This is a genomic window from Thalassospira sp. GB04J01, from assembly GCF_000751115.1.
GTDB lineage: Bacteria > Pseudomonadota > Alphaproteobacteria > Rhodospirillales > Thalassospiraceae > Thalassospira > Thalassospira lucentensis.
In genome coordinates this window covers 230685-287884 of record NZ_CCDX020000010.1, presented here as the reverse complement: position 1 = coordinate 287884, position 57200 = coordinate 230685, and the positions used below count along the sequence as shown (strand labels likewise).

Sequence of the window (57200 nt, the reverse complement as noted above, 5' to 3'; positions counted from 1 at the left end):
CATAACTTTTGGTCGGAAACAGGATGTGTTTTTGAGGAAGTTTCAACTACGCATTTCAACAATGATTCCGTATACCGTAGTCCTGCTATTAACAAGATGGAAAGACTCGAGCGCAAATCTATCGTAAACCATTGGGGGCGTTACCAATTAGATTAAGTTTGAATTTTGGTAGAGTGTGTTTTCTCATCTGTAATACAAAACTGGATTATGGATAATCTGTCTATGTAATCCTGCTTTAAAAGAACAGTCGCATGGGACGATTTTTTCTATGGTGTCTTGTTCTTTTATTGCAGGTTGGGACTGGTAAATGTCAGGTGTTTTAGGGGTTTGTTTTGACTTCGACGGTACATTGGTCGACTCAAACAAAGTAAAAAGAGATTTTTTCATTGAATTTTTTTCTACGTATTGTGGTGGGGAAGAGTTTATTATTGATGCGCTAAATGCTCCAGCAGTGCTGGATCGTTACGAGATATTCGAGATTTTTCGGAGAAAATTTAATTTGCCGAAGGATCAGCTGAGGGAAATTCGTTTAGATTTTAATTGCCAGCTTGGTCGTCGCGTGGCCTCGGCGCCCCTCATGAAGGGGGTCGTGCAATGCCTCGAACATCTTCGCAAAAACAGATGCAGAATATTTATTAACTCAGCGACACCGCAGAACGATTTGATCAAAATTGTTCGATCTAGATCTGAGTTCAATGATGTTGAAGTGGTCCTCGGGCGGCCAAGCTCAAAATCTGAGAATCTTCGAACAATAGTTTTAGCGTCTAACTTTCCTGCTGATAAGATCATAGTTGTTGGCGACGGTGAAGATGATCGACTGGGTGCAGTCGAAGTGGGCTGTCAGTTTGTTCCGGTCTTTGATTACAGAGGGTTACCGATATTTGGGATCAAACCGTTACAAGACTTATCTTTATTAGTGTCCATGACAGATGGATGATTTTCGCAGTAGATATATTGAAGTTTAAACTAAACTAGAAAAGTTTTAGGTCGCGAAAGATATTGTATCCAAGTGTCTGGTTTCAAAAGATACGTGGTTCTTTGCGAGCTAAATTTTCGGAAAAGTGATCACTAGCTCAAAGGATTGCGGATGTCGGATTGGATTATAAAGCCTGTTATCATGTGTGGCGGATCTGGCACGAGACTTTGGCCGCTTTCCAGAAAGGCGTTTCCGAAGCAGTTTATTCCTTTGTATCAAGGTAAATCACTGTTCGAATTAACGTTAGAACGCGTGTCGAAGCTTGGTGATGTCCTTGCGGTTAGCGGCGATGACTACCGCTTCTTTGTTCAGGAAATTGCCGAAAAAGCTGGTGTTGAGCTGACACAAATTCTCGAGCCATGCGGCCGGGATACTGCACCAGCAATGGGATTAGCTGCTGCATTTTCGGGAAAAGCCGAAGATTTGCTACTATTTTGTCCGGCAGACCATTTTATTCCCGCAGACGAAACGTTCAGAGCTATGGTCAATCAGGCGTCCGATCTTGCAAGTGATGGATGGATTGTGACATTTGGTGTTCAACCTAGCGCTCCAAGTACCGCTTACGGATATATCGAAACCGGCACAGCTATCCGGGAGGATGCAAAACAATCTGTTTGCTTCCATGAAAAGCCAGATATCCAAACTGCAATGGAGTTTCTTTCGTCAGGAAAGTTTCTTTGGAACTCTGGGATATTTCTCATAAAGCGTGTCGTCTTGCTTGATGCTCTCAAGGAGTTTGAGCCAGATATTTTTAAGATATGTCTGTCGTCAATGGATAATGTCGAGCAGGACGGCGTTTTCTGGAGACCTAGCGGAGCTTTCGAAGCCGTAACAAAAAAAAGCATCGATTACGCCGTTATGGAGCGCGCGAAGAAAATAGCGGTGGTTCCTTTTATCGGTACCTGGAGCGACGTCGGAAGTTGGGATGCGATGTTTGCTCTTAGTGATGTCGACGACAATGGCTACGGTAAACTTGGCGTTACCGAGAATATCTATGCCATAGACTCAAAAAACACTCTTGTTCACGCATCTGATCGGCGTTTCGTCCTGACGATCGGGACACGGGATTTGGTCATTATTGATACACCCGATGCCTTAATGGTCAGTGCGCTTGATCAGGTTGAGAAAGTCAAGAAGGCGGTTGCAGATTTAGAGAAAGGCGGTCGCAGCGAAGTTCTGGAGCATCGCCGTGTGGTGCGACCTTGGGGCGCATACGACAGTATTGACCACAGCGAAAGGTTCCAAGTTAAGCGCATTACGGTCAAGTCAGGTGCTCGTTTGTCGTTGCAAAAACATAATCACCGGGCAGAGCACTGGATTGTCGTGAAAGGCACTGCGTTGGTAACTCGGGATGATGAGAAGTTCCTTCTTGGCGAAAACCAGTCAACCTACATCCCGCTGGGAGCATTGCATCGCATCGAGAATCCAGGGAAAATCCCACTTGAGCTAATAGAAGTGCAATCGGGCAGTTATTTGGGTGAAGACGATATTGAGCGTTTCGATGATGAATACGGGCGCAAGACGCAATAAACGATGAACTGGAACATTTGAAAGATGACGAAACGGGCGCTCATTACAGGTATTACGGGGCAGGATGGCAGCTATCTTGCTGAATTCCTTTTGGATAAGGGATACGAAGTTCACGGTATAAAGCGGCGTAGTAGCTCACTGAACACTGACCGTATCGATCACCTTTATCAAGATCCGCATGAGCAGAATCGTAAGTTAGTCTTACACTACGGGGATCTAGCTGATAGCAGCAACCTGACTCGTATCATCAATGACGTAAAACCAGACGAAGTATATAATCTGGGGGCTCAAAGCCATGTCGCGGTAAGTTTTGAAGCCGCAGAATACACAGCTGATGTTGATGGGCTCGGAACGCTACGTTTGCTTGAAGCTATTCGTTTCTTAGGTCTTGAAAAAACAACGAAGTTCTATCAGGCATCAACCAGCGAGCTTTATGGTCTGGTACAAGAGATACCGCAAAAGGAAACAACGCCTTTCCACCCGCGCAGCCCATATGCGGTTGCAAAGCTGTATGCCTACTGGATTACGGTGAACTACCGTGAAGCTTACGGGATGTATGCGTGCAATGGAATTCTGTTCAACCATGAAAGTCCGCGTCGCGGTGAAACCTTTGTAACGCGTAAAATAACGCGTGCGTTGGCAAATATTTCCCAAGGTCTCGAAACGTGTCTGTATTTGGGAAATATGGACGCACTACGCGATTGGGGGCATGCAAAAGACTACGTTCGCATGCAATGGATGATGCTGCAGCAAGATGCGCCAAAAGATTATGTGATTGCCACCGGGCAGCAGGTTTCTGTGAGGTCGTTTGTTGAGCAAGCCGCGAAAGAGTTGGGGATTGAGCTGCGCTTCGAAGGTGAAGGATTAACCGAAAAAGGAATTGTCCAGTCGGTTGATCAGTCGATTTCACCTGGGGTGACAATAGGCGATCAAATCGTCAGCGTTGATGAGCGCTATTTCCGGCCCGCCGAAGTGGAAACGTTGCTGGGGGATCCTTCTAAAGCCAAATCAGAACTTGGCTGGGAACCAGAAATCAAATTGTCGGATATGATTTCAGAGATGGTATCTCATGATCTCAAGCGCGCGCGTCAACATCGGGTTTTGAAGGAAAATGGATTTGATGTTGCAATCAATGCCTCGGAGTAAGGCATGACCAAAAGAGTATTTGTTGCCGGTCATCGAGGAATGGTGGGCAGTGCTATTGCGCGCTTGCTGAATGCCGACTCAGATATCGAGCTTGTTACAGCATCTCGTGCTGAACTTGATCTTGAAAATCAAGATGCGGTTAATCGGTTTTTTTCCGAACAAAAAATTGATGAAGTTTATCTCGCCGCAGCAAAAGTTGGTGGAATTCACGCGAATAATACTTATCCCGCGGATTTCATTTATCAAAACTTGGTAATCCAAACCAACGTTATCGGTGCCGCACATGGGGCCGGCGTTCAAAAGCTTCTATTCCTTGGTTCGAGCTGTATCTATCCGCGTGCAGTAGAACAGCCAATGTCAGAAGACGCCCTTCTAACAGGTGTCCTTGAAACAACGAACGAACCTTACGCGGTTGCAAAAATTGCTGGAATTAAGCTGTGTGAATCATTCAACCGTCAATATGGACGTGATTATCGCAGTGTGATGCCAACAAACCTTTATGGTCCCGGAGATAACTATCATGCTGAAAACAGTCACGTGATCCCGGCTCTTCTAAGGCGTTTTCATGAGGCAAAAGAGGAAAACGCGAGTGAGGTCTTCGTTTGGGGAACCGGTCAGCCACGACGCGAGTTTCTTTTCGTCGAAGATATGGCGTCTGCCAGCGCTTATGTAATGAACCTTGATCGTGATCGCTACAGTGCGAACACAACAGAAATGTGTAGCCACATTAACGTGGGATTTGGTTCTGACGTCTCAATTGCCGAGTTAGCGTCCGCTGTTGCTAAGACGGTTGGATACGTCGGCGACATTAAGTTTGATACCAGTCGTCCGGACGGTACCAAACGCAAGCTTATGAACAGCGAACGGCTGTTTTCGATGGGCTGGAGACCTTCTGTCGATTTGGACAAAGGCCTTTTGATCGCCTATCAAGATTTCGTGAATTCAGTTCGTAGAGGTATATAAGTTTTCACCCTTCGAAAGGGTTGAAGACGCCCGGCATGATAGGAAAACGCCCCGCAGCAACCTGCGGGGCGTTTTCTTTTGTCTGGCGATCCTCGATGACTATGCCTCAAGCACATCCTGTGTGGTGACAACCTTGGCGAATGTATCGGCCAGCATCGCCAATTCACCCCGGTGCAAATCTGCCGCCGGGATTACTGATCCGCTCAGTGCATCGGGAAGGTCGCGCGTGCCGGTGGCATCGGCGATCACGGTGACGGCATATTGCTTTTCATTGGCCACCCGCGCGGTGGTCGAAACGCAGACATGGGTCATGAAACCGGCCAGTACGACATGCTTGATACCGGCTTCTGTAAGCAGTTCATCAAGGTTGGTATTGCCAAACGAACTTGGCACCGACTTTGTCACAATCGCCTCATCCTTGGTCGGGGCGACGTCTCTGATGATCGTGGCATAGGGGCCGGATGGATCAAACAGGCCCGTCGCCTGATGCTGGACATGAATGACCGTGCCACCCTCGTCGCGCCAATGGGCCAGCAACCGTCCAATATTACCCAGCGCATCATCAAGCCCGACCAGTTTCAACTGACCGCTGCGGTATTCTTCCTGTGCATCAATCACGATAAGGGCGGCGTCTTTTGGCGTTCCGGTTGGCAAAGTTGCGCCGGCAATGTCAAAGATGGTTTTGGCTGTCATGGTCTGATCCTTTTGCATACTCAAATGATGTGCACAGTTTGATCCTGCAAATTTGCATTATCCAGCGGCAATAATCCGGCTACTATCTGCAAATTCGCAGATTAAGGAAAGCCAGCCGCCATGTCGCTTGATTGGGAAGGACTGCGTACCTTTGCCCACGTCTGTCAAACCGGGAATATGACTGCCGCCGCCCGCGAATTGGGGGTTAATCAAACCACCATCGCGCGCCGCATCGCCCGGCTTGAAGAATGGCTGGGCTATCCGGTCCTGCACCGCGATGGGCGTCTGTTGCGCGCAACACCGCGCGCCCGGTCCCTGCTTGAGACCGCCCAAACCATGCAAACAACCGTTTCAACCTTGCTTGAAAATCAACCTGCATCCGATAATGATCGCCATGCGGTGACGGGGATTGTGCGTGTCACCGGTGTTGATGCCATTTTGGAACATTGCGTCGCGCCGCATCTTGCATCCCTGCATCAAGCCCATCCGGCGCTCGCACTTGAGCTGATCGGTGCCAACCGAAACCTCAGCCTGCCGCAACGTGAAACAGACATTGCCATTCGTCTTGCACGCCCGGAAACCGGTGCCTTTCATATTCGCCGTCTGGGCATGCTTGGCTCCGGGGTGTATTACAGCGGCAATCACCCGCCGGTTAATCCGTATGACGTGCCCTGGATCGATCTTGATGACTTCTTTGCCGATAAACCTGAACAGAAATGGCTGGCGGCAAACTTTCCCGACCGCACAACAATCGGTTACGCCAACCGGGGATCCATCATGGTGGCAATGATGCGCGGTCAGCCATGCTGTGCCGTGCTGCCGGTTTGTGTGGGCCAAGCCCATCAGGATTTAAAACGGCTGAAGGGCTATCATCCTGATGGCCGCGAAGTCTGGCTTCTCACCCATCAGGACAAAAGACACCTGCCACAGGTGCGTGTGGTTGCCGACTGGCTGGCGGATGTGCTGGTGGATGGTGTCTCGATCTCCAGCCGGGCACCTTGAAAATATTCTGATGGTGTCTCGATGAAATACACGCAATAGTTGCCATCTGATTGATCGGTCGTGGGAAAACTTCATGCGCAAAATTTCGGAATTTACATCGGACAACAAAGCCGCGTGGAATGCTTCGGCGACCTATCATCAGGCAACCTTAGACATTGAAGCCTGCGTTACCAGGCTGCGGGACACTCAACACGGCTTCTTTGACAGCACATTTGGCGTGACGCTCAATACCATCGGCGTGCAGGGTAAAAAGGCGGTGCAGATCGGCTGCAATAACGGCCGCGAAGCATTGTCACTTGCCAAAATGGGCGCAACATCGGTTTTGGGTATCGATCAATCCGACGCATTCCTGACCCAGGCAGAGACGCTCAAAAATGCCTCGGGGCTGGAGTGTCAGTTCCTGTGTGCAGATATCTATCACCTGCCGCCACAGGTCGATGGCGATTTTGACCTCGGCGTGATCACAATCGGGGTGCTGAACTGGATGCCCGATCTGGAACGGTTCTTTCAGGCGGCGGCGGGTCTTCTGGTTTCGGGCGGCACACTGGCAATCTATGAAACCCACCCGGTTCTTGAGATGTTCGATCCCGCTGCACCCGACCCGTTTACACCGCAATCTTCGTACTTTGACTCTGTCCCGCATGCCAGCGAGGACCCAATAACATACGATGGTTCTTCTGGTGAAAACGTGCCGGTATCATGGTGGTTTTCCCACACCATGGGCGCCATCATCACAGCAGCAATACAGGCAGGGTTGAAGGTAGACCGGCTCACCGAATACCCCCATTCCAATCGGGAAGTCCAGTTTGACATTTACGAAGGATGCCACGCGCAGGTGCCGATGTGCTTTGAACTGGTTCTGACAAAAAACTGATGGCTGGCGTGCAATTACCCGGTTGTGACAGCGATATCGGTCGCGCGGATCCAAGCACGGCAATCTTGAACAGGTCTTTAGGCGACGCATACAGGTTATCATGCGGTTTCTCTGCTCGATATCAGGGGAACGGCTGCGCGCAACCTTTCAAAACGGCACTCTGTCTTCCAATCCATAAGGCCACCGATCCGGCGTTCAACCTTTGCCGCATGATTTTGGGCAATATCGGCCAAACGGTGGGCCAGAAACGGATTGCAAAACCGTTCAAGGCAGGTCTTCCAATATTGATGTGCTGCGTCTTTGTCCGACCCAAAGGTTGGAATGATTTCCGCCTCCATAATCCCCGACACCCAATCGAAAACCTTCTGGTCGCTCAGAATTTCACGCACGGTTTCTGTCGCCGGTCGATTTTCCGCCTGCCATTTCTCAGCCAGCAACGTATGGGCAAGATTGAGAATGAACAATTTCTTGCGTTCAACCGCCGCAAGGTCGTCAACAATGACAAGGTCTGGGTGTCTGGCTGGCGGCACAAATCCCGACTGCTTTTCAATCGCCCACAATGCATAGGGTTCTGCAACAGCACCGATTGGCTCAATCGGTTCGGAAACAATGCGGTCGACAAGCGAATTCATCCACAAACATTCCGTTTTCAACCATTGCGAAAACAAGGTGCCCAAACCGTGATCAGCGGCAAGACCCACGACAATATCACGCAACACCGAACCGTTGCGCGACACCAACTCGCTTGGCAGAAGGGTCAGCGGACGGCCATGTTTACGAAACCGTTCGTGCAAAAGCAGCGTGAGCAACTCGGGATAGCACGTCCAGCCCGTCGGCGAGATGTCTGTCTCGGTGGGGAGCTCAAATCCCCGATCACCGGTGTTGCTAATGACATAGTCAGCCTCATCGATGAAAATACGCCGCAGTTCGGCATATTGTTCGCGTGCGGAAAGACCCCGCGTGACGGAGGACACATCAATACGTGTGTCGATCTGTTGCCCGCTGCTCAGACCGCGCAAAATAACCGGGAACGATGCGGTTTTATTGATCGCCTCAATGCGGTCCCGGCTGGCGGTTGAGCCGGTTGTTTCGACAACGGTGATGTGATGGTCGCTTCCTTGAAACACCATCAAATCTGCATGGGCCTGAAGAAAGCGGCTGGTGCCAAACTGGATAACGGAAGTCTTCATATTACACCGAAATAATCGCTTTGATCATCGTGTCCCGATCATGCACCCAGTGCGTGATCTGCGCTGGAAACGCATCAATGGAACAGTCATGCGTGTTAAGGGCATCGGCATCAATCTCGCCACTTCTAAACGCGGTCAGAACGCGCTCAAAATCTTCTGACGTGGCATTTCGGCTGCCAATCAAACGCATTTCGCGCTTGTGAAACTCGGGGTCGGCGAAGGAAATGTTGCCATGAACAACACTGACCAACACAAAGCTGCCGCCATGCGCGACATATTGAAAACCGGCCTCCATCGCCTTTTGATTGCCGGTGGCATCAAAGACGACGTCAAACCCGTCGCCTGAGGTCGCAGCCAAAACCTCTGTCGCGGGTTGGGCGGCATTATGCAGATGTTTAAAGCCAAACCGTTCTTTGGCCATATCAAGACGCCCCTGACTGGAATCAAGCAGATGCACTTCTGCGCCACTGGCCTTGGCAAACAGCGCGGTACCAAGCCCGATAGGACCCACCCCAACCACCAAAACGCGGTCATCTTTATGGACTTCAGAACGGCGCACCGCATGGGCACCAATCGCCATAAACTCGACCATTGCGGCATGGCGCACAGGCAAATCACCGGCAGGATAAAGGTTTTCTGCCGGAACACTGATCCGTTCGCACATGCCGCCATCACAATGCACGCCAAGCACCTTGATCTGATAGCAGCAATTGGGTTTGCCACGCTTGCAGGCATGACATGTCCCGCAGGACAAATAGGGGTTAATAATCACCACATCGCCCGCATTCAGGCCATTTGCCGTCTTGGCAACAACACCGCCCAGTTCGTGGCCCATGACGCGCGGATATTCCAGATAGGGGTGAAGACCTTCATAAATGTGAAAATCAGTGCCGCACACGCCGATATGCTTGATGTCGACCAACACATCACCAGCTTGGGCCTCTTTGGGCATCTGGCGCATCTCAAGTTCCAGAACGCCAGGTTTTCGGCATACCAGTGATTTCATCATCTTTGATTTCCTGCTTTCGAAATTCGGATATTTATCTTTGGACGGCGTACGTTACGACGCGACAAGGTTCCGCGGTGACCAGTTGTCGGGCAATTTTCCAAGGATGATCAGATTGAGAAGGTCGTCCTTTGTCACTTCATCAATCGCATGCGTGCCGACATTCTGACCGTTTTTCATGACCATGACCCGATCACAAAGATCAAACACGTCGTTTAGGTCATGACTGATTAAAAAGATGCCGATCCCCTGTTCGCGCAATTTCTCAATCAATTCGGCAACCATTGCCGTCTCTGACGGGCCAAGGGCTGCGGTCGGCTCATCCATAATCACAACACGGGCATTGAAATATATCGCGCGCGCAATAGCGATCACCTGACGCTGCCCACCTGACATATTCAGCACCGTGTCGGTAATGTTCTTGAAATTCGGATTAAGCTGCCGCAGAGCCTGTCGGGCTTCCATCTCCATGCGCTTGTCATCAAGTGTGCCAAACCGTGTTTTAAGCTCGCGCCCCAGAAACAGGTTTGCCGGCGCATCAAGGTGATCTGCAAGGGCCAGTGATTGGTAAATCGTCTCAATCCCGCAGTGACGCGCCTCAATCGGGTTTGCAAGCGCTACTTCTTCCCCATTGACCATAATCGTGCCGTCGGTGCGGTTCATGGCACCCGACAAAATTTTCATCAAACAGGATTTACCAGCACCGTTATGGCCCAGAACGCCAACAACCTCGCCCGGACGCAGTTCCACCGAAACATCTTCAACGGCATGAATGCCCCCAAAACGCTTGCCAATATTTTTCATTTCAACAATTGGTGCGGGCGCTACCATTTTACTCACTCCCCGTGACTTCCAATCAAGACCGGAGGAGGGGTGTTCCCCCTCCGGCCTGTCTGCGCCGCGCTCAGTAAAGAACGTTTTGGGCTTCTGCACTGTCGATGTTTTCTTTGGTCACCATGACCAAACCGGTGTTGATGAATTTCTCAACCGATTTACCCTCGGCAACGTCGATGACCGCATTGACGCCAAGCTGCCCCATCTGGAACGAGCTTTGAACCGCAATGGCATCAAGTGTTCCGTCGCGGACAAAATCCTGCAGGTCTTTGTTGCCGTCAAAACCGATGGCAACAAGTTTGCCAGCTTTGCCTGACTGCACAATGGCGCGTGCCATGCCAATGGCGGTTGGTTCACTCGCACCATAAATGCCCTTAAGGTCGCCATTGGCCGACAGAACATCCGTGGTTTGGTTCAAAGCCAGCGCCATCTGCGATTGCGAATAGAACGGTCCGACAATTTCAATGTCGGAATTGGCTTTGATATATTCGATGAAACCGCCAACGCGGCCAATTTCCGAACCGACACCGGCAACAAATGACATTACCGCGACTTTTCCGGTTTTCCCGACCTTGTCGATCATCATCTGGGCGACAAGTTCACCGGCTTTGCGGTTGTCGGTAGCAAGGAATGCCTGATAGTAGCTTTCAGCTGATTCCGACAGCAGGCTGTCGATAATCACCACCGGAATACCGTTCTCGTTTGCGGATTTTACAACAGGAACGAGTGCTTCTGTATCCGATGGTGCCAGCACAATGCCAGCAACTTTCCGGTTAATCGCGTTCTGAACAAGGTTGACCTGTTCGGCGATTGCGGTGTCTGATTCCGGGCCTTGGAACGTGATGTCATAGCCCTCGGCCTTGGCGACCGCACTGCTCGCCCCCTTATTGACGTTCTGCCAGAAATTGGAGTTGGTCGTTTTCACGATGACGGCAATTTCCTTGTCGGCGGCGGCGGCACCAGTCACAAGTGCGACAGATGCAACCATGCCAAGTATCCCTGATACGATCTTTCTCATAGGTTCCTCCGGTTGATATTGAATTATTATTGATTTTAACGGTTTAGGCAGATCACCGGCGGTTCCGCAGATGATCGATATAGACTGCGCCGATGATGACGCAGCCGATGATGATTTGCTGGATGAAGCTTGAAACGCCGTTCATATTCAGGCCGTTGCGCAAAATGCTGATCACAAATGCACCGATCATGGTGCCGGAAATGGTCCCAACACCCCCCATAAGGGATGTCCCGCCAATCACGGCTGCGGCAATGGCATCAAGTTCATACATAATGCCTTCGTTGGGTTGCGCTGTGACCAGACGCGACATCAAAACAATCCCGCAGATCCCGGCGAGAAAACCCGATGTGGCATAGGCAAACATTTTGGTGGAATTGACATTCACCCCGGCCAGGCGCGACGCCTGTTCGTTGGACCCGACCGCATAGATGTGCCGACCAATCGCCAGACGGCGTAAGATAAATGCGACGATAATCGCCATCACGATCATGATCAGGACCGGATACGGAATTCCCGGAAACAGGACTTTTGGCAGGCCATTCGCCCCAACCGAAAGGGTCCGGAACAAGGACCCGTTGCCAAGGACGCCAAAGGCCTCGCCAAGCTGTGAAACAGGGGCTGCACCGGTCAATTGCAGGGCAAGGCCACGGGCGATTAACATCATGCCAAGGGTGGCGATAAACGGTGCAAGGCGCAGTCTCGTGACAACAAAACCGTTAATGCAGCCGCACACCATGCCGGTCAGAACACCCATCGACATGGCCGCCCAGATCGGCCAGCCATCCTTGACCAAAAGTCCCGCAACGGTCCCCGAAAGTGCAAGAACCGACCCGACACTCAAATCAATCCCGCCGGTTAGAATAACGACGGTGACACCAATGCCAAGCAACGCAATGGAGGTTGTTTGAAGTGACACGGTCATGGCATTGCCGACACTAAAGAAGGCATCGCTTGTCACCGAAAAGACGACGATAAGCGCCATTAAGCTAAACACGGCCGCGAATTTCTGGACAACGTCCTTGCGCTCGTCGCCATTCATATGGCTCCAAAGACGTGCAAAACGCCCCTTGACCTCAGCATCCGAACAGGTGGAAATTCTTTCGCCACTCACAGCGATCTCCCTGAATTCTGAAGCTGTGGCAACGACTTTGAACTTTCAAGGAGGCCCCATGTCCTGCGACATGACTGCTGACCGCGATTACACGTCGCCAACGCCTACCGATATGTTCGACCATTACCTCCCCAAAGCTGTTTTGCGATGGGATCAGCTCTCAATGTTTTTTATCATTAATATACATTTTTCATAACGCATCAAAACTGTCAAATGTTTTTTATTGATAAAAATCATTTGATCTCCTACTCACGAACAAAGACAAAGCAAGACGATTGGAACCGCCAAAATGACCAAATCCAACACGCGCTTTAAGGAAGGCTTCAATCAGTGCCTTGATCTGATTGACGGTCAGGATGTTGGTACGGAGCTTCCGGGCGAAGTCAATATCGCGGAAATGCTCAACATCAGTCGCACGACGGTGCGCAACATTTTGTCATCACTAAATGATTTGGGGATTATCGACTGGCAGGGGCGTGTCAAAACGATCCTGCGTCACAGCAAAAAGGCGGAGCGTTTCTCGGACCGTGAAACCAGCCCGGTTTCAGAAAAAATCGAAGGCAAGTTTCTAGAGTGGATCCTTCAAGGCGACATACCGCCCAATACGCAGCTTAACGAGCTCGAACTGGCACGGCAGTTCGATGTCGGCACATCGACGGTTCGGGAGTTTTTGATCAGCTTCAGCCGGTTCGGCCTGATTGAGAAAAAGCTAAATCACCGTTGGGTGCTGCGCGGATTTACCAAGGAATATGCACTTGAACTTTCGTACGTTCGGGAAATGTTTGAATTGGACGCGGTGCGAAATTTTGTCGACTTCCCGGATGATCATCCGGCGTGGGAAAAACTCGACCGGCTGGAAGAAGAACATCGTAGCCTTCTAGATCATATCGAAACGCGGTTTTCGCGTTTCTCGGAGCTCGATGCCCGTTTTCATGCGACCTTGACAAGTGTATCGAAAAACCGATTTGTGACTGAGTTTCAAGATATTATCTCTCTGATCTTTCACTTCCATTATCAGTGGAACAAGAAGGATGAAAAAGAACGAAACGAAGCCGCGATCCGCGAACATTTGACTTATATCGCTGCTCTGCGCAGCCGCGACGGGGCGCAAATCCAGACCGAAGCCGCCAAACATCTCAGCACGGCAAGGCAGACCTTGCTGCGTTCCCTGCTTGAGAACTAGATGTGATCTTTCAACAGGTTGGTCCTCACCCGGCTGTGACGCGGATATCAGAAGGACCGGTCATGGTCGCGACGACTTGTGCATTGGGAAGGTCATTGCCAAGCGCCTTTTCCAAGGCGCTCGCATCGTCAAAGCCAAACCCCCGCCAACGATCAATCAGGCGCGCGCGCAAGATTTCCTCGGCCACATCAAGATAAATCGAAAGATCAAACATGGCTGCCAACTGATCCCACGGGGCTTGACCCAGCAAAAGGTAATTGCCCTCCACCAGGATAATCTTGTGACGCGGCGATATGCAGCGTGCCGACCCACGTGACAGTTCAAGGCCACGGTCAAACAACGGCACATAAACGTCCTGGTCAGTCTCGGTCTTAAGGGCGGTAAGAATGCGCTGTAACCCGCCAACATCAAACGTGTTGGGGGCCCCTTTGCGGTTCAAAAGGTCACGCTGTTTAAGGATGGCATCGTCAAAATGAAATCCGTCCATCGGCACGACAGCAGCACCGGCTTCGTCACCCCCCAGATGATGACAAAGCCGGTCGGACAAGGTTGACTTGCCCGATGCTGGTGCCCCGGCGATTGCCACAAGGATGCGACAATCGTCCGATTGGGTGGTCTTGATACGTGCAGCCAATGCGTCAAGATCAGGTGTCATGACTGCAAGGCTGCCTGTCTTCTGGGGTTTGACCATGGCGGTGCATGTACGTTACGCCGCGTCACTGATGTCGGGCGCTTCCTTGGCGCCGGTCATAAAGGCAACCGCGTCCGACATGCTGTAATCGTCTGGTTTGATGGTACAAAGCCGCTTGCCCAGCCGGTGCACATGGATGCGGTCCGCAATCTCGAACACATGCGGCATATTATGAGAAATCAGCACAATCGGCATGCCGCGCGCCTTCACATCGGCAATCAGTTCAAGCACGCGGCGGCTTTCCTTCACCCCAAGGGCTGCGGTCGGCTCATCCATGATCACCACGCGCGATCCGAACGCGGCCGCACGCGCAACTGCAACCCCCTGGCGCTGCCCACCCGAAAGCGTCTCAACCGCCTGATTGATGTTCTGAATGGTCATCAGGCCAAGCTCGGTCAGCTTCTCACGTGCAATGCGCTGCATCGCCTTATGATCAAGCGCGCCGAAATATCTGCCCATGATGCCCGGTTTACGCAATTCACGCCCCATGAACATATTGTCCGCAATCGACAGGGCCGGCGACAGGGCAAGGTTTTGATACACCGTCTCGATCCCGGCTTCGCGGGCTTCCATCGGGGATGTGAAACCAATTGGCTTGCCATCAAGCTCAATGCTGCCTTCATCAATCGTGATCGCCCCGGACAAGGCCTTGATCAACGATGATTTCCCCGCACCATTATCGCCGATCACCGCCAGTATTTCGCCGGGATAAAGATCAAAGTCGGCACGATCAAGGGCGGTGACACGGCCATATCGTTTGACGATGCCGCGCGCCTTAAGAACCGGTGTGTGTGCGTTGCTCATGCTGACACCTTTCTGATCCACTGGTCGATTGCAACGGCAATGATGGTCAGCCAGCCAATGGCAAACACCTGCCACAGCACATCAACCCCCGCCAGTCGCAAACCTGAATTAAACACCCCCACAATCAACGCCCCGATCAACGGGCCAATGATCGATCCACGCCCGCCAAACAACGATATGCCGCCAATCACCACGGCTGTAATCGATTGCAAATTGGCTTCCTGAAAACTTTGTGGCGATACCGATCCAACCCGCCCGATGGAGGCCCATGCCCCAACGGCACAGACAAGCCCGGCAAGGCCATACACCATGATCAGGGTACGGTTGGTGCGAATACCCGAAAGCTCGGCGGCTTCCTTGTCATCGCCAATGGCGTAAACATGGCGGCCCCAGCTGGTGTGATTAAGGATGTACCAAAGCACCCCGAAAATCGCCAACATCAGGATCGAGCCATAGGTAATCCGCGCCCCGCCAATCGCGATGCTTTCGCCAAAGAATTTCAACAGCGGTGCGATTTCATCCAAAGTCTGACTGCGGATCGATTGTGCACCCGAAAGCCAAAGGTTCAGCGCAAAAAAGATGTTCCACGTGCCAAGGGTGACGATAAACGGCGGCAACTTGATCCGGGTGACCAGAAATCCGTTAAGCGCCCCGGCGGCGATGCCACCAATAAACCCGATGATGATGGCAATCGGGGCAGGGACGCCAAGGGTGATCGCAAGTTGCCCCATGATCACCGACATCAAAACCATGATCGCCCCGACCGAAAGATCAATACCGGCAGTCAGGATCACAAGGCTCTGGGCGGCGGCAAGAATGCCAATGACGGCAACCTGCTGGAGGATCAGCGACAGATTAAACGGCGAAAAGAATTTGGGTCCGGCGACAAAGCCGAAAATGACGATTGAAAAAACCAGAACAATCACCGGCACCATGGTTGGATTGCCATGCAGGAAATGCTGCACGGTATCAAACAGGTTGCGGTGTTTATGGTCAAACTGCGCGACAGAGCTGTCGCTGGAATCAAGCGTGTGCTCGTATTCCTGTTTTTTGCGTGACGTTTGAGCGGGTTCGCTCATCGCTTCCTCCCGACTTGGTCATGACCGATATCCCGCCGGCACCTTTTCCGGCTCTTGTGGCTGGATTGGTGGTGGGCGCCTGACCAAGTGTAACCTGATGTGGGACAAGAAGGGCGGGGTTAAATCCGCCCTTCCTCGAAATGAACGGGCGCAATTAGCCCCAGCAACGATCCATGCCTTCGGCAACATCAATCGACGGAACACCGTCAACCGGCTGATCGGTGACAAGGTTAACCCCGGTGTCATAGAAGTTCAGACCGTCGGTGTTCTGCGGTTTTTCGCCGCTATCGGCCCATGCCTTGATCGCCTCGATCCCTTTGGCCGCCATCAAAAGCGGATATTGCTGCGATGTCGCACCAATCACACCATCCTTGACGTTTTCAACACCCGGGCAACCGCCATCAACCGATACGATCAACACACCGTCCTGCATGCCAAACGCCTTAAGCGCTTCGTACGCACCCGCCGCAGCCGGTTCGTTGATGGTGTAAACCACATTGATTTCGGAATCGCGCTGCATCAGGTTTTCCATGGCTTCGCGACCACCTTCTTCATTACCGTTGGTCACATCATGACCAACGACCCGGTCGTCATCCTCGTCCCCAATCTTGTTGGGATCCTTGATGTCGATACCGAACCCTTTCATGAAGCCCTGATCGCGCAGCACATCAACCGATGGTGCACTGGGTGTCAGATCAAGCATGGCGATCTTGGCATCGGCTGCCTTATCACCAAGTTTTGCCGCCGCCCATTTACCAATCAGCTCGCCTGCCTTGAAATTATCGGTGGCAAAGGTCGCATCGGCCGCGTCAATCGGCTCAAGCGGGGTATCAAGTGCGATGACCAGAAGGCCGGCATCGCGCGCCTTTTTGACAACCGGGACAATCGCCTTGGTGTCGGATGCGGTGATCAGAATGCCTTTGGCACCCGATGCGATGCAAGACTCGATTGCCTGAACCTGTGTCTCATGGTCGCCGTCCACTTTGCCGGCAAATGTCGAAAGATCGATACCAAGTTCCTCGGCCTTGGCAGACGCCCCTTCCTTCATTTTGACAAAGAACGGGTTGATGTCTGTCTTGGTCACCAAGCAGGCACCAATGTCGGCGGCTTTGGCCGGGCTCGGCAGGGCGGTAAGGCTAAGGGCAAGCGCACCAAGAGTTGCGCCAAGAAGTGCTTTCTTCATCATTTCCTCCCAGGATTTTACCTGAATAATCGGCTGTTTGTGCCGTTAATGTTTGTTTTCCAAACAGGATGCAACGCGCGTTAAATCTGTGGGTCTTCAACCTGTCTGGGCCATACGACACACCAAATTACATCCCCTGTCAATTAATAAATCCGATTGATTTATTAATTAATCCTGTCACTCTTCAAGCCAATCGGGCGCGGGGTCAGGGTCGGCTAATTTGATTAGAATGGCAGTCGTTATATTTGTGAAATACAAGGAAGAGCCCGCAGAACGGGTTGGTATCCCGGGCAAGGGCTATGACGCTGGAGTTCACAAATATAACGACTGTCATTCGGATCAATCAGATTTGCACGGGCTACTTTGTCGCAAAGCCTTGAAAGATGTATATCTTCCTGCGGTTTTGCTTCGCGTATCCGCATAAATCTGATCGACCATTGTAACCAAATTAGCCGGCCCTGACCCCGGATCCCGAGTGGGAGGAACTCTATGACTGCGTCACTATCGACCAATCCTGACCCGACAGGGACGGAAGATCAGGCTGCACGTCCGCTGCATCCGGGCGGCGGGGCAAATCAGTTGCGCGTGCGCGCCTACAATGAACGGCTGGTGCTGTCGTTGGTGCGTCGGAACGCCGGATTGTCCAAGGCCGAAATCGCCCGGCTTTCGGGTCTGTCGGCCCAGACTGTATCGGTCATCATGCGCGGCCTCGAAAAAGACGGTCTTCTGATGCGTGGGGAGCCTGTGCGTGGCAAGGTCGGCAAACCCAAAGTCCCGATGGCGCTTAATCCTGACGGGGTCTATTCCTTTGGTCTTAAGATCGGGCGGCGCAGTGCGGAACTGATCCTGCTTGATTTTGTCGGCACCGTGCGTGGATCGCTCAAAGAAGCCTACAAATACCCCACACCCGATAGCATTCGCCAGTTTGTCCGCGACTCGGTTGGCAAAATCACCGCGACCCTGAGTGCCCCCCAACAGGCCCGGATCGCTGGTATTGGCATTGCCGCACCCTTTGAACTCTGGAACTGGGGCGAAGAAGTCGGCGCGCCGATTGAGGACTTAAATGCCTGGCGCGAAGTCGATTTGATCGACACCATCGGCGCCATCGTCCCGTTCCCGGTGTTTCAGCAAAATGATGCCACGGCGGCCTGCGGGGCCGAACTGGTGTTTGGTCTTGGCCCGAACTATACCGATTTCGCCTATTTCTTCATTGGCTCGTTCATTGGCGGCGGCGTTGTGCTCAATCAGGCACTTTATACGGGCCGCACAGGTAATGCCGGGGCCTTTGGCTCCATGCCGGTTTCGTCACGCAGCGGTCACGCCAGCCAACTGATTGATCAGGCATCTATCTTTGTGCTCGAAGAAATGCTGACCCGCGATGGCCGTGATCCGGCGATGCTGTGGCGCGATCCGGCGTACTGGGCGGAACTCGGCAAGACGCTTGATATCTGGATCAACCACACCGCGCGCAGCCTTGCCCTTGCCATCACGTCGGTCTGCTCGGTGATTGATTTCGAAGCCGTCATTGTCGATGGCGGTTTTCCGCCCGATGTCTGTGCACGCATTGTCGCGGCAACCCGGGCTGCGATCTCCGACCTTGATCTTCAGGGCATTGCCCGCCCGCACATCGAACAGGGGCAGGTCGGCAGTGCCGCGCGCGCCATTGGCGCGGCAAGTCTGCCGCTGTTTTCACGCTATCTGCTTGATCAGAATGTGCTGTTCAAACAGATGCAATAACCAAAGAACGTTCTAGAAATTGTCTTTGCGCTTGCGGATTTCGGTAAAGATTTCCGTTGGGGTGGTATTCTCCATGCCCAGTGCGGTAGCAACATCCGGGTGATCGGCGCGCAGGAACGGATTGGTCGCAAGCTCAACATCAATCCGCGATGGAATGGTCGGGATGTTGCGCGCCCGAAGCCCGTCAATATCCTGACAGCGTGCGGCAAGGATCGCATTGTCGGGCTCAATCGTTTTGGCAAATTTGGCATTGGACTGGGTGTATTCATGGCCGCAGTAAACCTGCGTGCTGTTGGGCAAATTGCGGAACTTTTGCAGCGACTGCCACATCTGTTCAGGCGTTCCTTCAAACAACCGTCCACAGCCCAGCGCAAACAGGCTGTCACCGGAAAACAGCGCAGTAATCGCCGGGAAATAAAACGCGATATGCCCCGATGTATGGCCCGGCACGTCAAACACCCGGCCTTCAAGCTCGCCGATCAAAACCTGATCGCCCTCGGCAACCATTTCGTCCATGTCGGGGATGCGCGCCTTTTCCGCCGTCGGGCCGAGCAATTTGGCGCCGTATTTCTTCATCAATTCCGCATTGCCGCCAATATGGTCGTGGTGATGATGCGTGTTGATCACCAGATCAAGCTGCCAGTCGCGGTCCTGAAGTTCCTTGATCACAGGAGCTGCTTCGCCCGGATCAATGATCGCGGTCATTTCGCTGCGGTGGCAGCGCACGAGATAGGTGTAATTGTCTGAAAGACACGGAATAACGATAACTTCGCCCGCAGCCATAAGGGGACCTCGACCTGATGATGATGTGATGTGCTCCACAGTATCAGCATCAACTGTCTTGAAACAATCACCCAACGATCAAACTTTCTGACATTCTATGAACAGGGTCGTTTCAAAGCTGTTTCCGTGAGGACCGATAGGGTGCTAAAGTCCAGTCATGCGTCAGGATGTCGTTGATCTTCACCGTTTTTATGCCAGTACTCTCGGGCAGGCCGCCCGGCGTCTGATCCGCAGGCGTCTGCGCCTGATGTGGTCGGATGTGCGTGGATTGCGCGTGCTTGGCTTTGGCTATGCGACACCCTATTTGCGGCCCTTTATCGGCGAGGCCGAACGCGTCATGGCCTTCATGCCCGCCCAGCAGGGCTGCGTGCATTGGCCCGCGGGCGAAGACAACCATGTCGCCCTGACCGAAGAAACCATGCTGCCACTGCCCGACAGTTCGGTGGATCGTATTTTGGTGGTGCATCTGGTCGAACATACCGATTCCATGCGTCGCCTGATGCGCGAATGCTGGCGGGTTTTAACCCCCAATGGCCGGATTATTGTGGTGACACCCAACCGAAGCTCGCTCTGGAGTTGGTCGGAAAGCACCCCGTTTGGCTTTGGGCATCCGCACAGTGTCACGCAATTGCAAAACCTGATGCGCGAAAACATGTTCCTGCCGGTCCAGCACAGCCGAGCCCTTTTCATCCCCCCGACCCGGCGGCGCTTTTTGCTGCGCTGGTCGCAGGCGTTTGAAAACATCGGATCGCGACTGTTCAAGGCCTTCGCCGGGGTGTCCATCGTCGAAGCTGGCAAACAGCTATACGCCAGTACCGGCACACCGGCCCGTAAACGTCGTCTGGTTCATATCCCGGTGACCGTGCCCCCACTGCGCCCGGCCGACGGCAATCGACAGCATTTTGAGGATGCCGCGTCACAGCGCGACGATCTGCATCATGCCCAAGACGCGGCGGACGACGCCCAAACCAGAAAATCCTGCCAAACTGGGAAATAGCCAGCCCGGGAAGTAGCCGGATCGGGAAATAGAGCCTGTGAAATCGGGGTGCCGCCACCATATGTGAAGCATATGGTTACAGTATCACGTTTGACAGCCCGCGCAGTTTGAGTGACATAATGTGTATGATCTCTCACAAGAATTACCGAGCATGAAGCCCAACCGCATCCGGAAGCATCCCGCCAGAGCTACCGTCAACGCTACCGTCACCGCCGCAGCCTTGGCCTCATGGGTGTTGGTTCAGTCCGTCTCAGTACCGTCCATCGCGGTCGCGCAGGATGTCATCCCCGTCGTCTTGCACGGTGAAGACAACAATAAACCCTATGCCTTCCTCAATGCCGATGGCACGCCTGCGGGCATTTACGTCCGCATCCTGCAGGCGGCTGTGGACAAGATGCCGCAATATGATCTTCGGTTCGAAAATGTGCCGTTTAAACGCGGCATGGATCTTTTGCAATCGGGGCAGATCATGGCGTTCTTTCCCCCGTATTTGCGCGATGACCGAAACTGGGTCGAACGCTATTCCGTCCCGATCCTGAGCGAAACCGTGGTAGCGATTTGCAGCAAGGACTACGTGCTAAGCCACGACTTGCGGGTCTTCCCGGACGATTTCACGGGCGCGCGCTTCGCCAACAATGCCGGATACCGGCTGGCGGGTGAGGACTTCTTTGACATGGTGGCGGCGGGTGAGATCACGCTTGAAGAAGCCAACACCACCGAAAGCAACCTGCGTTTTCTGATGGCCGGACGGGTGGATTGCTATGTCAATGAACGCATGGCCATCCTGGCGGGCTTGCGTGAACTGGCCGTGGATAAGGAACAGTCGCGCAACATTGATGAAACCGCCATCATCGGGCAGGAATTTGGCTATGACGCCTTTGGCTACGACCCGGCTGGTTCCTGGCCATACCGCGATCAGTTTGCCGATGATCTTGATGATGCCCTGCGCCAAATGCGCGACACTGGCGAAATTGATCAGCTGGTTGTCGAGTATTTCGCTTATTGAATGGTACTGACTGAAGCCATCTTGTTGAACTTCTCCTGTTCATAAGAAATTCAATCTTGATACTGGATTATGGCTGAACGATCCATTTCGGTTGACGGCACGAGCTTGTAATGGCGCTCTTGAGCGATCCGAATTTCGTCATTTTGTATCGTTAATTCAAAAAGAGCAATGACGCCTCCAGCCATAAATTGGGCGGAAACTGCGCGGCATCTCATTCCCGGGAATTTTTGATTTGCAAAAACGATGTCTTGCTGGGTTTGGACGATGCCAATCTGATCTTTTCCTGCCTTTGCCTGAACAGGGATTACGTAGTGACATCCAATTTTGTCTATCCCGACATACAACTCATCAATTTCGATTTGCCCTATGTCTTTAACCGTCGTTCGTAGATGGTTCTGCAGGCTGTATGTTGTAAGACCCAAAAATATATCGACAAGCCTGTTATATCTGACGATGGCCAACAATGCTTGTTCGTCGTCCAGAGCATAAGCGCGAATGATTTCCGGGGTTGCATCGGGGATCCCGATTTGGACAAGGTCGTCTCGCGGGATAATACGTGTCGCCTTTACCAGTTTGAAGCGGTATTTAGCCCGACCTGCTCCAATGATAACCCACTCCAAGCCTTTGGGTTGTGTTGCAAGAATGCTTTCCGGGAATGCCTTTCGATACCGAAAGGAGTAAGGCACATCCCCAATATTTTTTACGGACTTAAAGCCCAAAGCAGGGGCTGCGGCTTCCAATTCTTCTCGGTCAAACTCGAATTCGGCAATCTGGTCGGACCAGTGATCAAAAAATATTTTTTCGATCAGTGCAGCATATCTGCTGGTGCTTGTGTCCTTAGCCATTCGCTGACAACCCCAAAATACGTGCTTCTTCAATATCTGTTTGCTTGCGTTTCTTTGCTCCGCTTTTACGGTCTCTGCGGTGATTGGGAGCTTTTACGCCAAGTAATTCAGCTGCTTTCGACATTTCCAACGTTAGCAACCGTTCATCGCCCAATTTAAGTGTTCTTTCCGGTTTAAACGGAGTGATGTCCAAGGCTTTCAACACAGCGCTCGCTATTGCACGTGCCATGGGCGGCGGGACAGAATTTCCGATTTGGCGGGCGCCATGCCATTTTGTTGAATGCAGCCTGAACCAATCAGGAAAACCATGCAGTCTTGCCATTTCTCGGACAGTTATGCATCTCTGATACTTATAGTGAATTGGCCGAGGGCTCGTGAAAGCCCCTCGCGATCCATCCGTACCGGCGCGTAATGTGTTTGATACACCCTGCGGGGAGAGGCGGAAAAAACGACTGATTGGTTCAACGCTACCAGGGGCGGTCTCTGAGAACCGTCTTTTTGAAATATCGGTGTGGGCCGTGCGCGCACTGGATGTCAGTACTCGAGGGTTCCAGTTGCGCACATACCCGAAGTGCCATGCATCGTTCGTTAAGCATCTTAATTCGGATGCATATGCAGATGGTTTTCCAAGGATTGCACCAATCACAGCGTCATTGTTGGTAAGGGTTGGGAACAGGTCTGCATCCGGAAGGTCATCAAGAGCTTCGGCGCAAGTCGGCCCATCAGGTAAACCAATAATTTTGTGTTTTGCAGATGGATTGTTTGAAATTTCCGACGGATATTCTGGCAAGGGAACATTCTTCTTCGCTCCCAGCAAGATCAGTCGTTCTCTGCTTTGAGGAACGCCATAGTGCGCGGCATTTAGCACCTTCCACTTGAGGCGAACCTGATAGCCGACCGTCCTGAATTCCTCAACAAGTTCGGAGAGAAATTCTTTATGCTTACCGACTGTAAGGCCTTTCACGTTCTCGAAAACGAAGGTCTTTGCATCCAGTTCAGAAACGATCCGAACAAACTCTTTGACCAGATTGTTTCTTGGATCATCAATCGTACGCTGTCCGATCATCGAGAAGCCCTGACATGGGGGGCCGCCAAAAACGCAATCTACCTCACGATTTCCGATGCCTGCGGTTTCACGAATTTCGTGCCCACTAAGTACGGTAACCGACTTCGGGATTATGGCCGTTTGCGGAAAGTTGAATCTATGGATCGCGCAATGAACAGGGTCAATTTCAACTGCAGCAACGATGTCAAATCCGGCCTGCTCAAACCCTAAGCTCAGTCCACCGGCACCCGCGAATAAGTCTATCGCAATCGGTCGCACTGCTGTTTTCCTTCGTGGTTCGTCAATGGATTTGTTCATACGCTATATGCCCCGAATGTTCCATAGTGCCGTTTTATCTTGTTATATAGCAATATGAACAAAACATGAACAGTAAATCAAAAGCGCAATTTTAATGATGAAGCAGTCTTACTCAAACAGTAAGGATCTCAGTGTGTAAGACATAGGGTGTTTAGGCGGTGCTTGCAAAAAAAACAGGCCACCGAAATTCGGTGGCCTGCTTCGTTGGTCAGTCTAACGATACGAACTTAATGTTCGATATCGCGCCAGATTTTACGTTTCACCGCATAGAGCATCGCGGTCAGAACGATCAGGAACAGGATGACCTTGATGCCCAGTGCTTTACGGGCTTCAAGTTCAGGCTGCGCCGTCCAGTTCAGGAAGGCCGAAATGTCACGTGCATGCTGTTCCACGGTCGCAGGCGTTCCATCGGTGTACTCGACCGCTTCGTCATAAAGCGGCGGTGCCATGGAAATCTGATGACCCGGGAAGTAGTGGTTGTAGTGTTTCCCATCAGCAAGGTCAAAGCCCTCAGGGGCTTCTTCCTCATAGCCGGTCAGAAGGCCGAAGACGTAATCGGGGCCACCAACGCGGGCTTTGTTCATAAGGGAAAGATCGGGCGGAATGGCCCCACCGTTCGAAGCCGCCGCAGCTTTTTCATTCGGGAAGGGCGACGGGAAGTAGTCAGACGGCTTGCCCGGACGGGTGAACATGTCACCATCATCGTTCGGGCCGTCTTCAACATCATATTCCGCCGCAATCGCCTTGATCTGATCTTCGTTAAATCCAATGCCGTCCAGATTACGGAACGCAATGAAACGAAGACTGTGGCAACTGGCACAGACGGCTTTATAGACCTGGAAACCGCGCTGAAGCTGCGCACGGTCGTAGGTTCCAAAAATGCCGTCCCAGCTCCAGTCCTGTGCCGCCGGAACCGGGGCGTCTCCGGCTGCCTTGGCTGTGCCACCGGTGAATGCAGTTACCGCGAAGGCGGCTGCAATTGCGGTCAGTGCGAACTTACGCATTTGCACCCTCCTTCAAAACAGATTCGCTAATGCTAGCCGGAAGCGGTTTGGGTCGTTCCATCTTTCCAACCAATGGCATCACCACAAGGAAATGCGCAAAGTAGTAAAGCGTGGAAAGCTGGCCCATCACGATGACCTTAAGTCCCGGTACACCCATGAAGTAGTCATCTGGTGCCTTCGCTCCGCAATAGCCGAGGATGAAGGTATCAACGACAAACAGCCAGAAGAACCACTTGTAAACCGGACGGAATTTCGAGCTGCGTACCTTGGAGGTATCAAGCCACGGAATAACGAACAGGATGACAATCGATGCAAACATCGCCAGCACACCCAGAAGCTTTGCCGGAATGCCAAAGATGGTGAAATCGATCGACCGCAGGATCGCATAGAACGGTAGGAAGTACCATTCCGGCACGATGTGCGGCGGTGTGACCAACGGGTTGGCCGGGATATAGTTATCCGGGTGGCCAAGATAATCAGGTGCAAAGAACACAAACCCGCAGAAGAAGATCAGGAACACGCCCATACCGAACAGGTCCTTGATCGTATAGTACGGGTGGAACGGAATGCTGTCCTGAGGGGTTTTGATCTCAACGCCGGTCGGGTTGTTCGACCGCACGCTATGCAATGCCCAGACATGCAGGACAACAAGGCCCAGAATGATAAACGGCATCAGATAATGCAGCGAGAAGAACCGGTTCAGCGTCGGATTATCGACCGAGAACCCACCCCACAGCCAGGTCACCAGCGGATCGCCGATGATCGGGAAGGCGGAGAACAGGTTGGTAATAACCGTCGCACCCCAGAAGGACATCTGGCCCCACGGCAGGACATAGCCCATAAACGCGGTTGCCATCATTGCCAGCAGGATCAGGATACCAATCCACCACAGCATTTCACGCGGCGCTTTGTATGACCCGTAATACAGGCCACGGAACATATGAAGGAAGACAACGATGAAGAACATCGACGCGCCATTCATATGAATATAGCGGATCAGCCAACCGTAATTGACATCACGCATGATGCGTTCGACTGATTCAAACGCCATGCTCGTATGCGGCGTATAATTCATCACCAGGAAAATCCCCGAAAGGATCATGGTGACCAGAACAAACCCGGCCAAAGAACCGAAGTTCCACATATAGGACAGGTTTTTCGGGGTCGGATATTCGTATGCGGAGTGGTGCAGCATGGAGATCACCGGAAGTCGGTCATCAACCCATTTCACCACTTTGTTATTCCATTGAGGTGCGCTCATCATACAGCTCCTTAGCCGATCCGGACGGATGTGTCGGTGAGGAAGGTGTAGGTCGGCACCTCAAGATTCTTCGGCGCAGGACCACGGCGGATACGGCCCGACGTATCATAGTGCGAGCCATGGCACGGACAGTACCAACCATCATAATCGCCACGGGCTTCCCCGGTGGCGGTGCCCATCGGGATACAGCCCAGATGGGTGCACACGCCGACAACGATCAGCCATTCCTTCTTTTCGACACGCGCGTCATCACTTTGCGGATCGACAAGTTCATTTAATGCGACCTCGTTGGCCTCATTGATTTCACGTTCTGTACGATGGCGGATAAAGACAGGCTTGCCTCGCCACATTACTTTAACGGCCTGACCAACCGGGATGTTGGACAGGTTGACCTCTACAGAAGCCAGCGCGAGAACGTCCTTGGACGGGTTCATGCTGTCCACGAATGGCAACAACGCACAACCAGCGCCAACAACGCCGACTGCGGTGGTCGCCAAGGTCAGGAAATCCCTGCGGTTCTCGTCCGGCTGATGCTCGCCGGATGAATGCACCGATTGCGACATAATGTCTTCCTCTTTCTGCCCCCAAAACAGGCATGCGGAATGCCCAAAGCCAGACTTAGGGCATAGATGGTTAATTTCCCTTGATGAAAATCAAACAATCCAGCCGCCAAAAGCCTTTAGGCCTGTTTCCGGGTCCGTATACTAACAAAAAACAGGTTTGTTAAGGAGAACTTGGAGTTGCAAATTGTTTGCATTCGATAAGATCATCTGGTTTTGCACTGCACAAATACGTAAAACCTAGCGTATTTGCGCGATTATCCGCCCTTTTCAACCAAGATGATGCGGTCTTACCTTTTCTTATTCCAAATAAGTCTAATGCGGGTTTCTGTCGGTAATTTTATAACTTTGAAGGCCCATCGGGTCTTCATCGCGGCGATTCTGGGCACATCATCAAAACGACGCGGCACGCCGGTTTTGCAAAAGGGCTAAGAAGGCGGTTCGAACCGTAACAACACCGTACAGATTTTGGATAAATAAAATCGGAAAATTGTCGATTTAAGTTGGCCAAGGGCGGTCCTGTGTGGATAAAACAGTTCCGAACTTTGAAACAAGCTGACGCGCGCGACACCGTTGTCGCTTCACAAGGACCCTCAAAGAACGCCCATGAGAATCTGTCTGTTCGAACCCGATATTCCGCAAAACACCGGCACCATCCTGCGCATGGCCGCGTGCTTTGGGCTGCCGGTTGATATTATCGAGCCCTGTGGCTTTTTGCTGACATCGGCGGCATTGAAACGTGCGGGCATGGATTATATCGACAAGGCGGACTATATACGCCACGCCGATTGGCGCGATTTCGTCGCCGCACGCGAAAATGGTACGGTGCCGGGGCGGTTGGTTCTTTTGACCACAAAGGGCGCTGAACCCTATTGCGATTTTGACTTTCGCCCCGATGATGTTCTGATGCTGGGCTCGGAAAGCAAAGGTGTGCCAGACCAAGTGCATGACTATGTCGATGCGCGTGTGGTGATCCCGATGCAGCCCGAAATGCGATCCCTTAATGTGGCCATGGCAACCGCGATGACACTGGGCGAGGCGCTTAGACAGACGAATGGCTTTCCTTCAAGCCAACCAAGTGAATGAACGGAATGAGTAACGCAATGACGGACGCAAAAACTGCTGCAAAAAAGGCAATGAAAACCGGCACCGAACACACGGTCGATGCCGCCCTGATTGCCGCACGCAAACAAACCGCCCAAAACTGGTTCCGTCAATTGCGCGACGATATCTGTGCGTCGTTTGAGGCCCTTGAAGACAGCTATACCGGACCGCTGTCGGATCGTCCCGCCGGTCGTTTTGATCGCACCGTCTGGGAACGCGGCACCAATGAAGGCGGCGGCGAAATGTCGGTGATGAAGGGGCGTGTCTTTGAAAAGGTCGGGGTCAATATCTCGACCGTGCACGGCGAATTTTCCGAAAAGTTCCGCGCCGAAATCCCCGGTGCCGCCGAAAACCCCAATTTCTGGGCGGCGGGCATTTCACTGGTCGCACACCCATGCTCCCCACATGTCCCGGCGGTGCATATGAACACCCGCCATATCGTCACCACCAAGGCATGGTTTGGCGGCGGGGCGGATTTAACCCCCGTCTTCCCTGATGACACCGACACCGCCGATTTCCACGGCGCGTTCAAGGCCGCCTGCGATGCCCACGGCGATGACTATTACGACCGCTTTAAAAAATGGTGCGATGAATATTTCTGGCTCCCACACCGTAATGAAGCGCGCGGGGTTGGCGGGATTTTCTATGATTATCTCGATGCCGACTGGGATGAGGATTTCGCCTTCACCAAAGACGTTGGCATGGCCTTTCGCGACATTTACCCCGAACTGGTCAAACGCCATTACAACAAGCCCTGGACCGATGATGACCGCCGCGCACAACTGATCAAACGCGGCCGCTATGTCGAATTTAACCTGCTTCATGATCGCGGCACACGCTTTGGCCTCATGACCGGCGGCAACACCGAAGCCATCCTGATGTCCCTCCCGCCTGAGGCCAACTGGCCGTAAGGTTTAACCCCACACGCCCTTCCCGCGCAGCCGGGAAACTCGCCTCGCATGTGCGACGCTATCGGCATCATGGGTTCCCACCTGCGTGGGAACGACGGTGTTGGGACAGCACATCCATTTCTCATATCCTTGGGGTAATCCCACCTTGCCCGTCATTCCCGCGCAGGCGGGAATCTCGTGAACACGGCTTTCAGATGCTGCTACTCTTGATGGTCCCGGGGCAACTCACCCAGATGGTGGCGCATCCAGACCGTTTCTTCAGACGCGGTGCGGCCAAAGTGTCGCTTGAACTCGCGGCTGAATTGCGACGCACTGACATAGCCAACAGATGCGGCAACTTCCGTAACCGTCTGCCCGTGATGGGCCAGTAAAATGCGCGCTTCATGAAGGCGCATTGATTTTATGTATTGGATGGGGCTGCTGCCCAGCAACCGGCGAAAGTGCGCGTGATAGGATGGCACGCTCATGCCCGCATGCTGGGCCAGTTCCGGTATCGAAAGCGGCTTTGTGAAATTCTCACGCAGATATCCAAGGCTGCGCAGGATTCGTCCGGCCGTCCCGCGTTGCTCAAGGGCGGCAATCATCTTGGCACCCTGCGGGCCGGTCAGAATGCGAAAATACAATTCCCGCATTAATCCATCCCCCAGTATCGCCGTCTCAACCGGGCTTTGCAAAGCCCGGAGCAACCTGTGCAAAACGGCGCTGATCTCCGGTCCTGTTTGGGTGGAAATCAGGCTGGCGGGTTCGGACTGTGTGTCGGTTGTGGCATATCCTTCAATTGTCGCGACAAGTTCGGCAATCAGCCGCATGTCAAAATCCAGATAGATGGCAAGTAACGGATGTTCGGGGCTGGCATCTGACTGCATGCGAAACGGGACCGGCACCGAAACCGCCAGATAATGCTCCTCGTCATAAACGTAAATATTGCCATCCAGCACACCGCGTTTGCTGCCTTGGCAAACAAACACCACGCCCGGCTGATACAGAACCGGCACGTTGTGAAGGACGCTTTCACTTCTAAGAACGCGCAGGCCCTTAAGCGACAGGAAATTATAGCCTTCCTTGGGCGCAAGCCGTGCCGCAAGAACGGCAAGACTGTCTGATGTTCTATCGGACATATGTCTGTTTCATAGGATTGGGCAAATAACTCAGCTAAATGGGCGTGGATACGCGATGGTTTTCATAATATCTGACAGTTCGCTGCTTAATCAAGACAACGAATGGATCACATATCATGACAAAACGATTTTTCATCACCGGGGCGAATTCCGGTTTCGGCTTTGCGATTGCCAAGGCCGCCGTCGCACAAGGCCATTCCGTAATTGGTGCAGTTCGATCAGATGCGGCCCTGTCGCATGTGCGCGCTGAATTGCCTGCGGTGCAGCCGGTCCGCTTGGACGTCACCGATTTTGACAATATTCCAAATGTCATCGCGCAGGCCGAAGATGACTTTGGCCCGATTGACGTTCTGATCAACAATGCCGGCTATGGCCATGAAGGTGTGCTTGAAGAATCCCCAATGGATGAATTGCGCCGCCAGTTTGAGGTCAATGTGTTTGGCGCAACGGCGGTTGCCAAGGCCTTCTTGCCGCGCTTTCGCGAACGCCGGGTTGGGTTTATTGTCAATATCACCTCGATGGGCGGCATGATCACCATGCCCGGCATTGCTTATTACTGCGGCAGCAAATTCGCCCTTCAGGGAATTTCCGAGGTGATGCGCGCCGAAATGGCCCCGTTTGGCGTCCATGTTACCGCCGTTTGTCCGGGTTCGTTCCGCACCGATTGGGCCGGGCGCTCCATGGTCAGAACGGATCGATCCATTTCGGACTATGACGCAGTGTTTGAACCAATCCGTCAGGCGCGTTTGGAAAAAAGCGGCAAACAACTTGGCGACCCGGCAAAGCTGGCCGATGCCGTTCTAACGCTGATCCGCGATCAAAACCCGCCTGCACAACTGCTGCTGGGCAGCGATGCCTATCAGTTGGTGTCCGATAAACTCAACCGCATGCAGGGTGACATTGAAAAATGGAAACACCTGACGGTTTCGACAGACGGCTAGACCGGATCACGTCTCATTCATCAACCAGTCCAGCAATGTGCTCGTTGTACTGCTCGCCGTCGGGCTGGGCACCAGCCAGTATCCGCGATCCTTACGCGTGACCTCTGGTCCGACGGCGATAAGGCTGCTCAGCGCATCCTCTCGATGTGTTTTTTACTCAGCCCGAGGGGAGTTTTTTTTGGGGGCATTCTTCCCACACCTTTGGGGTGATACGTTGGTGTAGGAAAAAAGAGCCAGTCAGCATCCTGCCAACCGGCGTAAGTCGGGTCTTTCGTGGTTCATTCGTCTTGATGACCTACTGGTCATCATACGGAACATCGAGCCCCTCAAACGGATCTTCACCAAATTCTTGGGAATAAATCTGAGCAAAGACCTTCATCCAGGCAACAGTGCCCTCGTCTTCCAACGGGGACTCAAATACTGGCTGAGCTGATCCAAACATTTCGGCATGCAACTCACCGGTCGTCGGGCGGTGATTTTCATCAAAGGTTATAACCTCAAGGGAAGCACCGTAACGCTCTTTTAGGGCTTGCGACACCTGATTTGCGATATAGTCGTTACGCTTTTCGCCCTCCAGTCCCTGTTGATCCGCCATACTTTGTGCACGTTGATACGCGCCCCCATCGACAATACCCGTACTGGAAAATCCGGTATTTACGCCGATCGTACCAACCAGTTTTCCATTTAGACGGAAGGCGGTATGGATCGGCTGAGCATTCTGTGATGCCAGTTGTGCTTCGGGATCAGACTCTATTTGACGGCGCAGAAAGTCTCTTTGCCGGGTCAGCACTTCTTCTCTTAAACCGTCAGGTAAAGCAGACTTCGACATTTTAGGGAGTGCAGATAGAGATACTGCAACACCATTTTGCAATGAGATCTGTGTCAAATTGACCTCCTGTTTTCTCATTCAGGTTGCAGATCATGGCTAGCAACTTTCGTGCCAGTGGTGTTTTGCAAAATTATCCCCGATCCCGTGGCGAAAGACCGGGGAATGCTCAACTTCCTGAGTTAAAGAAATACGGTGAGATCAAAGCCTTGTTGGCTCTCGTCAACCAAGAATTCAAGGACAGTTCTGGGGCGGGTACGCCATGTCCTCGGGGCTATTTCAACCTTGCACGTCATTCCCGCGAAGGCGGGAATCTCGACCCGCACGTGTCATCCGTTTCGTTGGCGCTCACGTCCCATTAATCAACCAGCCCACGCCACCCCCTGTTCGGCCAAGGCGGCCTGAGCTCCCTAAGGGGACAGTCCCCTTTTTCCGAAATTGGACACTCGATCATTCTGAGTATCCTTTTCTGGGAAGATAAACTTCGATATCGTGCTCGCAAAGGGGGCGCACATGAAAAACAATCTGCTGGCATTTAGTATCGCAAGTGGCGCGACTATCATGTTTTGCATTGGGGTCGCTGCTGGTGTCAGTATGTCGCATAGCGAAGCGTGGGAATTGACATCGGATAGCACGTTTCGGCTTCAGTGGGAGGTTGTTCTCACCGGACTTTTCGGGCTGGTTGGGGGGTATCTTGCCTACCGAGGTGCCACTCACAATACCCGACACCAATTGTCTGTGGCTGCAGCTATGTATCTGCACAAGAATAACATGTTGCGTTATTTTGTTGCTGCCACAGACCCAACTCACGATATGGGGAGACTCATATTGGGAGAGTATCGAAACGGAAATATTGATATGGTGAAGGACTTGGCTCAAACAGCTATCGTAAATATGGGGGAGTTGCCATTCGAGATATCTACAAATGACAACATTGATCTTTATCGAAAGGCGCATAGTAGTTTGGAATTGATGACAAAACTCACTGAACCTCGAGAGCCTGTTTTGATGCAAACACGTCATCATGTAAGAGAGCTTAATGATGTGCTCGTTGGGATTGCTAATAGCACTTAACGCGTCAATCTTATGCATGAGCTTGTTGGCTTTCAGATAGATTGAACTTATCGCTTCCCCTCCCTACCGAAAACCCAACATTTTACGATTTTACCACCGAAAGCCTTGTTGTGGCTACAGAGACTTCTTATTCAAAAGGTTAGGAATCTGAAGCGTAATCGGGAAAACACCTCACGTCTCATTCATCAACCAGTCCAGCAAGGTGCTCGTTGTCTTGCTCGCCGTCGGGCTGGGCACCAGCCAGTATCCGCGATCCTTGCGCGTAACCTCAGGCCCGACGGTGACAAGGCTGCCCAGATCAAGATGATGATCGACCAGCCCGCGCCAGCCCAGTGCCAGCCCCTGTTCGGCCAGCGCGGCCTGAATGATAAATCCATATGTATTCAGGCCCAAATCACCTTGGGCGCGGGGGCGTGTCACGCCAAAGGCTGCAAGCCACGTTGCCCATGTCAGCCAGCGTGATTTTCCGGTTGTTTCAAGATGCAGCAACGGTGCGCTGGCAAAATCTGCCGGATCGTTGAACGGGCCGAACCGTTCGAGAAACCCCGGCGTGCAGACCGGCACCACGCATTCGGGGATCAAAAGGCGGGCGGTGTCGGGGAAATCTTCGCGCGCGCCAAACAGCATCGCGGCATCCGTGTCGCGCTCCAGCGCATCTTCAAGTCCCTGTGACGCCACGATATGGACTTCCGCCTCGGGATGCAGGCGGCGGAAATCGGTCACACGCGGCATCAACCAGAATGCAGCAAATCCGAAATCGGTGAAAATCCGCACCGCGGGCACCTTTGACGTGCGGCGCGTATCGCGTGCGGCCTTATCAATGCTTTCCACACTCGACTGTACCGCCTGAAACAAAATCTCGCCCGCATCGGTCAGCCGGCTTCCGCCTTGTGACCGGCGCAGCAATGACACGCCGAGCTGCTCCTCAACCCGCTTGATCTGATAGGTGACAGCGGGCTGCGTCAGGCCAAGTTCATGGGCCGCGCGCGTTAAGCTGCCCAGCCGTCCGGCCGCCTCAAAAATACGCAGCCATCCAATATCAAGCGGGCGTTGTGACATAAAAATTCTTTATGTTGGTGATTAAAAATCAGCGGGTTTCATCACGCAATGATTTGTGGATTTAATGATTGTTCCGCATTCAACGTCAAGAGCATTCCGCGTGAGGCTCATTTTGCTCCCCCGGCAATGCTTGAAAAATGCGCGCTTTCCATCCCTGTCCCGGAGTGCATTCGTTTCATGAAGTCCCCGAATATCCTGATCCTGATGGCCGACCAGTTAAACGGGACCCTGTTCCCCGATGGTCCGGCTGATTTCCTCCATACGCCGCACCTGCGCGCACTTGCCGAACGCTCCGCACGGTTTAAAAATTGCTATACCGCATCTCCGCTTTGCGCACCGGGGCGCGCATCCTTTATGGCCGGGCAATTGCCCAGTCGCACACGGGTCTATGACAATGCCGCTGAATTTTGCTCCGACATCCCGACCTATGCCCATCACTTGCGCCGCGCGGGGTATTACACCTGCCTGTCGGGCAAGATGCATTTTGTCGGGCCCGATCAGTTGCACGGCTTTGAAGAACGCCTGACCACCGATATTTACCCGGCTGATTTTGGCTGGACCCCCGATTACCGCAAGCCGGGTGAACGCATTGACTGGTGGTATCATAATCTGGGGTCTGTCACCGGGGCCGGGGTCGGGGAAATCTCCAACCAGATGGAATATGACGACGAGGTCGCCTATAACGCCACGCACAAGCTTTATGACCTGTCACGCGGTCACGATGAACGCCCATGGTGCCTGACCGTCAGCTTCACCCATCCCCATGACCCGTATGTTGCGCGCAAGAAATTCTGGGACCTTTACGAAGACTGCCCGGAACTCGAACCGGAAATCGGCGCGTTCGCGTTTGACGATCAGGACCCGCATTCCAAGCGTCTTTTGCAGGCGAGCGATCATACCGCCTTTGACATCACGCGCGAAAATGTCCGCCGATCGCGTCAGGCCTATTTTGCCAATGTGTCCTATATCGATGATAAAATCGGTCAGATCATGGATGTGCTTGAACGCACCGAGCAGGCCGACAACACCATCATTCTGTTCCTGTCTGATCATGGTGACATGCTGGGCGAACGCGGCCTCTGGTTTAAAATGAGCTTCTTCGAAGGCTCGGCCCGCGTGCCCCTGATGATGGCTGGACCCAACATCACACCGGGCTGCTACACCGATCCGGTATCGACCCTTGATGTCACCCCGACGGTGGCCGATCTGGCCGGTATTTCGCTTGACGAAATCATGCCATGGACGGACGGCACAAGCCTCCTGCCGGGCCTCTCGGGCACCAAACGCACCGAGCCGGTCCTGATGGAATATGCCGCCGAGGGATCTTATGCCCCGCTGGTCTGCATCCGCGAAGGCAAATGGAAATACACCTATTGCCCGCTTGATCCTGAACAGTTGTTTGATCTGCAAGCCGACCCGCATGAGCTAAAAAACCTTGCCATTGATCCGGCCATTGATGCGGCCAGTGCCGAACAGCTCGAACAGTTCCGCGCCGAACGGGCGGCCCGCTGGGACATCGACAGTTTTGATGCGAGTGTGCGCGAAAGTCAGGCACGCCGCTGGATTGTCTATGAGTCTTTGCGCAATGGCTCCTATTTCCCATGGGATTATCAGCCGCTGCAAAAGGCGTCTGAACGCTACATGCGCAATCACATGGACTTAAACGAAGTCGAAGAAAAACAGCGCTTCCCGCGAGGGGAGTAAAGAAGCTGCGCCGGTAGTCTTGTGGGACAGACAGACCGGCGCAGCTTCAATACCGAATTTTCAAATTATAAGCCGCCTGGTGGTCTGGTTCGGGTGCAGATCACTTCCCTTTTCGGGGCCGTTGCGTGGGACGTGTTTTAACGGTGCTGATCAGGAGGCAAAAACAACGAAAAGTTGGATACCCGGCACAGTGAGGCAAGCATAGTATGAAAGAGAAAATGAAGGTGGGTCCGCTTGGGCCTTTCCCCCATGTCTGCAAGCCGGTGTTTTCCATCTCGGCCTTGTTGATCCTGGGGTTCATCGTGTTCGGTGCGTTTTTCACCGACACAGCAGCATTGGTTTTCACATCAGCCCAGTCCGCGATTGCGGATTATTTCGGCTGGTTTTTGATCATCGTTGCCAATCTGGCGGTGGTGGTCAGTCTTTATCTGGCGATTGGTCCTTATGGGCGGGTCCGTCTTGGCGCGCAAAGCGAAGCCCCCGAATACGGGCTGTTTTCATGGACGGCGATGCTGTTTAGTGCGGGGATCGGCATTGGCCTGCTCTATTGGGCGGTGGCTGAACCCCTGTATCATTTCTTTGCGCCCCCGATGGCCGAGGCAGAAACCATTGCCGCAGCCGAGCAGGCAATGACGATTTCGTTCCTGCACTGGGGCATTCACGGCTGGGCGATCTACTGTATCGTTGGGCTGTCGCTGGCCTATTTCCATTACCGCAAAGGTCTGCCGCTTTCGATCCGCTCAGCACTTTATCCGATGATCGGCGAACGCATTTATGGTCCGTGGGGGCATGCGGTCGATATTCTTGCGGTCTTTGGCACCATGTTTGGCATCGTCACCACGCTGGGGCTTGGTGTGATGCAAATCAGTTCCGGGCTCAATGGGTTGTTCGGTATTCCCGATACCCTGTTTGTTCAGATTATCCTGATCGGCATCATTACGATCTTTGCCACCATTTCGGTGATGGCCGGGCTCGATAGTGGGATCAAGCGGATCAGTAATTTCAACATTCAGCTCAGCTTTGTGTTGCTGGCCTTTATCGTGATTACCGGCCCGACGCTCTATATCTTCGACAGCTTTGTTGAAAATGTCGGCAACTACGTCAGTGATCTGGTCAAGCTCAGCTTCTGGAGCGAAGCCTATTCCGGTACCGACTGGCAGGTTGGCTGGACCATCTTCTATTGGGCATGGTGGGTTTCGTGGTCACCGTTTGTCGGTATCTTTATCGCCCGCATTTCGCGTGGGCGGACGATCCGCGAATTCACCTTGGGTGTTCTGTTCATTCCGATCGTCATTCTGTTCTTCTGGTTCACCGCCTTTGGCGGGGTTGCGATCCATATGGAACTTCTGGGTGATCCCGGATTGATTGAGGCCACCAAGCAGGGCTACGGCAACGCCATCTTCAAGTTGCTGGAATTCCTGCCAATGACCAAGTTTGTCACCGCTGTTGTGATTGTCATGATCGTTGTCTGGTTTGTGACCTCCTCAGACAGTGGCAGCTTTGTCATCGACATGCTGACCGCAGGCGGGCACACCAACCCGCCGCGCGTTCAACGCCTGTTCTGGGCCCTGACCGAGGGGGTGATCGCCGCCATCTTGCTTGTCGCAGGCGGGCTAGCGGCCCTGCAGGCGGCGGCCGTGGTGGCGGGCTTCCCGTTTGCCTTTGTCATCCTTGTGATGATGTATGGGCTGCTCAGGGCCCTGGGACGCGATCATCTTGTCATGTACCGCTATAAACAGTGGTTCGAGACAGAACATGACGCCGACCACAATCTGCCCGACGCCTATGTCGGCGAAACGGAGTTGCCCACCACCCCCGAAGCCCCGCAAGGCTCGGTCGGCGCAACGCCCAAGTAACCTGAAAACCACGTAACAACATACGTGTAAACGGACGGTCTGGTGCAAACTGGATCGTCCGTTTTTTTGGTTAAGGTATCCCAAGCCTCAAGCCTCAAGAGTAAGCGTCCGGTCTCCTACCCCTTATTTCCGATCCTATAATTTGCGATTCTGCATCGACTAAGCGGGCACTTAACGATGGTAGAGAGACGTAAACGGCGTAAATGCAGCGATGAGGAGAAGATCAGGATTATTGCCCAGGCCAGGATGTCTGGCGTATCGGTTCCCGAGGGTACGCATCGCTATGATTTAAATACCAATATGGTCTTCAAATGGATAAGAGACCCCTGGTGCAATTCTGGCAGTGACGATGAATTGGAGGTAATGAGCTCCCTGCCTGTTGGGGGCGCAACCCGTTTACCTGCACGCCTACAGTACCGTTCCCGAGGCTCAGGCAGCAATCGGAAAATACCTGATCTTCTACAACACCAAGCGCCCACGTTCATCGCTTGACGGGAGGACACCTGAGCAGGCTTACTTCAGTGCGTTGCGACCAATACCGGTGGCAGCATAAAAAGGGTCAGCATCCACTTATAAAACCCTTTCATACTGTTCAAACAAACCGAGCTGCTTCTGAGTTTCCAGACGAAATAATTGCCTCGATACTGCATTGGAGGCTAACGTCCGATATGGATTGGCCAAAAAGAGATACTCATAATGGTGATTTCAGAGAAACCGTTCGGTCCTACATTGCCAGAGGAACTAGCAGCAAAAGAGAATAGTCGTGAGCGTAAGCGATTTCTGGCAGAGCAGAGATCGACGGCAGAGAAAAAGAAGAGGATGGCGATTGTGGGTGTTCCGAAAAGATTGCACGCGTAGGCGTCTGCATGGGGCCGGGTTGGATGTGAAGCCAAGCCAAGCCAAGCCGGGCAGCGAGGAGGCTGCTGCGGTCTTGCCTCCCCAATGCTGGCGAGTAACTACAATCGTTTGATTGTGTCAGCTCTTAGCCAATGGCGAACAGAGTAGGACGCTCATCGCAGTTAACCGTTTGAGCCTCTGGCTGCAAGCTCATCAGACAAGATATCGAAGATCGCGCGCATCCTGGCATTGGTCTTGAGTTCACCGTGGGTGACAAGCCAGACAGGCACTTCAGCTGAGACTTCATGTTGCAAGACAGCCTCTACACCGGGCGTTATACTTGCGAGGTCTTCAAACATAACCGCAAGGCCCAGTCCTCGCTTGACCGCCTCCCATATCGCCACCCCTGAGTTGGCGACGATGCTGAATTGTTCCGCGCTGATAGTGCTGTTAATTGCGCTTAACATCTCCAGGACGCGCCCGGATGAATCTCCGAGGAATGTAATTCGTTCGCTGATATCGTTTAGCGTTGCCGGGCGGCCAATAATGTCGAGATAAGAACTTGCTCCATAGAGATAAGCTTTCGTGTTCCGTATCCTTTTGGCATAGAGATTCGGGTTCTTAGGCTGCACGTTTCGGATGGCGATATCAGCCTCACGGCGCCCTAAATCCTGCACGTCATTGGATGAAACGATTTCCAGCTGAACGTCGGGGTAGGCAATCCGGATGCGCTCAATGATTGGTGGAAAGAGATAAGCGCAGAAAGCATCACTTGCGGTGACGCTGACAGGGCCCGCGATTCTTTGATCCTGTCCGAGCGCCGAAAGACTGAAGAGGTCCGCCGCCTCCTTCATCGCTTTAGCATGCGCGACTAGAGCAAGGCCCTTGTCATTTATCGCCAAGGATTTTCCGACCCGATCAAAGAGCAAGAGACCAAGATCGCTTTCGAGAGTAGCGACATGCCGGCCCACGGTCGGTTGGGACAATCCCAGAAGTTCAGCCGCCCCCGTAAATGACCCCATTTCAGCGGTAGCGAGAAAGGATTGAGCCTGTGACCAGTCGAATGTGGAGCTACGGTTTCTCATACAAAAATGAATATCACATAGGCAAAATTTGGCAATTTATAAATCAAAAATGAATAGATAAAATCCAGATCTCTCCATTGCAAATACACATGGATACTCGATGTCGGACTGGACCAAAGTGTCAGGGGCCTACCGTTCAAGCTGACCCGTGCAATACTGATTGGGTGCCGCGAATAAATATTGGTGTAGCCCTCGTGCCAATCTAGAGGATCTGAGATGAACGCACTAACCAGCCGTGAATGGTCAACATTGATTTTGATTTTTGTTTTCTCGTCAATTCCCGCATTCGGTGGCCTGGTAAGGCTTGTTGAACTTGCAGGTGGCCCTTCTGTGCTTCCTGAAAATCCGCGGGCCTTAGCCGATCCGTGGCCGATCATTCTCCACATCTCGGGCAGTTTCGTATTCTGCATCGCAGGCGCGGTACAGTTTCTACCAAGTCTGAGACGCCACCACTTGTCGACACACAGAATGCTCGGTCTCGTGATGGTGATTGCAGGGATGCTGTCAGCAAGTACCGGGTTGTGGATGACCTTCTATTTTGCCTTCCCCGAGGCCATTCAAGGCATTCTCCTGTTTTCTGTGCGGGTTATCCTTGGTTTCGCAATGATCGGGCTGCTTGGATGGGCAATCATTGCTGTCAGGGCCCATTCCTTCAGAAGCCATGGGGCTTCGATGCTGAGGGCCTATGCGATCGGTCAGGGCGCATCGACACAGGCTTTGATGGGAATTGCATGGATCGTCTCCTTTGGCGTCGAGCCCACTGGGTTCTTCAGAGACTGCTTTATGGTGCTTTGTTGGGTTTTGAACCTCCTTGTCGCAGAAGCGTTGATTCATTTCTTTATCGCGAAACCACGGCCCGCAATTCCAACGCCCCACGGGGCTTCCGCCTTATAGGAAGGAAAACAAATCATGCATTGGAAACTCGCAACCGTTGTATCCTTGCTTGTATTGACTGGGTGTGGCTTGGGGAAAAATCTCGTTAAGGCAGGTACCGAAAAAGAACAATACAAATCCTGTGTCCCTGTTCAGTTGGAGGGGCTGTCGGCAAGTGACGGTGGCCGAGGGCACAATCTCGAGAGAGCGACTGAGGCCGTAGTGTAAGTCGCAGGAAAACTTATACGTTCTAGCAATGATCGACTTGGCGATGACCATCACGGGTAACTTGGTCTCTAGAGGGAAATTCTTGGAAGATGAGGAGGCTACTCTCCGCAGCGGACTGCATGATCTGGCGGCTAGTTTAGTATCAAAAAACATCTAGTGATCCATGACCGCCTAAGGTCATAAGCAGACTTGATCTGTCTCCCAAGCTTGCAGGCCATGCTCTCGGGTTCCACCGTAATCCGCAGATGCTCATGCAAACTTTTCTGGAAAGACGCATGCAATATTTTCCGACGCCTAGGTGTTTGGTCCCAGCGTTTGATGGTGCGGATTTAGGGTGAAGTGTTATACATGTAAACGGACGGTCTGGTGCAAGCTGGGCCGTCCGTTTTTTCTTGGCAAGGGATCACAAGACCCCAAGACTCAAGCTCCAAGACGCAACAGCCGCGTGATCCACGAAATCGGGAATATCTTTAACACAACACCTATCCCGGCGGAATTGAATGTCTATCGCCCATTCCGGGTTGGCTGATGGTCCTCCACGACACGGGGGCAAGGCCGCCCCATACGCTGCCGCGCGCAAGGATATATTGTATGAGGAATAAAAAGGCCGTCCGTGGACCGGATGGATTTCGGTTTTCTATGGAATGAAGAGACGCATTTCAGTCATGGGCCTGGCCCGAAAACCGGGTTTTAACCATGGAATCCCGGGCACAGAAATCCTCATACCATTTGCTTAAGGTCGGGCGGCCGGTTTTGAAATCGATCAATTCGCGAAACGCGATCCAGTCAAGCCCGGTGGCCAGCGCAATATGGCCGATTGTGACCGGGGTTTTGGGATCAAGGGCTGTTTCAAGATGGTCAAACGTCTCGATCAATTTGGCCTTCTGCCCATCGGCCAGCGGCGGATACCGAAGTTCTTCCGGGCGACGATTGGTTTCCCAGCGATACAGCACACCGGCATCACACATCCCTTGCGCCAAGGCATGCAAACGTAAGGCATGCCAACGCTTTGGCGCTTTGTGCGGGATCAGTTTGCGCCCCCGATGCAGGCGATCAAGGTAGTCACAGATCACCATTGAATCATACAACGTCATACCGTCTGGCAGGATCAGCACCGGCACCTTGCCCAGTGGATTGGCGGCAAAGATCGCCTCATTGCGGTTGGTCGGGCTGGTCTCAAAATGCACGACCTCAATCCGCGCTCCCAGCCCGCACTCAAGGGCAAACACCAGCACCTTGCGCGCGAACGGCGAGTGGGTTTGATACAGCAATGTGTGATCGGGTTTTAAATCATCAGACTTTTTATGCATGAATGTGCCGCTGCCTGCCACGTTAGTCGTCCTTGCCGCCTTGATATCACCTTGATATCATCTTGGGCCATCCCCGACACTGCGATTATGTGCGTACAATAAAAAACGCCCGGTCCATCAGAACCGGGCGTTTATTCACTGAAAATGAATAATCACGATGATTATTCAAAAAAATTATTCTGCAGCAACCGCCGTTTTCTCACCGCGCACCAGCGCCATGTAATCTTCCATCATCGCTTTGCAGACGGTCGCAGGCGTAAATTTATACGGCCCGATTTCGGCAACCGGCGTGACTTCGGCAGCCGTTCCGGTCAGGAAACATTCGTCAAAATCGGCCATTTCTTCTGGCATGATCGCGCGCTCAATAACTTCATAACCGCGCGCCTTGGCAAGGCCAATTACCGTACGGCGCGTGATGCCATCTAGGAAGCAATCAGGGGTCGGTGTATGGATCTGATTATCTTTGATAAAGAACACGTTAGCACCGGTCGCCTCGGCAACCTGGCCCCGATAATCAAGCATCAGCGCATCGGCATATCCTTTGCGCTCGGCTTCGTGTTTTGACAGGGTACAAATCATGTAAAGGCCGGATGCCTTTGCATTTGTCGGGGCTGTGTTCGGGGCTGGACGGGCCCATTTTGACAGATCGAGACGAATGCCCTTAAGGCGTTCTTCGGGCGCGAAATAGCTTGGCCATTCCCAGCAGGCAATCGCCACATTGATGTGGGTTGTCTGGGCGGAAACACCCATCATTTCACTGCCACGCCACGCAATACGGCGGACATAGCCCTCATTGATATTGTTGGCAGCCAAGGTTTCAATCACCGCATCATCAAGCTCAGCCGAGCTGTACGGGATCTTCATATCGAGGATTTCACCGGACTTGATCAGGCGTTCGCCATGCTCTGCCAGCTTGAAAACCTTGCCATTATACGACCGCTCACCTTCAAACACCGCACTACCATAATGGACAGCGTGGCTCAGCACGTGCAAAGTACTTTCACGCCAAGGTTTAAGGGCACCATTATACCAGATAAAACCGTCACGGTTGTCGAAGGTCGGAGTCGTCATTTGCCAAATTCCAATTCAATTTCGCTCTTGGGCGTAACTTTATGTCCTTATTTGTCTGGTCGAAGTAACATTCATAGATTAATATGTCAATATAACTGACATAACGGAAAAGCATGGCAGATATCTCTACACGCAAGGTCAACCCGCTTTTCCTGCGGGAAGAAGAGCTTAGGCAAGGCATCGAACTGTTGTTCTATGCCTACCGTGATTTCACTGCGGTCGCAGACCAGGTGCTTGAGCAATATAATTTCGGGCGCGCCCATCATCGGGTCATTTATTTCGTAAGCCGAAACCCCGGCATTACGGTCAGTGACCTGTTGTCGATCCTGCGCATTACTAAGCAATCGTTGTCACGTGTGCTCAGCCAGTTGGTGCGCGAAGGTTTCATCGATCAAAAGACCGGCCTGCAGGACCGACGCCAACGTCTTTTGACCCTGACCGACAAGGGTGATGCGCTTGAGCGTGAGATCACGGAAAAGCAACGCGGGCTGATTGCCGCCGCCTACCGCGAAGCCGGGGCCGAATCGGTTGAAGGGTTTCGCAAGGTTTTGCTGGGTATGCTTGAAGAAGATGATCGCAAACGGTTTGAGGACGATGGCCCCAGCGGTCCGAACGGCCTGCGCCGGCGCGCGGGGTAAGTTGAACGGGCTCCTGACGCCGACGGACGTTTCGCGCGGACCTTGCGGTGGATATGGTTAAAAGGGGCATTTTGCCCCTTTTGTCATGAATTGTCATAAAGTTGAGATGGCGAGCTTGATGCTTTTGAAACACTTTTTGGCCCAAGTTAATCGGCATAAGTCAGGGATGATTTCGGTGTTTGGGGGAGTTTGATGAGCATAGCAGATCAGCCACATGTTCTTGTGGTCGATGATGATGATCGCTTGCGAGGGCTTCTCACCCGGTATCTGGGGGAGAACGGATTTATCGTCTCAGCTGCGCGCAATGCGCAAGAAGCCCGATCCAGCCTTGTTGGACTTCAGTTTGACTTGATCGTACTGGACGTCTTGATGCCCGGTGAAAAGGGTGTCGATCTGGCGCGAAGCTTACGTGAGTCTGGTTCAAAGGTTCCGATCTTGCTGTTAACGGCACTTTCGGAAACGCAAGACCGCATTACCGGACTTGAAGCCGGGGCCGATGATTACCTTGCCAAGCCGTTTGAACCCCGCGAACTTGTGTTGCGGATCGAGGCCATCCTGCGTCGGTTTTCCCAAATGCCCGATCCGGATGTCGATCAAGGGGATGGCGACGATGACGGCGTGCGGTTTGGGCCGTTTTCGTTTGATCCTGCACGCATGACATTGCAATCGGGCACTGAGCACATCTATCTGACCACGTCCGAGCAGGCACTGTTGGCGGCATTGGTGGCGCGGCGCGGTCAAATCACATCGCGTGAGGAGCTTCATGGCCTGATGGGCGGCAATCCCGTCGATGCCGGGGCGTCACGCAGCATTGATGTGCAGGTAACCCGCCTGCGTCGAAAATTTGAAGAAGACCCCAAGCAACCAAGATACTTGCAGACAGTACGTGGTCGGGGCTATGTGCTGTATGCAGATTGAACTGAAACGATGATTATGATCAGGTGTGGCGAAATGAACAGGGAAGTGCACCGTGGGTAGTGAACGGAACGGACGGATCAAGCGATTGATGCCGACAGGCCTTTTGGGCCGGTCGCTTTTGATTCTGATGACGCCGATGTTGCTGTTGCAGATTGTCACTGTGCTGATCTTTTTTGAGCGCCACTGGGACACAGTTGCACGTCAGCTCAGCCGTGGACTTGCTGGTGATGTGGCCTATGTCATTGACTATCTGGGGCAGTTTCCTGACGAAGAACATTACCAATGGATTCAGCATTCAGCACGCGGACGCTTGCAACTTGATCTGGTGTATGAACCAGATGAGATTTTGCAGGAGGAAACCACGGAACCGCCGTTTGGTTTGGTGTCCGAGGAATTGTTTAATGCCCTTGATGAGCGGTTGGCGCGTCCGTTTTATTTCAATCTCGACCTTGATGACCGCAGACTTGAAATTCGGGTTCAACTGAAAGACGGCGTGCTGTCGATCGTCGCCCCGCGCAAACGACTTTATAATTCAACCACCTATATCTTCTTCATGTGGATCGCCGGTTCGGCATTGATCCTGTATGGGGTTGCGGTGATCTTCATGCGCAATCAAGTGCGTCCGATCCGCCGTTTGGCAAAGGCTGCTGATCAGTTTGGCCGGGGTGTCGATGTCGAGGACTTCAAACCTGAAGGGGCGTCCGAAGTTCGCATGGCGGCAACATCTTTCTTGTCGATGCGCGACCGTATAGGTCGGCATTTGTCACAACGCACAGCCCTTTTGGCCGGGGTGTCACATGACCTGCGCACACCTTTGACCCGTATGAAGCTTGAACTGGCGATGCAGCAATCATCGCCGGGTGTCGATGCGCTCAAGCAGGATGTGGTTGATATGGAGCGCATGGTCGATGCCTATCTGGCGTTTGCGCGCGGTGAAGAAGGTGAAAAGGCCGAGCCGACCGATATTGGCAAACTTCTGACCGATCAGGTTGGCGAAGCCTTGCGCGATGGTCAGCAGATTGATCTGCATATCGAAGACAATCTTGATATGGAGCTCCGCCCGCAATCGATGCGCCGCTGTATTGCCAACATCATGTCCAATGCCGGGCGGTATGCCAACAACCTGTCGGTGCGCGCCGGTCGGCGTGGGGCCGATTATGAAATTGTCTTTGATGATGATGGTCCGGGCATTCCGGCCGATAAGCGCGAAGAAGTCTTCAAGCCATTTTTCCGGCTTGAGGAATCGCGCAATCAGGCCACCGGCGGCGTCGGGCTTGGCATGACCATCGCACGCGATTCAGCGCGTGGGCATGGCGGTGAAGTCGTGCTGGCGGATGCACCGGGCGGTGGGTTGCGCGTTCGCCTGGTTCTGCCGATTGGACATTGATCCGGATATTATCTGACATGCAAAAGCCCCGTTTGATGCGGGGCTTTTTGTTGGGTGGGATTTTGCTGCGCAATCAGAAGAACGTCGCGATTTCCGAAAGGTCTTTCTTCTCGGTCGCATGGGTCGGGATGGTGGCATCCGGGGCCGGGTAGCCGGTGACAAGCAGGATATAGGGTTTGTTGTGATCCGGGCGTCCGCAAATGTCGGTCAGGAAGCTCATCGGGTTTGGCGTGTGGGTCAGGGTGGCAAGGCCCGCACGGTGCAGGGCGGCGATCAGAAATCCGGTTGCGATGGAAACGGATTCTGGCACGTAATAGTTCTTGCGCATCTTGCCATCGGCAGAGGTGCTTTTGCGTTCGCCAAAAATGCAGATCAGCCAGGGGGCCGTTTCCAGAAACGGTTTGCTGTCATCAGTGCCCAGCGGCTTGAGCGCTGCGAGCCATTCTTCACCACCCCGACCTTCGTAAAAGGCACGTTCTTCTTCCTCTGCCGCGAGGCGGATCTTGCGCTTCATCGCCGGATCGTCAGTCACTGAAAAATTCCAGGGTTGATGATTGGATCCTTTGAGTGCGTTAGCGGTTGGTCGTTAAGGGCGCGGCGGATATATGCCATCGGTCACGATTACCCAATTGAGACCAATCTGTGGGGGGATTGTCTCGACTGTTGCCTCAGGTTCACCGCTATCATGAACGAAAGCCCTGAAGTTGCCCTCGGGAACGATCGCAGAAAGATTGAAAACCGAGGGGGGAATGTCGACAGCAAGGCCGTTTGTTTCAGCATAGCCGGCCACCGACACGGTCAAGCCGCTGGTGTCGATGCTAAAGCCGCTACCATCAACAGTTTTTCCGGTAGCTGGAATATCGCCGGAAACAGTTACCCACCCTCCAGACACATCACCGGGAGTCGGGCCGGTATCGAACATACTGACGGGGTTTCCACCAACTGTTGCTTTGGCAAGGGAGCCATTCATCTGCGGGACGGGTGAAGAGCCATTGGTAGTGTTAACGCCGACGTATCCGTTCAAAGTCACAGGTGTTGTCCCGGATACAGGAGCCGTACCGCTCACCGATGCCGTGCCGGACAATGTACTGCTTGAAATGTTCAGATTTGCATTGCCTGATAGCAAGCCGATAGGAGTGTTGATGCTTCCGGTTACCGGATAGGCGGGTGAAACTACGCCTACTTCTGCGTCATGATTATGCTTTGGCACAGGCACGATGGCGCTTTCCGCACCGCGTTTTTCCCCACGGATTACGTTGTCCAAGGTTGGTCCCTGACCAACGCCAACGGCCGTTCTGCCGCGCATATCGGGCAAGCAAAAAGTGATGCGACCGTCCCCGCCGAATGTGTCGCCGATAATGGAATAGAGAGATGCATAATTCGAGATGCCAATAGTTTGGCCAAGGCAAAGAACCGTGTCTCTAGGTGCAAAGTTTCCGGCAGTGCAGCTTACGCTTCCGATATAGGATTCAGGTCCCATGATCAAATCCAATCAATCTAGAGGGGAAAGGCTAAAGGCACGAATTGAAACATGACGTTACGAGTTGTTCTTCATCCAGCGAAGTGACCAGTTTAAGCTGTGCTGTCGGCGGCCTGTATCAACAGCGACGATAAGAGAATCCCCGGTCGCAACCGGTATCGGATCGCCCAAGGTGAAAATACCGCAAGACCAAGATGCCCTTGTCTGGCCGGGATAATTGACAATTTGCAGATCCGGATCCAGAGATGGTGCCATATCTGCCTCAAACCAAATGACAAAAGATCTTAGAATGCCGGGACGATCAATGACCAGATTTATCTTGAGCGGATCGGCTGTCGGAACCTCGGTCAGGCCTACGGTGACTTCATCCAGTATAGCGGGCGGGCCCAACGGTACGAAATCTGTCTCCGGCATCTTGAAAGCCATATTGTGATCACCGGGAAGGGCTTCTAGAACCGACCAGTCAAAATCGGCGATGGCGGAGCTGGAGTGCAGCGCATTTGTTAAGTGACTAAAATCAGACGGGGCAATCATAGCGCGCACGGTATGTGGGATGGCAATGCCATCAAGCTTAAGATTGTTACGTGCAAAGGCGCCGGCCAAACTCTGGATTTGCTCGTCAACGCCGGTTGTTCCCATCGTTTCCGTAACCAGAATATCCACTTTTTCAGGCAGGCGAATTGTCTCGGCATCGCCGACGACAACTTCAATCGTGTCGCTATAGCCATTGGCAGCAATATTCTTGCGTGCCAGCTCCGCAGCTTCGGGAACACGTTCAATGGCATAGACTTTCTTCGCTCCGGCGCGGGCGGCAAAAAGCGCAAGTACCCCCATACCGGTTCCCACATCGGCCACAACGCTTTCAGGGGTGACAAGTTTTTCAAGTGCTGTCCGATAGGCCTGCATGCGCTGATTATCTTGCAGCATGTTGCTGAACGCATTTGCATGGCCGTGCAATGACATGGCGTTTCTCTGTGCCGAGAAATTCATTGTTACCTCTTGCGGATACTCTGCTTCCTGATCCAGGTAATCCTATTGTATGCCGATGGGGAAATAAATAAGATTCAATCCCTTATGCTAAAGACGGTGCGTTTAGAAAAACGTCGCGATTTCCGAAAGGTCTTTCTTCTCGGTCGCATGGGCCGGGATGGTGGCATCCGGGGCCGGGTAGCCGGTGACAAGCAGGATATAGGGTTTGTTGTGGTCCGGGCGTCCGCAAATGTCGGTCAGGAAGCTCATCGGGCTTGGCGTGTGCGTCAGGGTTGCAAGGCCCGCACGGTGCAGGGCGGCAATCAGAAAGCCTGTCGCGATGGAGACCGATTCCGGGACGTAATAGTTCTTGCGCAGCTTGCCATCGGCCGAGGTGCTTTTGCGTTCGCCAAAGATGCAGATCAGCCAGGGTGCGATTTCAAGAAACGGTTTGCTGTCATCCGTGCCCAGCGGGCCAAGCGCGTCGAGCCATTCTTCGCCGCCACGTCCCGCGTAAAAGGCGCGTTCTTCTTCCTCAGCCGCATCGCGGATCTGCTTTTTCATCGCCGGGGCGCCAATGACCGAAAAATGCCATGGCTGATGATTGGCGCCATTTGGCGCGGTTCCTGCCGCACGGATGCAGGTTTCAATAATGTCGCGCGGCACGGGCCGGTCAGAAAAATCGCGCACGGTGTGGCGGGTTTTAATGTCGTCATAAAATCCCTGAGCCCGCGCGCGCATCTGCGCCACATCATATTCCTGATAATCTGGCAGGGGGATCGGAACGAAGTCAGTTGTCAGGCCCTTGGTGGCAGTCATGGCACTTCCCTGAAATTGTTGTTTTATTAAATTGTCAGACAATCGTACGGGGAGATGTGCCCTAGAACAAGTGTCAAAAGTAGAATTTTGGGGCAAAGCCAGTATGTTTGGGTGAGAGGTCGGACTGGTGGCCAGATATTGGCCAAGCATCTTGTGAGGTCCCAAAACGCCCTGCCGCAGCAAAAAATGCAGCAGGGCGTTTATCGGAAGAAATCAAACCTTGGCAGGAATACGGGCGATCACTTTGATTTCGAAATCGAACCCGGCCAGCCAGTTGACACCAATCGCCGTCCAGTTCGGATAGGGCGCCTGATCAAAGACGGTGCTTTTTACGTCCATGATTGTTTCGAACTGATGTTCTGGATCTGTATGAAACGTTGTGACATCAACGATGTCATCGATGGTGCAGTCTGCGGCGGCGAGCACGGCCTTGAGATTGTTAAATGCAAGGGTGACTTGCTTGCGGAAATCGGGTTCGGGAGAGCCGTCTTCGCGGCTGCCAACCTGGCCAGAGACGAAGAGCAGGTCACCGGACTGTATGGCTGCTGAATAGCCATGCTGTTCATAAAGATCATGACGGTTTGCGGGGAAAACGGGTTTGTTGGTAAGGGGCATGTTGTCCTCATTAAGGTAAGAGTGGAATTGTTTTGGGTATTCACATACGATGCGTATATTAACTAACGACATACGAAACGTATGTCAATGACATACGGTGCGTATATGAAAAAGGTGGGACATGGCGATAACAACCCGCGCAGCTAAAATGGCGGAAACGCGCGCAAAACTAATTGCCGCAGGTCGCAAGGCGTTTGCGGAAAAAGGCTATTCCGGTGCATCGATGGACGATCTGACAGCAGATGTCGGTTTGACGCGCGGTGCGCTCTATCACAACTTTGGTGACAAGAAGGGATTGATGGCGGCGGTTGTGGATGAGATCGACACCGTTATGGCCACATGCGCACATGAAGCGGGCCAGAAAGCCGGAGGTGGCTGGAAAGGCCTTTTGGCCGAAGGGGCGGCCTATATCGAAATGGCGCTTCAGCCCGAAGTGCAGCGGATCGTGTTGCTCGATGGTCCGGCTGTGCTTGGCGATCCGTCACAATGGCCAAGTCAGAACCGCTGCCTTCAGGCAACAATCGCGACCTTGCAGGAACTTGCGGCCGAGAAGGCGATCAAACCTGTTGATATTGAAGCCATCGCGCGGCTTCTGAACGGTGTTGCACTTAATGCGGCACTTTGGGTGGCCGCAAGTGAGACTCCAGAGGCGACCTTGCCCAAGGTCGTAGCGGCGTTCGAATGTCTTGCGTCTGGTGTTCTGATCACGCCAGAAAGCCGTGTTTAGGACGCGTGATCATTGAAATGATCGTCGGGCAGGGCCTGCACCAATTGGCGCGACTGGTCGACGTGATCGACCATGATAGACTCGGCCCGTTTGGCATCCCCTTGTTTGATCGCGACAACGATTTCGCGGTGTGCGCCATTGGTCGCCAGGACCTTCTCGTCGGCGACAAGCACGCGAAATTGCAGCCAATAGACGTTATTGGCGATCCGGCGCAGCTGTTCGCATAGCAGGGCATTGCCGCTGACATCGGCAAACAGCATGTGAAAGGCAAGGTTATGGCGCGACATGGCGGTGAGGTCGCGGGCGGCCTCGGCGCGATCAAGCTGGTCCTGGATGGTTTCAAGTGGGCTGATGTCTGCGTGCAGCATTGGTGTCGCCAACCGTACGGCCAGTCCTTCCAGCGCGCTTCGAACAGTAAACAGGTCATCGACTTCGCGCCGGGTCATGTGCCGGACACTGACGCCGCGATATGGCTGGGAAAGCAGCAGGCCGTCCGAGGTCAACTGACGAAAAGCTTCGCGCACAGACGGGCGGCTCACCGACAGTTTCTTGGCAAAGTCGTTTTCGGTCAGCCGCTGTCCGGGGGCCAGACGGCCTTCGCGGATGGCATTGGTAATGGCGTCCGTGATGTGCTGAACCGTCAGGTTGTCGGGTTTTTCTGCGGCAGGTTGCATCATATATCACCCGTTTGCGGTGGATCATTGTTCGCCCGGTTCTGATCGGGTATCACACAGCAATGCCGTGTTGCCAATCGGGGCGGGTCACTCTATCGTGCATGATTGTCAGACAATATTCTACATATATTTTGTATAAATTTGTGTAATTCACACAAAAATTACAAAAAATGAGATTGTTTTCTTGCGATATACGGTGAAGTGATGTTAAATCGCGCCAACTTGGCATGGACGTTTTGCCGGGATATACATCCTTATTCCCGCCGCGCCCCTGAAAACATCTTTAGACGAAACGGATTGATGCAGCGTTATGGCCAGCAATTTTAACGAAGAAACCGTCACCTATGTCCATCACTGGACGGACACTCTCTTCACGTTCAAAACCACGCGTGATCCGGGCTTTCGGTTCATCAATGGTCAGTTCGCGATGATCGGCCTCGAAGTTGAAGGCAAGCCGCTTTTGCGCGCCTATTCGATGGTCAGTGCGAACTATGATGAAGAGCTTGAATTCTTCTCGATCAAGGTGCCCGATGGACCGCTGACGTCGCGTTTGCAGCACGTCAAGCTGGGTGACAAGATCCTGGTAGGGCGCAAGCCAACCGGAACCCTGATCCATGACAACTTGCTGCCGGGCAAAAACCTGTGGCTGTTGTCGACCGGGACGGGTTTGGCGCCGTTCATGAGCGTGATCCGCGATTACGAAACCTACGAGCGCTATGACAAGGTCATTCTGGTGCATGGCTGCCGCGAAGTGCGTGAACTGGCCTATCAGGAATTCATTCACAGCGAACTGCCCAACAATGAATTCTTTGGCGAAGACGTTCAGAGCAAGCTTCTGTACTATCCGACCGTCACCCGCGAAGAGTTCAAAAATCAGGGCCGCATCACCGAACTGATGAAATCGGGCAAGCTGTATAGCGACCTTGGCCTGCCCAAGCCATCCCTTGAAAATGACCGCTTCATGCTGTGCGGCAATCCGGAAATGATTGCCGACACGCGTGAGATGCTGGTCGAGTGGGGCGGCAAAGAAGGCAACATGAACGAGCCGGGCCACTTCGTCATCGAGAAGGCGTTTGTCGAGAAGTAATTTCAAGGCTTGATAACGCTGGTTTCAAAAATAATCGGCTATTTTAAAAGGGCACAGCGCATTGCGTTTGTGTCCTTTTTTAATGTTTTGATCCAAAAATATATACCTATGGATATATACCTCCTCAAATGAGGATATTTTTGTATAGGTGTTTTGCGTAAATTCCTCTCAACGCCGCGTTCGGCAGTAAGAGGCAGTGTTCTGCCTTAATGACGATTGATAGGAGTTTACCATGACCATTTTCAATTTTTTTAAGCGCAACACCGGTTCTCTGGCGAACGAGACTTTGACAGCACTTGACCAGTCGCAGGCCGTTATCGAGTTTGATCCGCAAGGAACGATATTGCGGGCAAATGATAACTTTTTGTCGGTATTGGGATATGAGCTGGCCGAAATCGTTGGCAAGCATCACGCGATATTTGTGCCTGCCGAAATCAAAAACAGTCCGGACTACGATACGTTCTGGTCTGATTTGCGCGGCGGCACGTTTAAATCCGCAGCATTCCCACGCATCACCAAAAGCGGCCAGCGGGTCTGGATCGAAGCAACCTATAACCCGGTACGCAATAAAAAAGGCGAGGTTGTCAAGATCGTCAAATTTGCATCCGACATCTCCAAGCGTCAGCAGACATTTGCCGATTTCGAAGGCAAGGTAAATGCGATCAACCGCAGCCAGGCGGTGATTGAGTTTGATCTTCAGGGAAACATTCTGGACGCCAACGACAATTTCCTGAATGTGATGGGCTATGAACTGTCGGAAGTTGTTGGTCGCCGCCACAAAATCTTTGTCGATCCGCAATATTCAAGCAGTGCAGAATACGCGGAATTTTGGAGAGATCTGGGCCGCGGGAATTTCTGTGCACGGCAGTTCAAGCGCATTGCCAAGAGCGGGAAAGAAATCTGGATCGAGGCGTCTTACAACCCGATTTTTGATCCGGACGGCAATCCTTATAAAGTCATCAAATATGCCACGGACATTACTGAACAGGTGAATTTGCTGTCGGATCTTAAGGTGATGATCGATACTAATTTCACCGAAATTGATCACAGTCTGGGCGAGCTTGATCAGCGATCAGATGTGGCAACTACGTCTTGCGATGAAACATCTGCCAATGTTCAGGCGGTCGCCGCAGGGACTGAGCAACTTGCGGCATCGATTGCAGAAATTTCGCGCAGCATGGATGAAGCACGCGGATCGACCGATCTGGTGCTGGAAAAGGCGGTTCAGGCAGGTCTCTCGACCGGCAGAATGACCGAAGTTGTTGGCGCGATGAGCAACATCATTGACGTTATTCAAGGTATCGCCGGACAGATTAACCTGCTGGCGCTCAATGCAACGATCGAATCTGCCCGTGCGGGGGAAGCAGGCAAAGGGTTTGCGGTGGTCGCTACCGAGGTCAAAAACCTTGCCAATCAGGTGGCCCGCGCAACCGAGCAGATTACCGGTGAAATTGAAGGTGTTCAGCGGATAACAGAAGAAGTGACCAACGTTCTTGGTACCATTCAGGGCGATGTCGAAGGTGTTGTGAATAACGTCACCACGATTTCGTCCGCAGTCGAAGAACAAAGTGCGGTGACCCAGGAAGTGTCGGGCAATATGCAACGCATGGCAGAATCGGTTGAACGGTTTTCATCAACCGTCCGTTATATCCGTGACGCATCATCACTGGTGTCGGGCACCGTTGTTCGAACCCGCGAGGCGGCACTCGTTCTTGCACGATAGCTGATAACAGCTATGAGGCAGAGTGGGCGGGGGCACGATGTGTTCCCGCCCTATTTTTTGGCAAAGGCGACCTTGAGGACGATCTTTATCGAAAAGCAGGGCGTCAAAAGATCGGTTGTCACCGTTCCAGCTGTACCCGTCGGTTGCACAGTCAGGCAAAGCGTGTGTGCGAAGCCGGACGTGATGTGGGGTTAAAACAATCGACTGCCATTGGGGACTTCCTGATCAGGTTTGATCAGAACGATGCCTTTGTCATCCGCGCCATCGGGAAAACCCAAACACAGGAATTCGGACATGAACGGTCCGACCTGTTTTTTGGGGAAGTTGATAACGCCCGCGACCTGACGGCCGATCAGCTTTTCGGGGGTGTAATATTTGGTGATCTGGGCTGATGTTTTTTTGGTGCCGATGTCCGGGCCGAAATCCACCCACAGTTTTAAGGCCGGGCGGCGGGCTTCGGGGAAGTCTTGCGCATCAATAACAGTACCAACGCGGATATCGACTTTTAGAAAATCATCAAAACTGATTTCGCTCATGATGTGGTCTCCTTGTTATGGCGCCAGATTAATGCGGGACGTCTGGTCTGAGAAGTCCAAAGCACGGGCCGGTCCAAAGTCAGGAGTTTGAGCAAAACATAAGAAAAATGGCAGGACCAGAAGGTCCTGCCATCAAGTAGATTACGGGAAGTGTAAAGCGTTAAGCTGTTACTTCGCGACCGCACTCTTTTCGATTACGGTTTTGAATTCGTCGAGAGAATCGGTAAAGCGAGTCTGCAGAAGAGAAAGTGCCTCTTCCTGAGACTTGGTTACCAGACCTGACAGTTCCTTGGCATTCGAAAGTGCTTCTTCGTATGCGGCTTTCGCGACTTCGGTCTGCTTTGCAGCAGACGCCATCGGGTCGTCAGCGGATGTAGCAGCAAAATCTTTGCCCTGCGTCTGGACTTTGTCCAGCAGCGACTTGAAGATTTCACCCTGGCGCTGAGCAACAGCCTGGAAACCATCGAAGGCTACCTTGTTGGCTTTGGTCAGGGCTTCCATGTTTTTACGCTGGAAAGCCATCATTTCGTTCACGTCAACACCCGGAATTTTAAAGTCCGCGGTGTACTTGGTGAAGTCGAGATCAAAGAACGGGTTCGTTGCCTTTTTTGCGGCGGTCATGGTTTGCACTCCATCTAAAAATTTGAACATTTATGGAATGAGGCGCTATTGTGCGCCGCACAAATTCAACTGCAATATGAAGGAACGGATCGCTTTCGTCAAGGATTATTTTGCACTGCACAAAAACCGTAAGGTTAGTGTTTTATGTTGGTAACATAACCCTGGGTATCTATGTCTCTTTTGATTTTCAGATCAGATACTTAGGGTGCTGTTGCAGAAGAACTACTGGTCTGTGCGGGCGTTTGCGCCGTGGTTTCCTGTTGGGATGAACCATGTTTTTTTGCTGCAAAACGGTGATATTTTTTTGAAATTTTGCCGCACAGGCGATGCGCCTTGCCAAGACCCTTTTCAACCCGGGCGTCCCATGTTGCGGCCTTTGACAATTCACGATCAAGCAGGGCCATGGTCGGGCCAAAGTCGGTACTGGTATCATCAAGCCACAGCTTAAAGCAGCGGGCATAGATCCCGGTCATCGCGGCAATGCGCAGGCTGCCGTGAAGGCCGCCGGTGCGAAAGCCTGCCGCGTCGAGCATCCAGCGCATCGATCCGAAATGAGTTTTAATGGCACGCAAAGAATCTGCCGGGCCAAGATCACCACGGGCGCACAGGATCGAGCGCAGGGCAGGGCGATAGGCCGCCAGCGCATCAAAGCGCGCCATCACAATTGCGATAAGCCGGTCGTGGCCGGGCTCGTTGAAATCTTCGGCATCGAGATCGGCGAGAACGTCGCGGTCGATTTTATGGATGAATTTGCGAAGGATATCGCCCTTGCCACGACAATGATCGTAACATTCCGCAACCGTCAGGCCAGCGGTCTGGGCGATATCGATCAGGGTGACGTCATGCCAGCTTTTATCGGCGGCCAGTTTCATGGCGGCCGTGATCAGGGTATTTGGGATATCCTTTTTCGCAGGCATGACTGTCTCCTTATTGGTGAGGGCGGGGTGTTTTAGCCCGCCAGTTCGACCGACCGTTTGCGGGCGGCTTCAACCGCACGGGTCATCAGTTCGGGCAATCCGGATTTCTGATCCATCAAAACATTAAGGGCGGCCGCCGTGGTGCCGCCGGGGCTTGTGACATTCTGGCGCAGGGTTTCGGCGGTTTCTTCGCTGCTATCAAGCAGGAAACCCGCACCAACCACGGTCTGACGGGCAAGCAACATCGCCTGTTCTGCGGGAAGCCCCGCGGTTTCACCCGCCTGTGCCATGGCTTCGACCAGATGGAAGATATAGGCCGGTCCGCTTCCTGAAAGGGCGGTGACCGCATCCATCAGGCTTTCATCCTCGACCCAGGACACAAGACCGACGGTTTTAAGCAGGGTTTCGCACATGTTGCACTGGGCGATGCTGACATTTTCAGTTGGGCACATCACGGTCATGCCGCGCGAGACCGCAGCAGGTGTGTTGGGCATGGCACGCACAATGCGGGCGTTTTCGCCCAGATGGCTGGTAAAGAATTCAATGGTTTTGCCCGCCGCCACCGACAGAAACACGGTTTCCGCGCGTGCAAGTGGTTTATAGGCGTCAATCACATCAGGCAGGACCTGTGGTTTGACGGCAAACAGCACGACTTGCGGGCTAAAGTCCTTGGGCACGTCTTTGACATCAGTGATGCCATTGATGCCATAGCTGGTTTGGAGTTTCTCGGCCGCTTCGGGCTGCTCAACAATATAGACATTGCTGGCAACAAGCCCTTGGGCAAGCCAGCCTTCGAGCATGGCACTGCCCATCTTTCCGCAACCGACCAGCAAAAGACGCGTATTCATAAAATTGCTCCGCTTTATCCATCCGATACTGTTGTGCGGGGTGCACTCAACAGTCGTGATCCAATGCCGTAGCGATCTTCTCAAGGTGGGTCAAGTCAGGCCGTAGGGCAAGAGGTGGCGAAGGTGGGGGCACCAAAAATAGTTATGTACATCACAAGCGGGGTGTTTGGCTGTGGTTGGTGGGTTTTGCCGGATTTTATTTTGTTCGATGATCTGCTTTCGGTGCCAAGGTGGCGTTTATTTTGTTTCGCCGACCATATGATGAAACCGAAAAAAAAGCGCTGCAACAGGCCGTTATATGCAAAAGGACGGCACTATGCCGTCCTGATACGCGTGATCGGTGGAAGTGGGTTTGGGCGGTTACGCCTGCCCAAGCGGTTCTAGCATGGAATGCATCAAAGCTTC

At 52.8% G+C, this 57200-nt stretch carries 56 protein-coding genes and 2 pseudogenes (2 of these 58 cut by a window edge); 25 read left to right on the top strand and 33 right to left on the bottom strand.

Annotation, left to right across the window (positions count from 1 at the left end; all coding sequences use genetic code 11):
* The 5 genes from AMM48_RS10815 to AMM48_RS10795 form a co-directional block, all read left to right on the top strand.
* Positions 1–156, top strand: partial view of an N-acetylneuraminate synthase family protein gene (locus AMM48_RS10815; RefSeq protein ID WP_102784013.1) — the final stretch only. 1371 nt of this gene lie to the left of the window's left edge; only the last 156 of its 1527 coding nucleotides appear in the window; its start codon lies beyond the left edge, outside the window; its stop codon occupies positions 154–156.
* A 151-nt stretch (positions 157–307) separates the two neighbouring features.
* The gene (locus tag AMM48_RS10810) at positions 308–937 is read left to right on the top strand and encodes an HAD family hydrolase (protein ID WP_102784012.1); all 630 of its coding nucleotides are present in this window, start codon (positions 308–310) and stop codon (positions 935–937) included.
* Positions 938–1087: 150 nt separating this feature from the next.
* Positions 1088–2506 (top strand): mannose-1-phosphate guanylyltransferase/mannose-6-phosphate isomerase, encoded by a 1419-nt coding sequence (locus AMM48_RS10805; RefSeq protein WP_102784011.1) that lies wholly within the window; start codon positions 1088–1090, stop codon positions 2504–2506.
* A gap of 24 nt (positions 2507–2530) precedes the next feature.
* Complete coding sequence (gmd, locus tag AMM48_RS10800; protein WP_102784010.1) at positions 2531–3652, top strand: GDP-mannose 4,6-dehydratase; 1122 nt, start codon at positions 2531–2533, stop codon at positions 3650–3652.
* A gap of 3 nt (positions 3653–3655) precedes the next feature.
* On the top strand, positions 3656–4615 hold the full coding sequence (locus AMM48_RS10795) for a GDP-L-fucose synthase (RefSeq protein ID WP_102784009.1): 960 nt from the start codon (positions 3656–3658) through the stop codon (positions 4613–4615).
* Positions 4616–4714: 99 nt separating this feature from the next.
* Here the strand turns inward: AMM48_RS10795 and AMM48_RS10790 are convergent, their stop codons facing one another.
* A complete protein-coding gene (locus AMM48_RS10790; RefSeq protein ID WP_102784047.1) occupies positions 4715–5308 on the bottom strand; it encodes a cysteine hydrolase family protein in 594 nt (197 codons plus the stop codon).
* A 120-nt stretch (positions 5309–5428) separates the two neighbouring features.
* Between AMM48_RS10790 and AMM48_RS10785 the strand changes: the two genes are divergently transcribed.
* Complete coding sequence (locus AMM48_RS10785; protein WP_102784008.1) at positions 5429–6310, top strand: LysR family transcriptional regulator; 882 nt, start codon at positions 5429–5431, stop codon at positions 6308–6310.
* Positions 6311–6383: 73 nt separating this feature from the next.
* Positions 6384–7184 (top strand): class I SAM-dependent methyltransferase, encoded by an 801-nt coding sequence (locus AMM48_RS10780; RefSeq protein WP_102784007.1) that lies wholly within the window; start codon positions 6384–6386, stop codon positions 7182–7184.
* A 98-nt stretch (positions 7185–7282) separates the two neighbouring features.
* On the opposite strand, the gene AMM48_RS10775 is transcribed toward AMM48_RS10780, so the two are convergent.
* The 5 genes from AMM48_RS10775 to AMM48_RS10755 all read right to left on the bottom strand — a co-directional run bounded on the left by AMM48_RS10775 (position 7283) and on the right by AMM48_RS10755 (position 12343).
* The gene (locus AMM48_RS10775; protein WP_102784006.1) at positions 7283–8374 is read right to left on the bottom strand and encodes a D-mannonate oxidoreductase; all 1092 of its coding nucleotides are present in this window, start codon (positions 8372–8374) and stop codon (positions 7283–7285) included.
* A gap of 1 nt (position 8375) precedes the next feature.
* On the bottom strand, positions 8376–9383 hold the full coding sequence (locus AMM48_RS10770; RefSeq protein WP_198413523.1) for a zinc-binding alcohol dehydrogenase family protein: 1008 nt from the start codon (positions 9381–9383) through the stop codon (positions 8376–8378).
* Between the two features lie 51 nt (positions 9384–9434).
* Positions 9435–10211: an ATP-binding cassette domain-containing protein gene (locus AMM48_RS10765; RefSeq protein ID WP_244271191.1), complete on the bottom strand. Its 777-nt coding sequence runs from the start codon at positions 10209–10211 to the stop codon at positions 9435–9437.
* Positions 10212–10284: 73 nt separating this feature from the next.
* Positions 10285–11232 (bottom strand): ABC transporter substrate-binding protein, encoded by a 948-nt coding sequence (locus tag AMM48_RS10760; protein WP_102784005.1) that lies wholly within the window; start codon positions 11230–11232, stop codon positions 10285–10287.
* A gap of 52 nt (positions 11233–11284) precedes the next feature.
* The gene (locus AMM48_RS10755) at positions 11285–12343 is read right to left on the bottom strand and encodes an ABC transporter permease (protein ID WP_244271190.1); all 1059 of its coding nucleotides are present in this window, start codon (positions 12341–12343) and stop codon (positions 11285–11287) included.
* A gap of 289 nt (positions 12344–12632) precedes the next feature.
* Between AMM48_RS10755 and AMM48_RS10750 the strand changes: the two genes are divergently transcribed.
* Positions 12633–13526, top strand: a complete 894-nt coding sequence (locus AMM48_RS10750; RefSeq protein WP_102784004.1) for a GntR family transcriptional regulator — start codon at positions 12633–12635, stop codon at positions 13524–13526.
* Between the two features lie 25 nt (positions 13527–13551).
* Here the strand turns inward: AMM48_RS10750 and AMM48_RS10745 are convergent, their stop codons facing one another.
* From AMM48_RS10745 to AMM48_RS10730, 4 genes are all read right to left on the bottom strand, one after another.
* Positions 13552–14181, bottom strand: coding sequence for a nucleoside/nucleotide kinase family protein (locus AMM48_RS10745; protein WP_102784043.1), 630 nt, complete (start codon positions 14179–14181; stop codon positions 13552–13554).
* 51 nt (positions 14182–14232) lie between these two features.
* A complete protein-coding gene (locus AMM48_RS10740) occupies positions 14233–15021 on the bottom strand; it encodes an ATP-binding cassette domain-containing protein (RefSeq protein ID WP_102784003.1) in 789 nt (262 codons plus the stop codon).
* Entirely contained in the window at positions 15018–16100 is a 1083-nt protein-coding gene (locus AMM48_RS10735; protein ID WP_102784002.1) for an ABC transporter permease, read from the bottom strand. Before AMM48_RS10735 ends, AMM48_RS10740 begins: the two co-directional genes overlap by 4 nt.
* Positions 16101–16254: 154 nt before the next feature.
* Positions 16255–17283, bottom strand: a complete 1029-nt coding sequence (locus AMM48_RS10730; RefSeq protein ID WP_101299377.1) for a sugar ABC transporter substrate-binding protein — start codon at positions 17281–17283, stop codon at positions 16255–16257.
* Positions 17284–17772: 489 nt separating this feature from the next.
* On the opposite strand from AMM48_RS10730, the gene AMM48_RS10725 reads away from it, so the two are divergent.
* Entirely contained in the window at positions 17773–19020 is a 1248-nt protein-coding gene (locus AMM48_RS10725) for an ROK family transcriptional regulator (protein WP_102784001.1), read from the top strand.
* 12 nt (positions 19021–19032) lie between these two features.
* Here the strand turns inward: AMM48_RS10725 and gloB are convergent, their stop codons facing one another.
* Positions 19033–19803: a hydroxyacylglutathione hydrolase gene (gene gloB, locus AMM48_RS10720; protein ID WP_102784000.1), complete on the bottom strand. Its 771-nt coding sequence runs from the start codon at positions 19801–19803 to the stop codon at positions 19033–19035.
* 157 nt (positions 19804–19960) lie between these two features.
* On the opposite strand from gloB, the gene AMM48_RS10715 reads away from it, so the two are divergent.
* Both AMM48_RS10715 and AMM48_RS10710 read left to right on the top strand, forming a co-directional pair.
* Positions 19961–20800, top strand: a complete 840-nt coding sequence (locus tag AMM48_RS10715; protein WP_244271189.1) for a class I SAM-dependent methyltransferase — start codon at positions 19961–19963, stop codon at positions 20798–20800.
* Positions 20801–20951: 151 nt separating this feature from the next.
* Positions 20952–21806 carry a transporter substrate-binding domain-containing protein gene (locus AMM48_RS10710; RefSeq protein ID WP_102783999.1) on the top strand — a complete coding sequence of 285 codons (855 nt, stop codon included), beginning with the start codon at positions 20952–20954 and terminating at the stop codon, positions 21804–21806.
* Between the two features lie 50 nt (positions 21807–21856).
* On the opposite strand, the gene AMM48_RS10705 is transcribed toward AMM48_RS10710, so the two are convergent.
* The 5 genes from AMM48_RS10705 to petA form a co-directional block, all read right to left on the bottom strand.
* The gene (locus AMM48_RS10705; RefSeq protein ID WP_102783998.1) at positions 21857–22651 is read right to left on the bottom strand and encodes an endonuclease; all 795 of its coding nucleotides are present in this window, start codon (positions 22649–22651) and stop codon (positions 21857–21859) included.
* Positions 22644–24014, bottom strand: a complete 1371-nt coding sequence (locus AMM48_RS10700) for a DNA cytosine methyltransferase (RefSeq protein ID WP_102783997.1) — start codon at positions 24012–24014, stop codon at positions 22644–22646. The genes AMM48_RS10705 and AMM48_RS10700 overlap by 8 nt, the downstream gene beginning before the upstream one ends.
* A gap of 227 nt (positions 24015–24241) precedes the next feature.
* A complete protein-coding gene (locus tag AMM48_RS10695; RefSeq protein ID WP_028791376.1) occupies positions 24242–25018 on the bottom strand; it encodes a cytochrome c1 in 777 nt (258 codons plus the stop codon).
* Complete coding sequence (locus AMM48_RS10690) at positions 25011–26282, bottom strand: cytochrome b N-terminal domain-containing protein (protein WP_081649465.1); 1272 nt, start codon at positions 26280–26282, stop codon at positions 25011–25013. Before AMM48_RS10690 ends, AMM48_RS10695 begins: the two co-directional genes overlap by 8 nt.
* An 8-nt stretch (positions 26283–26290) precedes the next feature.
* Positions 26291–26842, bottom strand: coding sequence for a ubiquinol-cytochrome c reductase iron-sulfur subunit (gene petA / locus AMM48_RS10685; protein ID WP_022731212.1), 552 nt, complete (start codon positions 26840–26842; stop codon positions 26291–26293).
* Between the two features lie 603 nt (positions 26843–27445).
* On the opposite strand from petA, the gene AMM48_RS10680 reads away from it, so the two are divergent.
* Together AMM48_RS10680 and hemF are read left to right on the top strand one after the other, a co-directional pair.
* Complete coding sequence (locus AMM48_RS10680; RefSeq protein ID WP_022731214.1) at positions 27446–27925, top strand: tRNA (cytidine(34)-2'-O)-methyltransferase; 480 nt, start codon at positions 27446–27448, stop codon at positions 27923–27925.
* 17 nt (positions 27926–27942) lie between these two features.
* Complete coding sequence (gene hemF, locus AMM48_RS10675) at positions 27943–28854, top strand: oxygen-dependent coproporphyrinogen oxidase (RefSeq protein ID WP_244271188.1); 912 nt, start codon at positions 27943–27945, stop codon at positions 28852–28854.
* A gap of 200 nt (positions 28855–29054) precedes the next feature.
* Here hemF and AMM48_RS10670 read toward each other — a convergent pair whose 3' ends face one another.
* Positions 29055–29972, bottom strand: a complete 918-nt coding sequence (locus AMM48_RS10670) for an AraC family transcriptional regulator (protein WP_102783996.1) — start codon at positions 29970–29972, stop codon at positions 29055–29057.
* Positions 29973–30088: 116 nt separating this feature from the next.
* On the opposite strand from AMM48_RS10670, the gene AMM48_RS10665 reads away from it, so the two are divergent.
* Positions 30089–30913 (top strand): oxidoreductase, encoded by an 825-nt coding sequence (locus AMM48_RS10665; protein WP_244271187.1) that lies wholly within the window; start codon positions 30089–30091, stop codon positions 30911–30913.
* A 295-nt stretch (positions 30914–31208) separates the two neighbouring features.
* Here the strand turns inward: AMM48_RS10665 and AMM48_RS10655 are convergent, their stop codons facing one another.
* Positions 31209–31799 (bottom strand): hypothetical protein, encoded by a 591-nt coding sequence (locus tag AMM48_RS10655; RefSeq protein WP_146030398.1) that lies wholly within the window; start codon positions 31797–31799, stop codon positions 31209–31211.
* A 453-nt stretch (positions 31800–32252) separates the two neighbouring features.
* Here AMM48_RS10655 and AMM48_RS10650 point away from each other — a divergent pair, with 453 nt between their 5' ends.
* Positions 32253–32813, top strand: a complete 561-nt coding sequence (locus AMM48_RS10650) for a hypothetical protein (protein WP_102783993.1) — start codon at positions 32253–32255, stop codon at positions 32811–32813.
* A 171-nt stretch (positions 32814–32984) separates the two neighbouring features.
* On the opposite strand, the gene AMM48_RS10645 is transcribed toward AMM48_RS10650, so the two are convergent.
* A complete protein-coding gene (locus AMM48_RS10645) occupies positions 32985–33872 on the bottom strand; it encodes a LysR substrate-binding domain-containing protein (protein WP_102783992.1) in 888 nt (295 codons plus the stop codon).
* Positions 33873–34049: 177 nt separating this feature from the next.
* Here AMM48_RS10645 and betC point away from each other — a divergent pair, with 177 nt between their 5' ends.
* From betC to AMM48_RS22370, 3 genes and pseudogenes are all read left to right on the top strand, one after another.
* Complete coding sequence (gene betC / locus AMM48_RS10640) at positions 34050–35576, top strand: choline-sulfatase (RefSeq protein ID WP_102784041.1); 1527 nt, start codon at positions 34050–34052, stop codon at positions 35574–35576.
* A gap of 206 nt (positions 35577–35782) precedes the next feature.
* Positions 35783–37432 (top strand): BCCT family transporter, encoded by a 1650-nt coding sequence (locus tag AMM48_RS10635; protein ID WP_101299400.1) that lies wholly within the window; start codon positions 35783–35785, stop codon positions 37430–37432.
* Between the two features lie 388 nt (positions 37433–37820).
* Positions 37821–37985, top strand: a pseudogene (locus AMM48_RS22370) (integrase core domain-containing protein); the annotation flags it as partial.
* A gap of 466 nt (positions 37986–38451) precedes the next feature.
* Here AMM48_RS22370 and AMM48_RS10620 read toward each other — a convergent pair.
* Positions 38452–39354, bottom strand: a complete 903-nt coding sequence (locus AMM48_RS10620) for a LysR family transcriptional regulator (protein WP_102783989.1) — start codon at positions 39352–39354, stop codon at positions 38452–38454.
* 216 nt (positions 39355–39570) lie between these two features.
* On the opposite strand from AMM48_RS10620, the gene AMM48_RS10615 reads away from it, so the two are divergent.
* Positions 39571–40248, top strand: coding sequence for a DUF2306 domain-containing protein (locus AMM48_RS10615; RefSeq protein WP_102783988.1), 678 nt, complete (start codon positions 39571–39573; stop codon positions 40246–40248).
* An 866-nt stretch (positions 40249–41114) separates the two neighbouring features.
* On the opposite strand, the gene AMM48_RS10605 is transcribed toward AMM48_RS10615, so the two are convergent.
* Positions 41115–41765 (bottom strand): glutathione S-transferase, encoded by a 651-nt coding sequence (locus AMM48_RS10605; protein WP_102784040.1) that lies wholly within the window; start codon positions 41763–41765, stop codon positions 41115–41117.
* 174 nt (positions 41766–41939) lie between these two features.
* Positions 41940–42836, bottom strand: coding sequence for a branched-chain amino acid aminotransferase (locus AMM48_RS10600; protein WP_102783986.1), 897 nt, complete (start codon positions 42834–42836; stop codon positions 41940–41942).
* A 113-nt stretch (positions 42837–42949) separates the two neighbouring features.
* Between AMM48_RS10600 and AMM48_RS10595 the strand changes: the two genes are divergently transcribed.
* The 3 genes from AMM48_RS10595 (at position 42950) to AMM48_RS10585 (ending at position 45779) form a co-directional block, all read left to right on the top strand.
* Positions 42950–43474, top strand: coding sequence for a MarR family transcriptional regulator (locus AMM48_RS10595; protein ID WP_102783985.1), 525 nt, complete (start codon positions 42950–42952; stop codon positions 43472–43474).
* Positions 43475–43666: 192 nt separating this feature from the next.
* Positions 43667–44392 (top strand): response regulator, encoded by a 726-nt coding sequence (locus AMM48_RS10590; protein WP_102783984.1) that lies wholly within the window; start codon positions 43667–43669, stop codon positions 44390–44392.
* 52 nt (positions 44393–44444) lie between these two features.
* Positions 44445–45779 (top strand): ATP-binding protein, encoded by a 1335-nt coding sequence (locus AMM48_RS10585; protein ID WP_244271185.1) that lies wholly within the window; start codon positions 44445–44447, stop codon positions 45777–45779.
* 73 nt (positions 45780–45852) lie between these two features.
* On the opposite strand, the pseudogene AMM48_RS10580 reads toward AMM48_RS10585, so the two are convergent.
* From AMM48_RS10580 to AMM48_RS10560, 5 genes and pseudogenes are all read right to left on the bottom strand, one after another.
* A pseudogene (locus tag AMM48_RS10580) lies at positions 45853–46329 on the bottom strand (nitroreductase family protein); the annotation flags it as partial.
* Between the two features lie 36 nt (positions 46330–46365).
* Positions 46366–47259: a tail fiber protein gene (locus AMM48_RS10575; RefSeq protein ID WP_102783981.1), complete on the bottom strand. Its 894-nt coding sequence runs from the start codon at positions 47257–47259 to the stop codon at positions 46366–46368.
* A 57-nt stretch (positions 47260–47316) separates the two neighbouring features.
* Complete coding sequence (locus AMM48_RS10570; protein ID WP_158246455.1) at positions 47317–48222, bottom strand: 50S ribosomal protein L11 methyltransferase; 906 nt, start codon at positions 48220–48222, stop codon at positions 47317–47319.
* A gap of 129 nt (positions 48223–48351) precedes the next feature.
* Entirely contained in the window at positions 48352–49047 is a 696-nt protein-coding gene (locus tag AMM48_RS10565; RefSeq protein ID WP_102783979.1) for a nitroreductase family protein, read from the bottom strand.
* 213 nt (positions 49048–49260) lie between these two features.
* Positions 49261–49662: a RidA family protein gene (locus tag AMM48_RS10560; RefSeq protein WP_102783978.1), complete on the bottom strand. Its 402-nt coding sequence runs from the start codon at positions 49660–49662 to the stop codon at positions 49261–49263.
* A gap of 121 nt (positions 49663–49783) precedes the next feature.
* On the opposite strand from AMM48_RS10560, the gene AMM48_RS10555 reads away from it, so the two are divergent.
* Positions 49784–50389 carry a TetR/AcrR family transcriptional regulator gene (locus AMM48_RS10555; RefSeq protein WP_102783977.1) on the top strand — a complete coding sequence of 202 codons (606 nt, stop codon included), beginning with the start codon at positions 49784–49786 and terminating at the stop codon, positions 50387–50389.
* On the opposite strand, the gene AMM48_RS10550 is transcribed toward AMM48_RS10555, so the two are convergent.
* Positions 50386–51063 carry a GntR family transcriptional regulator gene (locus AMM48_RS10550; protein ID WP_244271184.1) on the bottom strand — a complete coding sequence of 226 codons (678 nt, stop codon included), beginning with the start codon at positions 51061–51063 and terminating at the stop codon, positions 50386–50388. The two genes, AMM48_RS10555 and AMM48_RS10550, sit on opposite strands and share 4 nt — an antisense overlap.
* A gap of 310 nt (positions 51064–51373) precedes the next feature.
* Between AMM48_RS10550 and AMM48_RS10545 the strand changes: the two genes are divergently transcribed.
* Positions 51374–52150 (top strand): ferredoxin--NADP reductase, encoded by a 777-nt coding sequence (locus tag AMM48_RS10545; RefSeq protein WP_101299418.1) that lies wholly within the window; start codon positions 51374–51376, stop codon positions 52148–52150.
* Positions 52151–52382: 232 nt separating this feature from the next.
* Entirely contained in the window at positions 52383–53873 is a 1491-nt protein-coding gene (locus tag AMM48_RS10540; protein WP_102783975.1) for a PAS domain-containing methyl-accepting chemotaxis protein, read from the top strand.
* A gap of 191 nt (positions 53874–54064) precedes the next feature.
* Here AMM48_RS10540 and AMM48_RS10535 read toward each other — a convergent pair whose 3' ends face one another.
* The 5 genes from AMM48_RS10535 to AMM48_RS10510 form a co-directional block, all read right to left on the bottom strand.
* Positions 54065–54409 (bottom strand): tRNA-binding protein, encoded by a 345-nt coding sequence (locus tag AMM48_RS10535; RefSeq protein ID WP_022731237.1) that lies wholly within the window; start codon positions 54407–54409, stop codon positions 54065–54067.
* 168 nt (positions 54410–54577) lie between these two features.
* Positions 54578–55030 (bottom strand): TIGR01841 family phasin, encoded by a 453-nt coding sequence (gene phaP / locus AMM48_RS10530; RefSeq protein ID WP_022731238.1) that lies wholly within the window; start codon positions 55028–55030, stop codon positions 54578–54580.
* Between the two features lie 200 nt (positions 55031–55230).
* On the bottom strand, positions 55231–55947 hold the full coding sequence (locus tag AMM48_RS10525) for a TetR family transcriptional regulator (protein WP_102783974.1): 717 nt from the start codon (positions 55945–55947) through the stop codon (positions 55231–55233).
* A 32-nt stretch (positions 55948–55979) separates the two neighbouring features.
* Positions 55980–56795 carry a pyrroline-5-carboxylate reductase gene (proC, locus tag AMM48_RS10520; protein WP_022731240.1) on the bottom strand — a complete coding sequence of 272 codons (816 nt, stop codon included), beginning with the start codon at positions 56793–56795 and terminating at the stop codon, positions 55980–55982.
* Positions 56796–57155: 360 nt separating this feature from the next.
* A protein-coding gene (locus tag AMM48_RS10510; RefSeq protein WP_101299427.1) for a YbjN domain-containing protein crosses the window boundary here: on the bottom strand, positions 57156–57200 show its end. It continues 462 nt past the right edge of the window; the window shows 45 of its 507 coding nt (coding positions 463–507); the start codon falls outside the window, past its right edge; it ends in the stop codon at positions 57156–57158.

Bases quoted from the DNA above. Each gene is read 5' to 3' on its own strand.
- AMM48_RS10775 (WP_102784006.1), bottom strand. From the start codon at position 8,374: ATGAAGACTTCCGTTATCCAGTTTGGCACCAGCCGCTTTCTTCAGGCC.
- betC (WP_102784041.1), top strand. From the start codon at position 34,050: ATGAAGTCCCCGAATATCCTGATCCTGATGGCCGACCAGTTAAACGGG.
- AMM48_RS10700 (WP_102783997.1), bottom strand. From the start codon at position 24,014: ATGAACAAATCCATTGACGAACCACGAAGGAAAACAGCAGTGCGACCG.
- AMM48_RS10790 (WP_102784047.1), bottom strand. From the start codon at position 5,308: ATGACAGCCAAAACCATCTTTGACATTGCCGGCGCAACTTTGCCAACC.
- AMM48_RS10680 (WP_022731214.1), top strand. From the start codon at position 27,446: ATGAGAATCTGTCTGTTCGAACCCGATATTCCGCAAAACACCGGCACC.
- AMM48_RS10705 (WP_102783998.1), bottom strand. From the start codon at position 22,651: ATGGCTAAGGACACAAGCACCAGCAGATATGCTGCACTGATCGAAAAA.
- AMM48_RS10540 (WP_102783975.1), top strand. From the start codon at position 52,383: ATGACCATTTTCAATTTTTTTAAGCGCAACACCGGTTCTCTGGCGAAC.
- AMM48_RS10785 (WP_102784008.1), top strand. From the start codon at position 5,429: ATGTCGCTTGATTGGGAAGGACTGCGTACCTTTGCCCACGTCTGTCAA.
- AMM48_RS10645 (WP_102783992.1), bottom strand. From the start codon at position 33,872: ATGTCACAACGCCCGCTTGATATTGGATGGCTGCGTATTTTTGAGGCG.
- AMM48_RS10770 (WP_198413523.1), bottom strand. From the start codon at position 9,383: ATGATGAAATCACTGGTATGCCGAAAACCTGGCGTTCTGGAACTTGAG.
- AMM48_RS10650 (WP_102783993.1), top strand. From the start codon at position 32,253: ATGAAAAACAATCTGCTGGCATTTAGTATCGCAAGTGGCGCGACTATC.
- AMM48_RS10805 (WP_102784011.1), top strand. From the start codon at position 1,088: ATGTCGGATTGGATTATAAAGCCTGTTATCATGTGTGGCGGATCTGGC.
- AMM48_RS10595 (WP_102783985.1), top strand. From the start codon at position 42,950: ATGGCAGATATCTCTACACGCAAGGTCAACCCGCTTTTCCTGCGGGAA.
- AMM48_RS10725 (WP_102784001.1), top strand. From the start codon at position 17,773: ATGACTGCGTCACTATCGACCAATCCTGACCCGACAGGGACGGAAGAT.
- AMM48_RS10795 (WP_102784009.1), top strand. From the start codon at position 3,656: ATGACCAAAAGAGTATTTGTTGCCGGTCATCGAGGAATGGTGGGCAGT.
- AMM48_RS10555 (WP_102783977.1), top strand. From the start codon at position 49,784: ATGGCGATAACAACCCGCGCAGCTAAAATGGCGGAAACGCGCGCAAAA.
- AMM48_RS10605 (WP_102784040.1), bottom strand. From the start codon at position 41,765: ATGCATAAAAAGTCTGATGATTTAAAACCCGATCACACATTGCTGTAT.
- AMM48_RS10535 (WP_022731237.1), bottom strand. From the start codon at position 54,409: ATGAGCGAAATCAGTTTTGATGATTTTCTAAAAGTCGATATCCGCGTT.
- AMM48_RS10710 (WP_102783999.1), top strand. From the start codon at position 20,952: ATGAAGCCCAACCGCATCCGGAAGCATCCCGCCAGAGCTACCGTCAAC.
- AMM48_RS10575 (WP_102783981.1), bottom strand. From the start codon at position 47,259: ATGGGACCTGAATCCTATATCGGAAGCGTAAGCTGCACTGCCGGAAAC.
- AMM48_RS10545 (WP_101299418.1), top strand. From the start codon at position 51,374: ATGGCCAGCAATTTTAACGAAGAAACCGTCACCTATGTCCATCACTGG.
- AMM48_RS10780 (WP_102784007.1), top strand. From the start codon at position 6,384: ATGCGCAAAATTTCGGAATTTACATCGGACAACAAAGCCGCGTGGAAT.
- AMM48_RS10570 (WP_158246455.1), bottom strand. From the start codon at position 48,222: ATGTCATTGCACGGCCATGCAAATGCGTTCAGCAACATGCTGCAAGAT.
- gloB (WP_102784000.1), bottom strand. From the start codon at position 19,803: ATGGCTGCGGGCGAAGTTATCGTTATTCCGTGTCTTTCAGACAATTAC.
- AMM48_RS10590 (WP_102783984.1), top strand. From the start codon at position 43,667: ATGAGCATAGCAGATCAGCCACATGTTCTTGTGGTCGATGATGATGAT.
- AMM48_RS10635 (WP_101299400.1), top strand. From the start codon at position 35,783: ATGAAAGAGAAAATGAAGGTGGGTCCGCTTGGGCCTTTCCCCCATGTC.
- AMM48_RS10740 (WP_102784003.1), bottom strand. From the start codon at position 15,021: ATGAGCAACGCACACACACCGGTTCTTAAGGCGCGCGGCATCGTCAAA.
- petA (WP_022731212.1), bottom strand. From the start codon at position 26,842: ATGTCGCAATCGGTGCATTCATCCGGCGAGCATCAGCCGGACGAGAAC.
- gmd (WP_102784010.1), top strand. From the start codon at position 2,531: ATGACGAAACGGGCGCTCATTACAGGTATTACGGGGCAGGATGGCAGC.
- AMM48_RS10550 (WP_244271184.1), bottom strand. From the start codon at position 51,063: ATGCAACCTGCCGCAGAAAAACCCGACAACCTGACGGTTCAGCACATC.
- AMM48_RS10695 (WP_028791376.1), bottom strand. From the start codon at position 25,018: ATGCGTAAGTTCGCACTGACCGCAATTGCAGCCGCCTTCGCGGTAACT.
- AMM48_RS10810 (WP_102784012.1), top strand. From the start codon at position 308: ATGTCAGGTGTTTTAGGGGTTTGTTTTGACTTCGACGGTACATTGGTC.
- proC (WP_022731240.1), bottom strand. From the start codon at position 56,795: ATGAATACGCGTCTTTTGCTGGTCGGTTGCGGAAAGATGGGCAGTGCC.
- AMM48_RS10690 (WP_081649465.1), bottom strand. From the start codon at position 26,282: ATGATGAGCGCACCTCAATGGAATAACAAAGTGGTGAAATGGGTTGAT.
- AMM48_RS10760 (WP_102784005.1), bottom strand. From the start codon at position 11,232: ATGAGAAAGATCGTATCAGGGATACTTGGCATGGTTGCATCTGTCGCA.
- phaP (WP_022731238.1), bottom strand. From the start codon at position 55,030: ATGACCGCCGCAAAAAAGGCAACGAACCCGTTCTTTGATCTCGACTTC.
- AMM48_RS10600 (WP_102783986.1), bottom strand. From the start codon at position 42,836: ATGACGACTCCGACCTTCGACAACCGTGACGGTTTTATCTGGTATAAT.
- AMM48_RS10730 (WP_101299377.1), bottom strand. From the start codon at position 17,283: ATGAAGAAAGCACTTCTTGGCGCAACTCTTGGTGCGCTTGCCCTTAGC.
- hemF (WP_244271188.1), top strand. From the start codon at position 27,943: ATGACGGACGCAAAAACTGCTGCAAAAAAGGCAATGAAAACCGGCACC.
- AMM48_RS10525 (WP_102783974.1), bottom strand. From the start codon at position 55,947: ATGCCTGCGAAAAAGGATATCCCAAATACCCTGATCACGGCCGCCATG.
- AMM48_RS10620 (WP_102783989.1), bottom strand. From the start codon at position 39,354: ATGAGAAACCGTAGCTCCACATTCGACTGGTCACAGGCTCAATCCTTT.
- AMM48_RS10665 (WP_244271187.1), top strand. From the start codon at position 30,089: ATGACAAAACGATTTTTCATCACCGGGGCGAATTCCGGTTTCGGCTTT.
- AMM48_RS10765 (WP_244271191.1), bottom strand. From the start codon at position 10,211: ATGGTAGCGCCCGCACCAATTGTTGAAATGAAAAATATTGGCAAGCGT.
- AMM48_RS10745 (WP_102784043.1), bottom strand. From the start codon at position 14,181: ATGACACCTGATCTTGACGCATTGGCTGCACGTATCAAGACCACCCAA.
- AMM48_RS10560 (WP_102783978.1), bottom strand. From the start codon at position 49,662: ATGCCCCTTACCAACAAACCCGTTTTCCCCGCAAACCGTCATGATCTT.
- AMM48_RS10670 (WP_102783996.1), bottom strand. From the start codon at position 29,972: ATGTCCGATAGAACATCAGACAGTCTTGCCGTTCTTGCGGCACGGCTT.
- AMM48_RS10565 (WP_102783979.1), bottom strand. From the start codon at position 49,047: ATGACTGCCACCAAGGGCCTGACAACTGACTTCGTTCCGATCCCCCTG.
- AMM48_RS10715 (WP_244271189.1), top strand. From the start codon at position 19,961: ATGCGTCAGGATGTCGTTGATCTTCACCGTTTTTATGCCAGTACTCTC.
- AMM48_RS10735 (WP_102784002.1), bottom strand. From the start codon at position 16,100: ATGAGCGAACCCGCTCAAACGTCACGCAAAAAACAGGAATACGAGCAC.
- AMM48_RS10615 (WP_102783988.1), top strand. From the start codon at position 39,571: ATGAACGCACTAACCAGCCGTGAATGGTCAACATTGATTTTGATTTTT.
- AMM48_RS10750 (WP_102784004.1), top strand. From the start codon at position 12,633: ATGACCAAATCCAACACGCGCTTTAAGGAAGGCTTCAATCAGTGCCTT.